46 protein-coding genes (2 of these 46 running past the window's edge) are annotated in these 57,671 nt (G+C 46.8%); 9 read left to right on the top strand and 37 right to left on the bottom strand.

Annotation, left to right across the window (positions count from 1 at the left end; translation table 11 throughout):
* Positions 1–2,060: the 3' portion of a PAS domain-containing sensor histidine kinase gene (locus AC1XTG_RS18855; protein ID WP_484843018.1), read on the top strand. The gene continues 322 nt to the left of window position 1, outside the view; only the last 2,060 of its 2,382 coding nucleotides appear in the window; its start codon lies off the left edge, out of view; its stop codon occupies positions 2,058–2,060.
* 3 nt (positions 2,061–2,063) lie between these two features.
* Here AC1XTG_RS18855 and AC1XTG_RS18850 read toward each other — a convergent pair whose 3' ends face one another.
* The 6 genes from AC1XTG_RS18850 to AC1XTG_RS18825 all read right to left on the bottom strand — a co-directional run bounded on the left by AC1XTG_RS18850 (position 2,064) and on the right by AC1XTG_RS18825 (position 9,442).
* Entirely contained in the window at positions 2,064–2,945 is an 882-nt protein-coding gene (locus tag AC1XTG_RS18850) for a DMT family transporter (protein WP_484843017.1), read from the bottom strand.
* Positions 2,946–3,007: 62 nt separating this feature from the next.
* The gene (locus AC1XTG_RS18845) at positions 3,008–4,084 is read right to left on the bottom strand and encodes an NADH:flavin oxidoreductase/NADH oxidase (protein WP_484843016.1); all 1,077 of its coding nucleotides are present in this window, start codon (positions 4,082–4,084) and stop codon (positions 3,008–3,010) included.
* Between the two features lie 13 nt (positions 4,085–4,097).
* Positions 4,098–4,298: a YwbE family protein gene (locus AC1XTG_RS18840; protein ID WP_484843015.1), complete on the bottom strand. Its 201-nt coding sequence runs from the start codon at positions 4,296–4,298 to the stop codon at positions 4,098–4,100.
* Positions 4,298–6,535, bottom strand: a complete 2,238-nt coding sequence (locus AC1XTG_RS18835; RefSeq protein ID WP_484843014.1) for an FUSC family protein — start codon at positions 6,533–6,535, stop codon at positions 4,298–4,300. The genes AC1XTG_RS18840 and AC1XTG_RS18835 overlap by 1 nt, the downstream gene beginning before the upstream one ends.
* Positions 6,536–6,672: 137 nt before the next feature.
* Complete coding sequence (locus AC1XTG_RS18830; RefSeq protein WP_031526668.1) at positions 6,673–7,197, bottom strand: ferritin; 525 nt, start codon at positions 7,195–7,197, stop codon at positions 6,673–6,675.
* Positions 7,198–7,768: 571 nt separating this feature from the next.
* Positions 7,769–9,442, bottom strand: a complete 1,674-nt coding sequence (locus AC1XTG_RS18825; RefSeq protein ID WP_484843013.1) for a glutamine--tRNA ligase/YqeY domain fusion protein — start codon at positions 9,440–9,442, stop codon at positions 7,769–7,771.
* A 105-nt stretch (positions 9,443–9,547) separates the two neighbouring features.
* Between AC1XTG_RS18825 and truA the strand changes: the two genes are divergently transcribed.
* The gene (truA, locus tag AC1XTG_RS18820) at positions 9,548–10,300 is read left to right on the top strand and encodes a tRNA pseudouridine(38-40) synthase TruA (protein ID WP_056285089.1); all 753 of its coding nucleotides are present in this window, start codon (positions 9,548–9,550) and stop codon (positions 10,298–10,300) included.
* Here truA and AC1XTG_RS18815 read toward each other — a convergent pair.
* From AC1XTG_RS18815 to AC1XTG_RS18800, 4 genes are all read right to left on the bottom strand, one after another.
* Positions 10,293–11,888 (bottom strand): aldehyde dehydrogenase (NADP(+)), encoded by a 1,596-nt coding sequence (locus tag AC1XTG_RS18815; RefSeq protein WP_484843012.1) that lies wholly within the window; start codon positions 11,886–11,888, stop codon positions 10,293–10,295. The genes truA and AC1XTG_RS18815 overlap by 8 nt on opposite strands.
* Positions 11,889–11,986: 98 nt before the next feature.
* Positions 11,987–12,949 carry an AAA family ATPase gene (locus tag AC1XTG_RS18810; RefSeq protein ID WP_484843011.1) on the bottom strand — a complete coding sequence of 321 codons (963 nt, stop codon included), beginning with the start codon at positions 12,947–12,949 and terminating at the stop codon, positions 11,987–11,989.
* Positions 12,950–13,003: 54 nt separating this feature from the next.
* Complete coding sequence (locus AC1XTG_RS18805; RefSeq protein ID WP_056286456.1) at positions 13,004–14,371, bottom strand: peptidylprolyl isomerase; 1,368 nt, start codon at positions 14,369–14,371, stop codon at positions 13,004–13,006.
* A gap of 78 nt (positions 14,372–14,449) precedes the next feature.
* Entirely contained in the window at positions 14,450–16,741 is a 2,292-nt protein-coding gene (locus tag AC1XTG_RS18800) for a peptidylprolyl isomerase (protein WP_484843010.1), read from the bottom strand.
* Between the two features lie 346 nt (positions 16,742–17,087).
* On the opposite strand from AC1XTG_RS18800, the gene AC1XTG_RS18795 reads away from it, so the two are divergent.
* Positions 17,088–17,576 (top strand): hypothetical protein, encoded by a 489-nt coding sequence (locus AC1XTG_RS18795; RefSeq protein ID WP_056286453.1) that lies wholly within the window; start codon positions 17,088–17,090, stop codon positions 17,574–17,576.
* A 2-nt stretch (positions 17,577–17,578) separates the two neighbouring features.
* Here the strand turns inward: AC1XTG_RS18795 and gloA2 are convergent, their stop codons facing one another.
* From gloA2 to AC1XTG_RS18770, 5 genes are all read right to left on the bottom strand, one after another.
* A complete protein-coding gene (gene gloA2 / locus AC1XTG_RS18790) occupies positions 17,579–17,968 on the bottom strand; it encodes an SMU1112c/YaeR family gloxylase I-like metalloprotein (RefSeq protein WP_484843009.1) in 390 nt (129 codons plus the stop codon).
* 36 nt (positions 17,969–18,004) lie between these two features.
* A complete protein-coding gene (locus AC1XTG_RS18785; protein WP_484843008.1) occupies positions 18,005–19,195 on the bottom strand; it encodes an acyltransferase family protein in 1,191 nt (396 codons plus the stop codon).
* An 83-nt stretch (positions 19,196–19,278) separates the two neighbouring features.
* Positions 19,279–20,997, bottom strand: a complete 1,719-nt coding sequence (locus AC1XTG_RS18780; protein WP_484843007.1) for a GMC oxidoreductase — start codon at positions 20,995–20,997, stop codon at positions 19,279–19,281.
* 63 nt (positions 20,998–21,060) lie between these two features.
* Positions 21,061–21,684 (bottom strand): gluconate 2-dehydrogenase subunit 3 family protein, encoded by a 624-nt coding sequence (locus tag AC1XTG_RS18775; protein ID WP_484843006.1) that lies wholly within the window; start codon positions 21,682–21,684, stop codon positions 21,061–21,063.
* Positions 21,685–21,917: 233 nt separating this feature from the next.
* On the bottom strand, positions 21,918–22,973 hold the full coding sequence (locus AC1XTG_RS18770) for an acyl transferase (protein ID WP_484843005.1): 1,056 nt from the start codon (positions 22,971–22,973) through the stop codon (positions 21,918–21,920).
* Between the two features lie 49 nt (positions 22,974–23,022).
* Between AC1XTG_RS18770 and AC1XTG_RS18765 the strand changes: the two genes are divergently transcribed.
* Positions 23,023–23,580: a hypothetical protein gene (locus AC1XTG_RS18765; protein WP_056285069.1), complete on the top strand. Its 558-nt coding sequence runs from the start codon at positions 23,023–23,025 to the stop codon at positions 23,578–23,580.
* Between the two features lie 35 nt (positions 23,581–23,615).
* On the opposite strand, the gene AC1XTG_RS18760 is transcribed toward AC1XTG_RS18765, so the two are convergent.
* Positions 23,616–24,899: a sensor histidine kinase gene (locus tag AC1XTG_RS18760; protein ID WP_484843004.1), complete on the bottom strand. Its 1,284-nt coding sequence runs from the start codon at positions 24,897–24,899 to the stop codon at positions 23,616–23,618.
* Positions 24,900–25,169: 270 nt separating this feature from the next.
* Between AC1XTG_RS18760 and hemA the strand changes: the two genes are divergently transcribed.
* Entirely contained in the window at positions 25,170–26,429 is a 1,260-nt protein-coding gene (gene hemA, locus AC1XTG_RS18755; protein WP_056285064.1) for a glutamyl-tRNA reductase, read from the top strand.
* A gap of 289 nt (positions 26,430–26,718) precedes the next feature.
* Here the strand turns inward: hemA and AC1XTG_RS18750 are convergent, their stop codons facing one another.
* The 8 genes from AC1XTG_RS18750 to AC1XTG_RS18715 all read right to left on the bottom strand — a co-directional run bounded on the left by AC1XTG_RS18750 (position 26,719) and on the right by AC1XTG_RS18715 (position 34,224).
* Entirely contained in the window at positions 26,719–28,047 is a 1,329-nt protein-coding gene (locus AC1XTG_RS18750; RefSeq protein ID WP_056285060.1) for a DEAD/DEAH box helicase, read from the bottom strand.
* Between the two features lie 33 nt (positions 28,048–28,080).
* Complete coding sequence (locus AC1XTG_RS18745) at positions 28,081–28,479, bottom strand: DoxX family protein (protein ID WP_484843003.1); 399 nt, start codon at positions 28,477–28,479, stop codon at positions 28,081–28,083.
* Positions 28,480–28,730: 251 nt separating this feature from the next.
* The gene (locus AC1XTG_RS18740; protein ID WP_484843002.1) at positions 28,731–29,372 is read right to left on the bottom strand and encodes a porin family protein; all 642 of its coding nucleotides are present in this window, start codon (positions 29,370–29,372) and stop codon (positions 28,731–28,733) included.
* Positions 29,373–29,561: 189 nt separating this feature from the next.
* Complete coding sequence (locus AC1XTG_RS18735) at positions 29,562–30,914, bottom strand: APC family permease (protein WP_484843001.1); 1,353 nt, start codon at positions 30,912–30,914, stop codon at positions 29,562–29,564.
* A 9-nt stretch (positions 30,915–30,923) separates the two neighbouring features.
* Positions 30,924–31,847, bottom strand: coding sequence for a hypothetical protein (locus AC1XTG_RS18730; protein ID WP_056285048.1), 924 nt, complete (start codon positions 31,845–31,847; stop codon positions 30,924–30,926).
* A gap of 8 nt (positions 31,848–31,855) precedes the next feature.
* Positions 31,856–32,425, bottom strand: a complete 570-nt coding sequence (gene purN / locus AC1XTG_RS18725; protein WP_484843000.1) for a phosphoribosylglycinamide formyltransferase — start codon at positions 32,423–32,425, stop codon at positions 31,856–31,858.
* A 121-nt stretch (positions 32,426–32,546) separates the two neighbouring features.
* The gene (locus tag AC1XTG_RS18720) at positions 32,547–33,242 is read right to left on the bottom strand and encodes a TapB family protein (RefSeq protein ID WP_484842999.1); all 696 of its coding nucleotides are present in this window, start codon (positions 33,240–33,242) and stop codon (positions 32,547–32,549) included.
* A 100-nt stretch (positions 33,243–33,342) separates the two neighbouring features.
* Entirely contained in the window at positions 33,343–34,224 is an 882-nt protein-coding gene (locus tag AC1XTG_RS18715; RefSeq protein WP_056285038.1) for a geranylgeranylglycerol-phosphate geranylgeranyltransferase, read from the bottom strand.
* A gap of 178 nt (positions 34,225–34,402) precedes the next feature.
* Between AC1XTG_RS18715 and bshA the strand changes: the two genes are divergently transcribed.
* Both bshA and AC1XTG_RS18705 read left to right on the top strand, forming a co-directional pair.
* Positions 34,403–35,542: an N-acetyl-alpha-D-glucosaminyl L-malate synthase BshA gene (gene bshA / locus AC1XTG_RS18710; protein ID WP_056285035.1), complete on the top strand. Its 1,140-nt coding sequence runs from the start codon at positions 34,403–34,405 to the stop codon at positions 35,540–35,542.
* A gap of 137 nt (positions 35,543–35,679) precedes the next feature.
* Positions 35,680–35,934 carry a DUF4834 family protein gene (locus tag AC1XTG_RS18705; RefSeq protein WP_056285032.1) on the top strand — a complete coding sequence of 85 codons (255 nt, stop codon included), beginning with the start codon at positions 35,680–35,682 and terminating at the stop codon, positions 35,932–35,934.
* Positions 35,935–36,008: 74 nt separating this feature from the next.
* Here the strand turns inward: AC1XTG_RS18705 and AC1XTG_RS18700 are convergent, their stop codons facing one another.
* The 6 genes from AC1XTG_RS18700 to nuoB all read right to left on the bottom strand — a co-directional run bounded on the left by AC1XTG_RS18700 (position 36,009) and on the right by nuoB (position 48,231).
* Positions 36,009–40,271, bottom strand: coding sequence for a T9SS type A sorting domain-containing protein (locus AC1XTG_RS18700; protein WP_484842998.1), 4,263 nt, complete (start codon positions 40,269–40,271; stop codon positions 36,009–36,011).
* A 138-nt stretch (positions 40,272–40,409) separates the two neighbouring features.
* Positions 40,410–43,253: a carbamoyl-phosphate synthase large subunit gene (gene carB, locus AC1XTG_RS18695; protein ID WP_484842997.1), complete on the bottom strand. Its 2,844-nt coding sequence runs from the start codon at positions 43,251–43,253 to the stop codon at positions 40,410–40,412.
* 196 nt (positions 43,254–43,449) lie between these two features.
* Complete coding sequence (locus tag AC1XTG_RS18690; protein ID WP_056285022.1) at positions 43,450–45,285, bottom strand: BamA/TamA family outer membrane protein; 1,836 nt, start codon at positions 45,283–45,285, stop codon at positions 43,450–43,452.
* Positions 45,286–45,385: 100 nt separating this feature from the next.
* A complete protein-coding gene (locus AC1XTG_RS18685) occupies positions 45,386–47,062 on the bottom strand; it encodes a hypothetical protein (RefSeq protein WP_484842996.1) in 1,677 nt (558 codons plus the stop codon).
* 87 nt (positions 47,063–47,149) lie between these two features.
* Entirely contained in the window at positions 47,150–47,695 is a 546-nt protein-coding gene (locus AC1XTG_RS18680; RefSeq protein WP_484842995.1) for an NADH-quinone oxidoreductase subunit C, read from the bottom strand.
* An 11-nt stretch (positions 47,696–47,706) separates the two neighbouring features.
* Positions 47,707–48,231 carry an NADH-quinone oxidoreductase subunit NuoB gene (gene nuoB / locus AC1XTG_RS18675; RefSeq protein ID WP_056285014.1) on the bottom strand — a complete coding sequence of 175 codons (525 nt, stop codon included), beginning with the start codon at positions 48,229–48,231 and terminating at the stop codon, positions 47,707–47,709.
* A gap of 136 nt (positions 48,232–48,367) precedes the next feature.
* Between nuoB and AC1XTG_RS18670 the strand changes: the two genes are divergently transcribed.
* Positions 48,368–49,117: a hypothetical protein gene (locus tag AC1XTG_RS18670; RefSeq protein WP_484842994.1), complete on the top strand. Its 750-nt coding sequence runs from the start codon at positions 48,368–48,370 to the stop codon at positions 49,115–49,117.
* Positions 49,118–49,130: 13 nt separating this feature from the next.
* Here the strand turns inward: AC1XTG_RS18670 and AC1XTG_RS18665 are convergent, their stop codons facing one another.
* The 3 genes from AC1XTG_RS18665 to moeB all read right to left on the bottom strand — a co-directional run bounded on the left by AC1XTG_RS18665 (position 49,131) and on the right by moeB (position 51,965).
* Positions 49,131–49,601 (bottom strand): NADH-quinone oxidoreductase subunit A, encoded by a 471-nt coding sequence (locus AC1XTG_RS18665; protein WP_056286444.1) that lies wholly within the window; start codon positions 49,599–49,601, stop codon positions 49,131–49,133.
* A 30-nt stretch (positions 49,602–49,631) separates the two neighbouring features.
* The gene (locus AC1XTG_RS18660) at positions 49,632–50,771 is read right to left on the bottom strand and encodes an ATP-binding protein (protein WP_056285011.1); all 1,140 of its coding nucleotides are present in this window, start codon (positions 50,769–50,771) and stop codon (positions 49,632–49,634) included.
* Positions 50,772–50,915: 144 nt separating this feature from the next.
* Complete coding sequence (moeB, locus tag AC1XTG_RS18655; protein ID WP_056285008.1) at positions 50,916–51,965, bottom strand: molybdopterin-synthase adenylyltransferase MoeB; 1,050 nt, start codon at positions 51,963–51,965, stop codon at positions 50,916–50,918.
* A gap of 151 nt (positions 51,966–52,116) precedes the next feature.
* Between moeB and AC1XTG_RS18650 the strand changes: the two genes are divergently transcribed.
* Positions 52,117–52,620, top strand: coding sequence for a GNAT family N-acetyltransferase (locus AC1XTG_RS18650; protein ID WP_056285006.1), 504 nt, complete (start codon positions 52,117–52,119; stop codon positions 52,618–52,620).
* Here AC1XTG_RS18650 and AC1XTG_RS18645 read toward each other — a convergent pair.
* The 4 genes from AC1XTG_RS18645 to AC1XTG_RS18630 all read right to left on the bottom strand — a co-directional run.
* Positions 52,617–53,723 (bottom strand): bile acid:sodium symporter family protein, encoded by a 1,107-nt coding sequence (locus tag AC1XTG_RS18645; RefSeq protein ID WP_484842993.1) that lies wholly within the window; start codon positions 53,721–53,723, stop codon positions 52,617–52,619. The two genes, AC1XTG_RS18650 and AC1XTG_RS18645, sit on opposite strands and share 4 nt — an antisense overlap.
* Positions 53,724–53,728: 5 nt before the next feature.
* Positions 53,729–54,661, bottom strand: a complete 933-nt coding sequence (locus AC1XTG_RS18640; protein ID WP_484842992.1) for an RraA family protein — start codon at positions 54,659–54,661, stop codon at positions 53,729–53,731.
* Positions 54,662–54,775: 114 nt separating this feature from the next.
* Positions 54,776–56,335 carry a SusD/RagB family nutrient-binding outer membrane lipoprotein gene (locus AC1XTG_RS18635; protein ID WP_484842991.1) on the bottom strand — a complete coding sequence of 520 codons (1,560 nt, stop codon included), beginning with the start codon at positions 56,333–56,335 and terminating at the stop codon, positions 54,776–54,778.
* 23 nt (positions 56,336–56,358) lie between these two features.
* A protein-coding gene (locus AC1XTG_RS18630; protein ID WP_484842990.1) for a SusC/RagA family TonB-linked outer membrane protein crosses the window boundary here: on the bottom strand, positions 56,359–57,671 show its end. It continues 2,125 nt past the right edge of the window; 1,313 of the gene's 3,438 nt are visible here — the last part of the coding sequence; the start codon falls outside the window, past its right edge; it ends in the stop codon at positions 56,359–56,361.

Here is a 57,671-nt window from a genome sequence, read left to right as displayed (position 1 = left end):
AGCCGCAGCAATGTTACTTCAACTTTGTATATCAACCCCTTTTTGAAGATACGGGAGAAACTTCCGGGATTATCGTCGTGGCAACGGAGGTTACCCAGCAGGTTTTGTCCAAACAGGCGCTGTTAAGAAGCGAAAACCTGTTCAGGAACCTGGTTACGCAATCCCAGTTCGCAAAAGCCATTTTTAAAGGTGAAGATTTTGTGATCAGCATTGCCAATGAAACAATGCTGAAAGATCTCTGGCGACGGGAAGAAAGCGAGGTAGTGGGGCGGAAGCTGCTGGATGTTTTTCCAGAGCTGAGAGACCAGAAGTTTGTCAATATTCTTAACCACGTATACAGTTCAGGTCAAATTTACCGTGAAAACGAAGCGCTGGCTTATGTAGACGGACCTGACGGTTTGAAGACCTTCTATCTCGATTTTCAGTATGCGCCGATGTACGAGCTCGACGGAACGGTGTCGGGCATTATGGTTTCGGTCAATGACGTTACTGAAAAGGTGAAATTCCGTCAGCAGATTGCCGAAGCAGCGGACAGGCTCTCACTTGCGACAGACGGTACCAAGCTTGCAACCTGGGATTTGAACCTGCAAACCTATGAAATCATCTATTCAGGTAGGTTAGCAACGATTTTCGGATATGATGAATCGGCTGTGCTCACTCACGCTGCATTGCGCGACCATATACACCCCGAGGACCGGAAGGCGATCGTTGAAAAGGCATTTGAAGCTGCGCTGGAAACGGGAAGCTATTACTACGAAGCGAGGGTAATCCATCCTGATAAATCCATTCACTGGATCCGGACACAAGGCAAGATATTGTACAAGGACAATCATGTTCCGCACAGAATGCTGGGAACCATGATGGATATAACCGATAGAAAAGAGTCGGAACTTGCATTGAAGGCAAGCGAAGGCAAATTCAGGACGCTTGCAGACTCCATGCCGCAGCTGGTTTGGACTGCCGACTCGGAAGGATACATTAACTATCTTAACAAATCAGTTTACGATTACGCCGGCGCTCGGGACGGTCGCATTTACGGAGATCTTTGGTCCAATATTGTGCATCCCGACGATGTAAATGAAAACCGAAGACTATGGGAGTTGTCTGTTCAGACGGGTAAGGATTTCGTTTTTGAACATCGGCTGAGAAGGGCAGACGGCGAGTACAGGTGGAACCTGAGCCGCGCTATTCCGCAACGGAATCCGGATGGAAGTATCCTGATGTGGGTCGGTACCAGCACTGATATTCACGAAAGTAAGCTGTTCATTGATCAGCTGGAAAGCAAGGTGCAAATGCGTACACGCGAGCTGACAGTGGCGAATAATGAGCTGGTGCGCACCAATATGGAGCTGGCGCAATTTGCCTATGTGGCCAGCCACGATTTGCAGGAACCACTTCGTAAAATACAGACATTCGCGACGCGTATTCTCGAAACCGAGTACAATAACCTCTCGGAACGTGGTCGTGATTATTTCGACAGAATGCAGGCTTCGTCAACACGGATGCAGCAGCTGATCATTGACTTACTTGCGTTTTCGCGAGCCAATGCCGTTGAAAAGCATTTTGAATACACAGATCTGAACCTGATTTTGAAGAATGTAAAGGAGCAGCTTAGTGACCAGATCAATAGCCGCCACGCGCAGATTTTCAGCGATGTGCTACCTTCCTGCGAGGTGATCGTTTACCAGTTTGAGCAGCTTTTTACGAATATTATTGCCAACGCATTGAAGTTCGTGCGGCCGGGGGAAAATCCGGTTGTTAATATAAAATCCGGTACAATAACCGGGAGCATGGTACCGATAGCTGGGGCTGATCCGGCTGTAACTTACAGGTTTATATCTTTCACCGACAATGGGATCGGTTTTGATCAGCAGTTTAAAGAACGCATTTTTCAGGTATTTCAGAGGCTGCACAACAGGAGCGCCTATGAAGGAACGGGAATCGGGCTTGCGATCTGTAAAAAGATTGTTGAAAACCACCAGGGCTTTATCGACGCGGTAGGTACGCCGGGAGAAGGCTCTACCTTCATTATTTATCTGCCCGAATCGAGGAGCAGATAACTCTTACATTTTCAATTCGTTACTTACTTCCGGGCGTTTTTTGGTACGGTAGGTAATTGCTATTCCGGCGAGAATGATCAATCCGCCCAGGATCATTTGCAATGTGATTTGTTCTCCAATGAAAATCCAGGCGAAGAATCCGCTCACTACTGCCTGGCTTAAAAGGCTTAGGGAAACCTTTTTTGCATCCATTTTCTTGACTGCATAATTCAGTGCCAGCCAGCCTACCAACTGGCAAATCAAACCCTGAACAACGAATACACCCCAGACAGTTGTGTCAAATCCCCCGATTGGTTGTTGAAATACAAGGCAAATCAGCAGCAGGTAAATGCTCGATACTGCCATATTGATCGTCATAAAACTCACAATATCCACTTTCCCGAGCACCGCTTTGCTGACCAGTATGTAAGTGGCATATAGCAAGCCGGAGAACATCGCCAGCCAGAAACCTGCATCGAGTTGAAAGCTGGTAAATTGCTCGAACCCGATCAGTACAACAATGCCCGCAAGCGCCACCAATGTACCTGTCCAAAAAGCAGATTTGGGCTTATCAGGCAAAAAGAGGAATGAGCCAAGGCCCACCCATACCGGTGACAGGTTGGCCAGCAATGTTGCCTGGGTTACATTGGAGAGTGTAATTGACAAATTCCAGACAGCAATGTCTGACGCGAAGATCAGACCGCAAAGGATGATCGGGATCCATTGATCCCGATCAGGCCAGCGGAATTTCTTTGTCAAAAAAACATAAGGCAGGATCAGGACGAAGCCGAAGAACATCCGGTAGAATGCCGACGTAATCCCCGAAACCGGAGCCCATTTAACCAGAACAGGAAAAATGCTGATGCTAACTAGCCCAATAATAAGTGCGGTACGGGGATTTAGCATAAATCGGTATTTTCAGGCAAATATAAGCTTCGTTACCTATTTGGCAGCTGCTTACCGCCAGCTTAGTTCGCAGCTGGCTTTGAACGGTCATATTGGATCGGCCAGGCAACATCGTCGCCCAGTTCATGTGCGGCATGCAATGCAAAATACGGGTCGCGAAGCAACTCACGCGCCATTACGATCAGATCGGCTTCTTTGTTTTTTAGAATATCTTCCGCCTGTTGCGCCTCGGTGATCAAACCCACTGCACCAGTGAGAGCTGTTGTTTCTTTTTTGATTTTGGCAGAAAACGGAACCTGGTACGAAGGTCCGACAGGGATTTTTGCATTAGAAGCAAGGCCGCCGGAGGAAACGTCAATTAACGATATCCCTTTATCGGTCAGGATTTGAGCAAGTTTCGTCGACTCTTCTTCGTTCCATCCATTCTCCACCCAGTCAGTGGCCGAAATACGTACAAACACGGGAAGTTCTGCGGGCCAGACGTTTTGAATGGCGTCTACCACTTCCAGTAAAATGCGAATGCGGTTTTCAAAGCTGCCGCCGTAGTTATCCGTCCGCGTGTTGCTGAGCGGGGATAAAAACTGGTGAATGAGGTACCCGTGCGCCGCGTGGATTTCTATAACCTTGAAACCAGCTTGCAATGAACGTTGCGCAGCTGCTGCAAAATCAGCAACTACCTTTTCAATGCCCGCCTGATCAAGTTCCAGCGGCGTGTCTTCGCTGTGGTGGAATGGAATGGGAGAGGGGGCAAGTGTTTTCCAGCCACCCTGATCCAGCGGAACTTGTCCCCGGCCTTTCCAGGCAGGGTAAGTGCTCGCTTTGCGACCTGCGTGGGCCAGCTGTATCCCGGCGACTGCGCCTTGTCCGGCAATGAAATCGGTGATCTGTTTCAGCTTTTCGATGTGTTCGTCTTTCCATATACCCAAATCCTCGGGAGAAATGCGGCCTTCCGGAGAGACTGCCGTTGCCTCGGCTATTAACAGGGCAGCGCCACCAACTGCGCGGCTGCCGAGATGCACGAGGTGCCAGTCATTTGCAAAACCATCTACGGATGAATATTGGCACATGGGCGAAACCACAATGCGGTTTCTTAGTTCTATGCTTTTTAGTTTAAGCGGAGTGAAAAGAAGTGAAGACATGAAATTTTATTGTTTATTGAATGATTTTGACGCGGCCTACTTCGCCGCTTTCCAGGCGCACTTTAATTCCGTGCGTATGTACCGGTGCTTTGGTTAGAATATCCTTGACAATCCCGTGGGTTAATGTGCCGCTTCTCTGGTCTTTTTTCAAGACGATCGCAACCGGGATACCAGGTTTTATATTCTCCCTTTTTGTTCCTGTGAGTGTTTCCATTATGCGTTTGCCGCCTTTATTTTCTGCAAAATCTTTATTTCATCAATCGTGATCGTACTGATCAGCTCAAATAATCCATTGATCGTTTTCAGATCGGACAGCATTTTTCGTGCGGGTGACTGATCCGCCTTCTCAATTCCCAGCTCTTTAATCTCTTTCTTCCGCTTGGCAAGCAGTTCCACAAGTTTTTGATTTTGGGGCAACGATTCACGCGTTATCTCAAAACTGTTGCTTGTCTTACCCTCGATCACATCGGCGGCGGCCTGTAACTGCCTGTCGATCTGGCGCGTCATCAACTCAAATTCTGTTGCGAATTCAGAGTAATTCAGCATTTGCGCGTAGGTCGACAGCGAAGCAATGTAAGAAGTCAGCATGTGGCTCGTCGCGACAAACTGGTGGTATTCTTCCATTTTCAGTTGCTGCCTTTTCGGCTCCGACAGCATTTTCTGGAAATTATCCGACAGGTTCGCCATCGCAATGATCGCGTCTTTTCGGCTAAGTTTCAGATCATTGATGTCCAGCTGCTTACCTGTAAATTTCGCCGCTACCAGATCAAAATACTTCCTGTTTGCATTCAACGCCTCCTTGATATACTGATTGATTTGCGAATGCTCCCAAACCGGGAGTACATAAGAGGAAATCAAATACGCGATCACGGACCCGATTACCGTATCAATAACCCGCTCTTCGAGAACGGTACGAATGTGGTTCGGGTTCAGAAAATTGAAAGACAGGATCACATATAGCGTGATTGAAGTAGAAGCAATGAAATAGTTGATTTTTAAAAAGCTGTAAGCGAGTACCATCGCGATGATCATGATCACGAAATGCGCTGTGTTGTCTTTGATCAGGTACAGCGACAAAAATCCTGTGACGACGCCCAACAAGGTACCTCCGATCCGCTGAATGTTGCGCTTCTTGGTGATACTGAATGCAGGTTTGAGGATCACAACAATGGTCAGCAAAATCCAGTAACCATGACCAAGCTCAAAGAAGAGCGAGGTAATATAACCCAGGAGCAAACCTAACGTAACGCGTACTGCGTGCCGGAAGTGGCTCGATTTTAGCGACAAATTGTCAAGCAAAATCCGGGGATGATACTCCTGTTTTGGAGTAAAATTATCGCCTTCCACATTCAGTTTATAACCTTCACCCACAGCTGCATCGTAAGTGGTAGCACGATGAAGTTTCTTAACGCGCTCGGTTACGTCCTGCAAACTGTTCAGGATCTGGCGGAGCATGATAAAATCCTCCATGTTCTCGTGGTTCATCTGATGTTCGCGCATCCGCTCGAATGCTTTCTGGCATTTGTTAAATGCCTCGTCGAGATCGTGACGTGGAGTGGAGGCAAACCCGCTTTGAACAGCAAGGCCGATCGTCTGTATTTCAGCTGCGAGCCAGGTTATATAGGTACCGAAAAGTCTCAAAACTTTGGTGTGGTCAAATGCGCGGTGTAGATTGACGTAGTTTTGCTGCGAATTCAGAATGCGCTCAAAAAGATCGATACTATCGAGGAACATCAGCATCAGGATCCGGCTCTTGTTCGTGGACTCAGTGACGATCTCGCGCGTTTTGAACAAAATCTCTCTCAAATTCTCATGATTTTCCCGTAACAAAACCTGCTGGTGGATCATCCGGTTAAACAGCTCATCGTAGTCGGGATTGGCGAAATAGTAATCGGCTTTAATGGAAAGCAGTTTTCCAAGTTCAATGAAGTTTTCACCCAAAAGCTGCTGAATGAGCTTATAGGGCAGCAGCTTTTGCAGGATCATGAAAAGCGCGAAGTACCAGACTCCCCCGGCGCAGAAAATAGCCGCAGTCCTGAGTACCATATCTCCGCTCAGGTGGTCATCAATATTGAACACGAACACGAGTAACGAGATCAGTCCAATGCTGTTGACACGGTTTCCATATACACCGACAAGCGAAAAAAACATCCCGAACACGATGATTTCCAGGAAGATGATAAAGGGAAATTCTCTCAAAAAGCCCGTAATGCAAGCCACAAAAAAGCAGCTGAAAATGGCCACCAGCAATGCATTTCTCCTGCGGTGGTAAGGTCCCGGGTTATCTGTTCCCCCGATCAGGAGTGTACCCAGCGGGAAAGCGATCATTTCGCTGAGAATGCCGTAATGTTGAAATATAAGGCTGGGAACGATAGCTCCAAGCGTAAGGCGTACTCCCGTCGACAGGTAATGACTGAAAATGAACTTTTTAAATTCGTCGAGGTAATTCATGAACTGGCCTGCTGTAGCTTTTACAATACTACTATTTTAATCTTACAAGAAACAAAAGGTGTACCATAATTCGGGTTGGTACAAAAAACAAAAGGCTGCCTCCGTTGGAAGCAGCCCTGGTATCGGTAATCCCATGTTTAGTCGTGCGAGCCGATCTTTGAAACCGCCTTGTCGATCACATATAAACCTGTTGCTTCCTCGCCGATCACGTCGAAAAGCTCGATCGCACGACGTGCGTTATCTTCTTCTTCAACCTGCTCGTTCACAAACCACTGCAGGAAATTCTCAGTAGCATAGTCTTCTTCTTTGCGGGTCGCAGTGATAATGCGGTTGATCGATTGCGTTACTGCAATTTCGCTTTGTAATGCAGTTTCAAATACATTTCTGAATGTAGGATACTCTTGCTTTACAGGTCCGATTTCAGGAGAGATCGCGGTTCCTCCAACTGTCATCAGATAGTTGAAGATTTTCAGCATATGTCCTCTTTCCTCGTCAGACTGTTTAAGGAAATACTGCGCGCTGTATTTAAAACCATTGCGGTCACACCAGGAAGCCATCGCCAGATATTTGGCAGAAGCCTCTGCTTCCATTTTAACCTGGTTATTTAATAATATCTCTATTTCCTCTTTAAGGGAAGTCCGTTGTCTCAATAAATCTCTCATGGTACTTGTTGCTTATTTGTTTTTATAAGTACAAATATCATGCGAAAGTTCATCAATCCAAACTGAAATTGATATTTGGAATTGGTCTAAGACAATCGTTATCAGTTATTTAGACTGATTCTGTTTCTAAAAAAAGAAGTTCGTGGAGCAGAGAATTCAGCTCAATTGCAAAGTGGGTACCGTTGACTAATTCCCTCAGTTGGATCAATTCGCAAAGTGTAAGCTTGTGGTAAATGTTCAGCTGAGGAGCCTCAACGAACTCGTAGTCAGATTCGTCCGAGAGGTCGAACAGTTTGCTTCTGATATCAATGCTGTTTATAAAGCGACGGAAAGCCAAGAAATCACGAAGCTTAAAAGAAGCCTGGATTTCGCCGAAATGGAGCTGGATCCGGGAGGTTAAGTCGCATTGTACGCAAAAACCTTTTGCGGTACTAAATAATTCATTGGGGGTATTCACTGACAGCAAGACAATATTGGTTCGTGAAATTGTGCTGCAAAGATAAAGTCAAACATCTTCCCGAGCAACATTATCTGTAAGTAATCTAAATAAATACCCCCAATTTTCCTTATGTTATTTCTCTGAGGTCTTGGCCCAGTTGTCGCGCAATGTAACAGTGCGGTTGAAAACCAGCTTTGACTCAGTACTATCGGCATCTTTCACGAAGTAACCTTTGCGCAGGAACTGGAATGATTCATCTTCCTTCGCTTCCAGCAATGCAGGCTCTGCATATCCGGTAATTACTTCCAGCGATTTGGGATTAATGTAATCTTTGAAATCGCCTTCTTCTGCTGAAACATCCTCCACCGAAAACAGACGGTCATATAACCTGATTTCAGTTTGAACCGCGTGCTCCGCTGAAACCCAGTGCAGGGTACCTTTTACATTGATTCCCGTTGTATCGTGTCCGCTCTTGCTGTTTTCAATGTAGCTGCAATGCACTTCTGTGATCTCGCCAGCTTCATTTTTGACAAAATCATTACATTCTACAATGTAAGCACTTTTCAGTCTGACCATTTTGCCCGGCGCGAGACGGAAGTATTTCTTGCCCGGGTTTTCCATGAAATCCTCCTTTTCAATGTAGATCTCACGGGTAAAAGGAACTTCACGTGATCCGGTTGTAACATCTTCGGGATTATTCTCACTGTGGCACATTTCTGTCACTCCCTCGGGGAAGTTTGTGATAACCACTTTCAACGGATCCAGTACCACCATTCGGCGCAATGCTTTCTTGTTCAGGTCTTCGCGCACGCAGAATTCCAGCAGGCCCACATCGATCATATTCTCGCGACGCGCTACTCCAATCCTGTCACAAAAATCCCGGATACTTTCGGGGGTAAAGCCTCTTCTGCGCAATCCGCTGATCGTAGGCATACGCGGATCGTCCCAGCCGCTTACATGATTCTCGCGCACCAGTTGCAGTAATTTCCGCTTGCTGGTTACTGTATAGTTCAGGTTCCGGCGCGCAAATTCGTATTGGTGCGACGGGTATATATCCAGCTGAGCGATCAGCCAGTCGTAAAGTTCACGGTGAGGAACAAATTCCAGTGTGCAAATAGAATGCGTAACGGTTTCAATGGAATCACTTTGTCCGTGGGCAAAATCGTACATCGGGTAAATGCACCATTTGTCGCCGGTCCGGTGGTGTTTCGCATGTTTGATCCGGTACAAAATCGGGTCGCGCATTAACATATTAATGTGCGCCATATCAATTTTGGCGCGCAGCGTCCGGCTTCCGTCGGGGAATGCGCCACTTTTCATTTGTTCAAAAAGTACAAGATTCTCTTCCACGCTGCGGCTACGGAACACACTGTCCTTACCAGGCTCCGTGGGTGTACCTTTCAGAGCCGCAATTTCCTCGGAAGTAGAATCATCTACATAAGCAAGCCCCTTTTTGATGAGCTTGACGGCATATTCATAAAGTGTATCGAAATAATCGGAAGCATAAAGTTCATGTTCCCATTTGAACCCCATCCATTGAATATCCCGCTTGATGCTCTCAACGTACTCTGTATCTTCTGTTACAGGATTGGTATCGTCAAAACGCAGGTTGGTGTAGCCCGGAAATTTGTTGGTCAAACCGAAATTGAGACAAATGCTGGATGCATGCCCAATGTGCAGGTAACCATTTGGTTCCGGGGGGAAACGGGTGATGATCTGAGTATATTTTCCTGACTGCAAATCCGCCTCAATAATCTCTTCAATGAAATTCAGGTTTTTCTCTTCTTTTTTCTCTTCCGTAATCATATAATAATGAAATTATCCAATTCTCAAAGTTAACCTTCTTCCTAACAAATTCCGCAATTCAGGCTGTAAATCGCAAATCTCTGTCCTTTGGCTTACTTTTGCACCATGCGCTATTTTCTAGAATTTTCTTACCTCGGAACTGCCTATAATGGCTGGCAAAAGCAAAATAACGCGCTTGGCGTCCAGCAGGTACTGGAAGAAGCGCTGGCCAGGTTGTTCCGGACAACGGTTGAACTGACAGGCAGCAGCCGCACCGATACCGGCGTACATGCAGAACAACAATTCGCCCATTTTGATTTAAATAATCCCATTCCCGACCACGATCTTTTTATCTATAAGCTGAATGGTTTGATCCCGCGGGATATTGCTGTAAAAAATGTGTACGAAGTTGAAAGTGAGCTTAATTCACGCTTTGCTGCCACTTTCCGGAAATATGAATACCGCATTTCCCGCTCCAAAAACCCATTTCTGATCGGACAGGCCTATCTTCTCAAAGCAGACCTGAATGTGGATCTGATGAATGAAGCCGCTGCATTGCTGCTGCAACACAACGATTTTGAATGTTTCAGCAAGGTTCATACCAATGTGAATAACTTTCGCTGCACGATCACGCAGGCTGAATGGATAGTCGCACCTGATAGGCTGGTTTTTCATATTCAGGCCAACCGCTTTTTGCGCGGAATGGTACGTGCTGTCGTAGGAACCTTGCTGGAAGTGGGTAAGGGAAAGAAAACAGTTGCGGATTTTGAAGCGGTGATTTTGTCTAAAAACCGTAAAAATGCCGGAGCACAAGCTCCGGCAGAAGGATTGTTTCTAACCAGGGTAGGTTACCCCGAAGGTTTGTTCCAAATCAGATAGCAACCGGATCTTTGGTCTGCATATTATTGACCAGCCGCAGAATGCCCAGGGGGTTACTGTTTTTAAGTTCGTCGGGTAAAAGCGAGTCTGGCCAGTTCTGAAATGACTGCGGACGTACAAACCGCAAAATGGAATGCCGACCGACTGATGTGAACTTCGAATCAACAGTAGCAGGAAAAGGTCCGCCGTGATGCATTGACGGACAAACTTCCACACCGGTTGGTACCCCATTCATAATGAACCTTCCTGAAATCTTCGCCAGCTGTCTGACCAGTGCAGGGTAGGAGGCAGCCTCCGTTTCATCCGCCATTAAAGTGGCAGTAAGCTGGCCTTTGAGGTGTGATATCGCAGCAAGCAGCTCTTCGGTGTCTTTACAAATCACAAGCAGGGAAAACGGTCCGAAAACTTCTTCGTGTAGCTTTGGATTGGCGATGAATGCACTGCCGGAAACCTCAGCAATAGTCGCTTGTGCCTGGTTGCCAGCCGCATTGACATTTTCAGAAACAACCAGTTTGGATACATTTTCCTGTTCAAAAACCTCCTCACGCAGCTTATTGTAATTCTTGTAAATTCCTGCTGTCAGCATTGTAGCTGAGGTTGTATTTGCGATCTCGCTTTTATAAGACTCTCTGAATGCATCCAATCCGGCTGAGCTGGTCACGAAAACCAGACCGGGATTTGTACAAAACTGCCCCGCACCCAGACTGACAGATGCAGCCAGCGTTTTCCCGAGCTCCGTTGCATTGTGTTCCAGGTAACCCGGGAGTATTGCAATCGGATTTACACTTCCCATTTCTGCATAAACCGGAATAGGATCTTCCCGCTCCTGGGCTAGCTTGTGCAGCGCCATTCCACCTTTGAAAGAACCTGTAAAGCCGACTGCCTGCGTAACAGGATGCTTAACCAATGCAGCGCCGACTTCAAATCCGTCATCATACAACATTGAAAATACACCTTCCGGCATATTGGTTTTGCGTGCTGCTGAGATGATAGCCTGGGCCGTCAGGTCACTTACGCCCGGATGTGCCGCGTGCGCTTTCAGGATAACCGGATTTCCTGCTGCCAGCGCGGGGCCAACATCCACACCTGCTACCGAATACGCAAAAGGAAAGTTACTTGACCCGAATACAACAACGGGACCGATTGGTACCAGCATTTTACGCATATCCGGCTTCGGTACCGGCGTCCTGTCCGGCAATGCAGTATCAATGCTGGCTTCCACCCATGAACCTTCGCGCAGTAACTCGGCAAACTGGGTCAGCTGGTTGATCGTACGCGCCCGCTCACCTTGAAGTCTTGCTATTGGCAAGCCCGTTTCCAGATGAGCACGTTCCACCAACTGGTCGCCGAGCGCCGTTATTTCTTCCGTGATCGCGATCAGAAATGCGGCCCGGCTTTGTGCCGGTACTGCGGCATACTCAGCAAATGCACTTTCGGCAAGCGCCATTGTTCTCTCCACTTCTAATTCAGTGGCGCGATGAAAATGATCATCGAGGAATGAGTCGCTTGCGGGTATGTATGATTGAAATGTATGGTCACCTTCGGCTGAAAGTGTATAACCTATGAAGTTTTTACCTTGAATATCCATTGTTGAAATAAGAATATTGAAAATTGATAAACCCTTAAAACAGAAAAAATGTGCAAATCTCAGACCTGCACATTTTCGAAATGTCGTAAATAAGTAAGCTACACCAGTCGGCCGATGATATCATCGACTGAGATACCCTCCGCTTCTGCTTTGAAATTACGAATAATCCGGTGACGCAATACCGGCAATGCAACTGCTTTCACATCCTCAATATCAGGCGAATATTTACCCGATAACAATGCATTGCATTTAGCCGCCAGGATCAGAGCCTGCGAGGCCCGCGGTCCTGCGCCCCATTCGAGGTAATCGTTGGTATCTTTTACTGCCAAACCGGCGGCAGGTCTTGTTTTGTGCACCAGCTTTACTGCGTACTCAATTACATGGTCAGTGACAGGAACACGGCGGACGAGGTGTTGAAAATCCATGATCTCTTCGGCTGTAATTACCTTTTTGACCTGGTATCTGTTGTCCGTAGTTGTGTTTTTTACAATGTTGACCTCCTCCGCGTAAGAGGGGTAATCCAGCTGGATCATAAACATAAACCGGTCAAGCTGCGCTTCGGGAAGCGGGTAGGTACCTTCCTGCTCGATCGGGTTCTGGGTTGCCAATACGAAAAATGGCCTTTCCAGGTTATGCTTCACACCCGCGATCGTTACCGAGTATTCCTGCATGGCTTCCAGCAATGCAGATTGCGTTTTGGGCGGTGTCCGGTTGATCTCATCCGCAAGAATAATGTTGGCAAAAACCGGCCCTTTGATGAATTTGAAATTTCTGTTCTGGTCCAGCGTTTCGGATCCAAGAATATCCGAAGGCATTAAATCGGGTGTAAACTGAATACGGTTGAAGTTCAGGTCGAGCGAAGAAGCGATGGTTTGTATCAACAGTGTTTTTGCAAGTCCCGGCACTCCGACCAGCAGACAATGTCCCTGGCAGAAAATGGCAGTAAGAAGCCTTTTCACCACTTCATCCTGGCCGATAATTACATTACCAATCTCACTCCTGATTTTATCATAAGCTACTTTCATAGCTTCGGCAGCTTCTACGTCCGATGAATACTTCACAATATGCTGGATTAGATTTTTGAACTTCTGAACTGCATGGAAACGGATCTTTCGCTAAATATCATCACCGCTTGCCGCGAGACCAAGCACTTTACAATTTTTATATTCGGGCTCAATGCTGATAAATACATCGCCCTGCGCTTTCTTAAACCATTCTTCAAGCGCATTGTTCCGCTTGTTGCTTAACACAATCTGCGCGAGTTTTTCGTAATCATCGTGCAGGTTAGCTGTATGCGGCTCCGACTTGCTCTTATACCAGATAATGCGCATTGCGCTGCTGCCATCTTCGGTACGATAAGAAACCGGCTTGCTCAGGTCACCCACTGTCATGGTGTCGATCGCGAAATACAATGCAGGGTCCATAGAAGCGTCCAAAGTCAGTTTCGACAAACCTGTATTTCTGTCCTGGATCAAGCCGCCCGATTCAGCAGTCATTTTATCATCTGAATTGTCCAGCGCCGCTTTTGCAAACTTCAACGTATCAATCTGGATCAGGTTTCTAAGACTGTCAAGCGCGCGTACCGCCTGTGTCATATCTGTTCCTTTGTTGTAATCAGGGCGTAACAAAATGTGTCTTGCGCGATATTCAGCACCACGGGTCTCAACCATTTTGATCAGGTGGAAACCGTATTGGGATTCAATTGGCTCCGACATTTCGCCTGGTTTAAGTGCCAGCGCCGCACCTTCAAATTCAGGTACCATCGCACCGCGTTTGGCAAAACCAAGATCACCACCGTTTTTGGCCGATCCTAAATCTTCTGAATAGATCTGCGATAATGTAGCAAAGTCTTCGCCCTTTTCGGCTCTCTGTTTCAGTTCTACCAGCTGCTGGCGCAGTTTGTCCTTTTGCTCGCGGGTCACCGTTCCCAGTTTCACGATATGCCCGATCTCAACCTCCGATGGAATATAAGGAAGGCTGTCTTTTGGAATGGAATGGAAGAATTTGCGAACTTCATTCGGCGTAATTTTTACATTACCAGAAATCGTGCGCTGCATTTTTTCAACTACCTTCTGTTCCTTCACCTGCTGACGAAGTTCATTTTTGAGGTTATCAATGCTTTTTCCATAAGCTTCAACGATATTTTTCTCCGAACCGAAACGCTGGATCATGTAGCCCATTTTCGCATCCAGTTCACCGTCTACTTCTTTGTCGTCTACCAGTACTGAGTCAATCTCGGCTTTGGCAAGAAGCATTTTGTTGATAATCAATGATTCGAGCAGCTGGCATTTCTCCGGGGCAGTGCGCCCTTCGGCTTTGTACTGGTTGTACATATCTTCCAGCTCTGAGTTGAGAATGTAGTGGTTGTCCACTCTCGCAATTATTTTATCGAGGCTCACTCCCTGCTGACCTTGCCCATTGCTTTTCAAACTAACAAACAGCGCGAGAACCATGAGCAGCTGAGTGGCAATCAATCTATTTATTTTCATATGCTTAATTGTTCCTGTCGGATACGTGCGGGTTTTTTAATGTAATATGTTTTTGTAAATGCTAAAATACGCTTAACGCTTAATTTTATCTAATTCTTCTGCGTTGACTTTCACCGGAAACTCTTGCTGGAGTCTTGAAACCCATTGCTTTTCCAGCTCTTTCTGGTAGTCATTAATCACAGTTCCGCGTGCTTCTGCAAATGTTTTCGGCCTCGCCAGCTCGATTTTCCTGATATTGATCCAGGTAACTGTATTTGCCTCCTGCTTTGTCTGCTCGCCTGGTTCCCATTTAAACCTGGTCAAAAGCTTGTTGTCACGGGTAAAATATCCTTCGTCGATGTTAACGACAGGCTGAGTGTCAGAATTATATACTTTTTCCACATCTTTCACAGACTGGCTGTAAAACTGAAATGCAACCCTGCGGTTCCGTTCTGCTTCGGCAGATTGCCTGAAAGACCCGTAGTCTTTTTCTATGATACGCAGAATGGGGATGTTTTGTGAATTCAGATACTTGATAACATTTCTGATCCGGGCGGCAGATGTCATTTCCGACTCTTCTGATGAGCGGTAACCTGCGATTTCGACTACGTAGTCCGGATTTTTCTGCATAATGATTGCCAGTTCTTCCAGTGAAGCGGTTTCTTGTTCGTCAATAGTTGAAGAACCAGCCTGGAATAGTATCTCGCGCGATTTTCTTTCGAGCTTATAGGGACTCACGGCGAGTGTCCTGCGGATTGCATTGACAGTCTGCGTGTCTTTTGCTGCGATAATGGTTGCCAGAGCACGGTCAGGATAGTTATAGCGGGATTTATTCTGTTCGTAAAACCGCATTTGGCCGACTGAATCAGAAAGCGACCGCTGCCACACATTCTCTTCCATCATTTGCGAAAGCAGCACACCTTCCCTGATCTCGTTCATCAAGCTCCTGAACTCGGGATTGGTTTCTTCCAAATGTGCTTTCTCATATTCAGTCAGGCATTCAGAGAGGTAATCGTTGTAATATCTTCTGAACACCACAGCCACAGACGCGTCTTTCGGTTTGCGCACCTGGCGTTTTTTAATGTAATCCAGGAAGGAAAGTGCGTCGTAGGGTTGTTGTTCTATTTTAAATAAAGTAGTGGTTGACCAATCCTTGCTCACTGCCCTGAGGTAGTCCCATTTGCCCGTAAGGATGCTGCTATCCTGTAAAGTGGCTACTTCCTTCCATTGTTCCGGAAATTCCTGGATCGCGTACTTTTCTCTTAGACGCTTTGCATTTGCAGCTTCAATCACCTTTCCGCGTGAATCTGTAACCACTTTTTTCCGGAGGGCAGGTGCCATTACCGCCAATGTTTCGATCGGCCTTTTTTCGATCAGTTTGATAATGTGCCAGCCGTACATGGTTTGTACCGGTTTGGAATAATCATTTGGCCGGGTGAGCGCAAATGCAGCTTCTTCAATCTCCGGTACCATTTCGCCAATCCCAAACATTGGGAGTAGCCCATTGTTTTTTCTGGATTGTTTGTCGTCCGAATAACTTTCCACCACATCCTGCCACTGTTCACCATCCTGCAATAGCTTGTAAGCCTCTTCAATGCGCGTTTTTGCCGACTGCTTCTGCGTCGCGCTGGCTGTGGTATCTGCCTGCGTCATGATATGCGCGATCCGGATCATACCTCGGTTCGCGCGTTTGTCAGTCAGCTTGATCAGGTGGTAACCTGCTTTGGTGCGCACGGGTTGAGAAACGCGGCCAACTGAAAGGTTATAAGCAGCAGTTTCAATCGGGTAAAGTGTCTGAAATGCAGTGAAGTAGCCCAGGTCTCCCTTGTTTTTCTTCGCCGACGGATCTTTTGAGAATTTGGCGGCCATATCTCCGAAGTCGGTACCTTCTTCGAGGCGGCCCCTCAATGCAATGGCGGCGCGGTAAGCTTCCAGCGTATCGGCAGGAGCGGCATCTTCTGAAACCCCAATCAAAATATGGGAAGCGCGGAGCTCCTGTTTCAGACGTGTATAAGCTTCGTTAGTCAGCTTTTCCACCAGTTCTTTATCAACCAGGTGGTTCTTCGCAAGCTGGTCACGGTAAGATGCAATTTCTTCTTTATAGTCCTGGATCGTATCCCGGCCTTCTTTCTTCGCTTCCAGTACCTTGATTTTGGCATCCGTGTAAAGGGCAAGGTATTCTTTCGGGCTTAGCTCTTTGGTCGAGTCGGAAGCGTACAGGTTCTTGTTATATGCATCCTGGTATTCGGCAAGTGAAAATTGTTCTTCTCCTATTTTCAGCAATGGTTGCTCCCGAACTGTTGTTTGTTGCGGAGGGGTGGAGGTTTTACAGGAAAGTATTGTAAAAAGGGACGTTATAGTAATATAGGAAGTTGCTCTAAGCATATGTTGTCGATTCGTAATCTCGCGGATGTTGCTGCTTTATTTAACCTGATTCGTATTCAAATATTGTAAAGCCGGCAAAGTTAGACGCTTTCAGTTCTTGACAAAATTATCGCCGCAACCGATGTGATTTGTTCCATTTGATTTCCACAGCTGACTTATTGTGATATGGCAAATTCACCCCAGGTTACTTACTTCACAGGTGTACCTGAATTATTAAAAAAGTTTATTTATCGGGCATTTTGCACTTAGGCCGGAATTGTTGTTTGTATAACTGCATAAACCCATTTGCAAACGTTTTCAGGCATACATTTTTTGCAATTCGGGCATGGTCAAATTACAGGGCGTTATGGAGAATGTTGGGGACAATAACTTCGTTCCAATAATCAGGGCATTATGGAATGAACAAAAGAACAGAGAACTGCTTTACTTGGAAGCTTTGAAAAAAGACAGCATGGGGAATTTCCGTAAGCTGCTGAGCCAGGGGCACGTGAGTGCTGTACTCTTTCAGAAGGAAATCCGGGCCATTTACGATTATTTCAAATGCTTCCTGACAGACAAAGAATTGGGCGATACCAACCAAATCGCCTCTCTGGCTTCGCTGCAATCGCTGGAAAACGCAAAAGCGCCCTGCGAAGTAGCCAGCTGCCTGAAAAAGATAGAATCTGCTACTTTGCAATTGTATAAGTCGCTCCGCTCACACCTCGATCGTGAAGCAGAAGCTGTGCAGGTTTTAGACGAGCACCTGAGCAGGATCTCCGAGTTTTACGAGGTTTTGTGTAAACTGGAAGGAAGCGGTACCAGCAGAAAGCCGGTATCTTATACAGCCGCTGCCTGATTTCAGGCTTCATACAGTTCTATCGGCAGATCGTCCGGATCTGCAAAAAATGTAAACTTCCTGCCGGTAAATTCATCCGTTCTTACCGGCTCAGGAAAAATCCCTTTCGCATTCAATTCTCCTATTGCGGCTTCTACGTTATCTACTTTAAATGCGATATGCCTCAATCCGGTCGACTCCGGCCGGGACGGGCGTTTGGGAGGATCGGGAAAGGAAAAGAGCTCAATGCAATACAGACCATTAAGGGAAAGATCAAACTTATAAGACTTCCGCTCGGCCCGCAGCACCTCACGGTCAATTTTAAATCCCAGAATTTCCGTATAAAATTGCTTTGACCGCTCATAATCTGAGCAGATAATAGCGATATGGTGTATTCCCTGTAATTGGAGCATAATGGTAGGTTAATGTAGATGCAAATATTACAAACATTAAATCTTAATGAATAGCTTCTTCTTGTACATCCAGTACAAAATCCACCATTCGAAAAACAGGATTACAGTGCCACTCACCAACGACCTTAATCCTTCTCCAAAAATCAGGTCATAGTGTGGGCTGATGTGGATCCGGAAAGATTGATCTATAAAACTGTCGATGGTATGCGCAAGAATGTAAGCTGCGATAGAGTTTGTTCCGATTACGAGTAAAAACAGGAATTTGGAACTGTTCGTTTTCACATCTACAATATAATAGAATGCCGCAAGCAGCAGAAAGCACCAGCCGCCGCTGAACAAAGTCCACGAAGGTGTCCAGATCCTTTTCACGATCGGGTTAATGCCGCCAAAGTTCAGGATTAATGCGAGGACGAGCAGGATAATGCCTCCTGTAATGCATCGTTTGATAAACCAGCTTGGAGAAGCGGCCGTTTTAAGCCATTTACCCGCGATTAAACCCAGGATCATCGTTCCAAGCGTAGGGATAAAGCTTAAAGTACTATATCCGCCTCCATTGTACCGGAATGCTTTTTCACGTGGGAAGAGGTTCATAAACCAGCGGTCGAAGTCCCAGGCAAAATTGGTGTTTTTGTTCCAGTGCGCTGCGAAGCCTCTCAGATTATGCTCCCAATCGGCAGTGGTACCTGTTTCAGCCCAGTCGAAACCAGGTCCGGGTACGGGATACAATGCAAAAGCGAGAAAGTATAAAAACAGGACCGCACCCAAGGCAGTCCATTGAATGCGTTCCGTGGTGAATGCGAGTGCGAAAAGGAAAGGATAGCCAAGACCGATCTGGGTAAGTGTATCTTCAAAAGTGAAATTGGTCTGCTGGGCATGCATCGAACGCAGAAATATTCCCAACAAGATCAGGATCAGCGAGCGGCGAATGGTGTGGTACCACATGACCGAAGTGCTTTGCTCCCTGCTCGCGCGGCTTGCGATCGAGTAGGGTAGTGCCACACCCACCAGGAATGAAAAGGAGGGCTGGATTAAATCATGCAAAGAACATCCCACCCAGGGAACGTGACTCTGGTGAAATGCGAGGAAAGACCAGAAGCCGCTATCGGGAAATGCTTCCGAGATCTGTTCCAGTCGCAGCACTTCGGCCATCATCAGGAACATAACAAAGCCACGGTAGGCGTCAACAGACGAAACCCGCTGTACTGGTGCAATTGCAGAATCTTTCAAGGGATCGGGGGTTAGGGTTGGTATATAAAGAAAAAACCCCGCTGGATTTACCTGGCGGGGTTTTCGCAACAAGAAACTACTTGCTATACATTCATTTTCTTCAACTCCTTTACTGCATGATCGGCAGCTCTCGCGGTCATCGCCATATAAGTAAGCGACGGGTTCACGCAAGATGCAGATGTCATAAACGCGCCGTCAGTAACATATACATTTTCTGCACCCCATATCTGGTTGTGCTTGTTAAGTACTGAGGTTTTCGGATCGTTACCCATTCTCGCAGTTCCCATTTCGTGAATACCGATTCCAGGGTGTTTCGATTCGTCGTTATAAGGAACAACGTTCTTCAAGCCAGCTGCTTCCAGCATTTCGGCAGCGTCGTTCATCATATCTTTGCGCATTTTGGATTCGTTTTCTCCGTATGCTGCATCGAATACCACGACAGGAAGTCCCCATTTATCTTTCTTGGTCGGGTGCAATGTAAACCTGTTTTTCTCATTCGGTATCATTTCACCGAACCCGCCCAGGTTCATGCTCCACGCACCTGGCTCTGACAATTGCTTTTTAAAGTCAGCCCCGAATCCGTCGGTATTAACCCCGCGTCCCCAGCTTTCGCGGCTTGCGCCTCCCTGGTAGCCAAAGCCTCTGATATAGTCACGTTTGTCATCGCCCCAGTTCCGGTAACGTGGAATGTAAATCCCGTTTGCACGGCGGCCAAAGTAATATTTGTCTTCAAAGCCCGGCATATCGCCACGCGCTCCAACAGCTAGGTGGTGGTCCATTATATTCCGGCCCAACTGGTCGCTTTCATTCCCAAGTCCATTCGGGAAGCGTTTTGATTTTGAGTTCATCAAAATGGACGCGGAAGCAATCGCAGATGCATTCAGGAAGATGATCTTGGCGAAGTATTCTTTTGTTTCGAGCGTGTTCTGGTTGATTACCCTCACGCCTGTCACTTTGCCCACCTTGTCATCGAAGATCACTTCTGAAACAATGGAGTCAGGTACCAGCGTCAGGTTACCTGTTTTTTGCGCAGCAGGTAAAGTTGCTGATTGTGTACTGAAATAGGCTCCGTATGGACAGCCACGCATACACATATTCCGGAACTGGCAGGCAGCCCGGCCGAGCTCCGTGTGGAAACTCTGAGGCTGGGTAAGGTGCGCGGCGCGTCCCATAATAATATGACGTCCCGCAAATTTCTTCTCCACTTCACCTTTTACGTGTTTCTCAACGCAGTTCATTTGCATCGGCGGCAGGAAGTTACCATCCGGCAATACATCCAGTCCATCACGCGAACCGCTGATACCCGCAAATTTCTCTACGTAATCATACCAGGGCGCTATATCCGAATAGCGGATCGGCCAGTCAACCGAAATTCCATCTTTTGCATTTGCCTCGAAGTCCATTGGATTAAGGCGGTAGCTCTGGCGTCCCCACAACAGCGAGCGGCCTCCCACGTGGTACGCACGGATCCAGTCGAACTTGCGTGTTTCTTCGTAAGGGTTTTCCTTATCGTTTTCAAACAGGTACCGGTGCTCTTCGTTGGCTGTGTAGCCTGTCCGCATTCCGGCCCAGTATTCTTCTTTTGCTACGGTAGTTACCCTGCCGCGGTGTTCCAGTTCCCAGGGAGCAAGAGTAGCTGTTTTATAATCAGTAATATGCTTGATATCCCGGCCTCTTTCCAGCATCAAAACCTTCAATCCTTTTTCTGTCAGTTCCTTTGCTGCCCATCCGCCGCTTATTCCCGAGCCTACCACAATTGCATCGTATGTGGCCTGCTTTGTTGCTTTTAAGTTTAGATTCATAGTGAATATGTCAATAACAATTTTGGAAAAGGCACGCATGCCTGTATTCGATTTCCTTGTGGCTTACATTGCCCAGTTCTTCTGTCCCGGTTTCAGGTCAATGCAGCCGTCATATCTTCCCGGAACTGCCACATATTCCAGCGCCATTGTTGCGCCTGGCTCAGATGTGAAGTAGCCCAGCAAGGTAAGTTCTTTCATAAGCCGGAAAAACGGTACACCTGCGTCACTATACTCTTTGCCTGCTTCCGTATATTTTTTCTTTTCTTCCGGAGTTCTTTCGTCCGCTTTCTTGTCGGCAGCAGCGAGTTCTTCTTTTGCAGACTTCTCCATTTCAGTCAGGATTGCCGTTTGCTCTTGCGGCGAAGCTTTCATGAAGTCTTTCTTCTCTAATTGTTCAAGACCTTTATTGAAGCTCTCCTGATCATTTGTAGCGTAGCAATCTTTCAGCATTTTTTCGATGAATTCACCCACTTTCGCATCCTTCGCACCGGGAGTATCGGTTTTTGGAATGATTATTTCAGCTACCTCAGACACAAGTGCCTGCCTTTCGGGGGAAAACGGGAACGTAAGTGCAGAAGAAGTTTCGTTGGCCGATTTACATCCTTCTAGAAAAGCGATCAGGGTAGGAGCCGAGAGTGTTCCACCCATCAGCAGCGCCACCCGGCCAAGGGCATCACGTCTATTCATTTGATTTACTTAAATGTGAGTTAACAATCCAAAATGTAATAATACATTTGATTAATGCAATTTTAAACAATTCGACTAATTTAAGGAATATTCTAAAATCAAGCTTGTTAGAACAATTCTATATTGCAGAACAGGCTGGTAGAATACTGATTTACACTGTTTTTAGCGCGATTAAAAAACAATTAAACTTCCTGGTGAAGAGCCGGAGTGGTCAAATGCGTGATAAAAACGGTTTAAAGTACCATTAAATTGCAGCCGCGGATATCAGAATTGTCAAACCGGCCCATGACATTGAACCTGCCCGCAATCTCCTCAAACCGACCTAAATCCTGCGTTTCAATGAACGAACAGGTATCCAGGTTGGCAAGGTCAATCACATTGATCCCGCTTGTCTTTGAGATACCGACATTGTGATCATAAATGGCAAAAGGATCGTTGATATCCCGGAGCAGAATGCGCATCGTGCGACCAGGCACAAAGGATCCGTTGCCGCTGGAATATCCCTGGGAAAGCAGCTCGGTCATGCCATATTCAGAATGAATGTTGTCGACGCCGAACCCGCGTTTAAGTACATCGTGCACTTCTTCCCTCAGCATTTCACGCCGGCGCCCTTTCATTCCGCCTGTGTCCATAACAGTTACCTTACCGCTTTTTCCAATAAATTGAAGGTCGTTGTTACTCTCCGCAAGATCCAGTAACGCGAATGTTACGCCGAGCAGAAGAATACGTTTTTTATCCGGGTTATTGATCAGACTGTGAAGTACTTGCAGCATTTCTGCTGTATTGTTCAGGTAAAATCCGGAATAGGGTGAGCCGCTTTTCTCAATAAAATGTTGCATCATATACACGAGCGAAGAGTTGTTTCGTTCAAGGTATGATGGTAGCAGGGCGAGGATATGGAACTGGTTCAGGTCACCATAATTATCCTGAAATATCTGTTCGGAAACATCTTTATAGAGCTGCTCGTCGTACAAATCATGGCGGCTGGTTTCCTGCCCGGTGGTACCGCTGCTTCGGAATGTAATATTCGCTTTGGATACCAACCCTGTGCGGACAATATGTGTCTTAAAAAACTGAATGGGCAGGAACGGGATCTGAGTCAGCTTGCTTACCTCGTCAATATGAACGTTAAGAAGCTTGACATACTGGCTGTAAACAGGATTGTGAAGTGCCTGGTAACGAAATACCTGCAATGCAACTTGCTCAAAATCTGAGGGGTTTAAATGCAGTACCTGCTGCCTCAAACCCAGCCTGATTTCGGTAACCGTTTTATTGTTTTGAATTTTCAATACTGTTACTTTCGTAGGATACAAGTACAAAGTTAAAAATAGAAGTAATATGAAACTGAAAGTTTCCCTGTTCCTCTTTCTTGCTGTCTGGTCTGCCGGCTGCGTGGACATACCTGATTTTGGCGATACCCCGGTTATATATTTCAATGGAATTACGCAGGACATTCAGATCGATACAGTGTCCGGTCGGGAACAGAAAACAGAGGTGGTCACCGTTACCCTCGACTTTGAAGACGGCGACGGCGATTTAGGTGCATCCTCTGACGATGTGCAGAAGCCTGATTTTACTTCGGCTTATGAGAAAGTACCAGGCTGGGGAGTACCTGCCAATTATGAGCTCGTAACCATGGTTCAGAACAAAGACAGCAGCTGGTCGGAGCGAATTATGGAGGGAGATAGTTTCAAATTTTTCCCGCTGCTGAAACCGGACGGAAAGCCGGGCCCGATTAAAGGCAAGCTGGACCTGAAAATCCCATTCCGTTACCTTGGAAGTGCAGTACCTACGAAAGTGCGGTTTAAAGTGAGGATCATTGACCGTGCTTTTCACATCAGTAACCAGCTTGAAATTAAGCCGGAGGACGCAGTTACCGTGCCAGTTTACCTCTGAGATTTTAAAAGATAATCCATTTTATAAACGCCGGCTCATTCTATGATGCTGGCGTTTAATATGATACGGAATGTGGTTCCCTTGCCTATTTCAGAGTTCTTGACGAAAAGCTTGCCGGAGTGATAATTTTCGATGATCCGTTTGGCAAGTGTCAGTCCAAGTCCCCAGCCACGCTTTTTGGTACTGAATCCGGGATTGAAGATTTTGTTCATATTCGCTTTGCTCATCCCTTTTCCCGTATCGGCTATATCAATCCAGATCTCATCGTTATTGGGCGGCGCCTGTAAGCTCACATTGATTTCGCCTATCCCGCTCATTGCGTCCACTGCATTTTTGCAGATATTCTCTACCACCCATTCAAACAAGTTTTTGTTCAAAAGCGCAGTTTGCTCTGCTGCAAGCTGATTGTCAACCGTGAATTTGACTTTGGAAGAAACCCTTTTTTCAAGATAGTTGATGAAGTTAGAGACGATTTCAGCAATCGGCTCATCCTTTAATGTCGGGACAGATCCGATGTTTGAAAAACGCGTAGTGATCATTTCCAGGCGGATCACATCCTTCTCAATTTCTTCCGCAATGGAAGGATCAATCGACGGATCGCTGCGAAAGTACTCTACCCAAGCCATCAGCGAGGAGAGTGGCGTTCCGAGCTGGTGTGCCGTTTCTTTCGCTAACCCCACCCAAACGCGGTTCTGCTCCGCCTTCCGCGCCGAACTGAATGCGAGATAAGCCAGGTAGCCGATCAGCAGCATTACCGAAAGCTGCAGGAAGGGATAATACCTGAGCTGGGTCAGCAAAAATGAATTACTATAATAAATGTAGCCGGTGCGCCCTTTGCCCAGTTCAACGGGAATGGGAGGATGTTCAAGCTTCATCACGCTCAGCTTGTCCTGAATAATCCTTTCCCGCTCCTGCAAGCTCATGTTTTTGGGAAAATCAATATTCATGGTACGATCCGGCGAGGTCAGGTTATTTTCGTCGAGATAAATGGCAGGTATCTGGTAAAAATTAACCGCATCCTGGATAACCTGATAAACCACATTGAAATTTTCGTCCAGCGGACTGTTCACCACATATCTCAATGCCTCTGCATAAAGCTGAACTTCACGCTCCTCGCGCTGTTCAAGCTCTTCCACCAGCTTGTCGGTGTAAAACAGCGAACTGATACTTAAAACCAGCAAAATGACGCCAATCAGGTATTTATATGTGCTTTTTTGATCATACGTATCCATCAGCGATCGCCTTAGCCGCTGACTGTTCAATATCGCTGCGGGATGCAGCCGGAAACGGGGTTTTCGCTTGGAAGTTGGACTGATCATTCAGTATCGGGCACGCGCAGGCGGATATTTATGTTGTGGTGTACAAATAACGCAAAATATTTAAGCTTAGTGGATTCGCTGACCGTAATGTTGGGTCTCTGTGTCAGTTATAAAGCTGATTTTAATCATGTTTTTTACTGTCAAAGCAGGGTAACTAGCATAAGATTTCAGACATTTATTTAAATGCTTTCTAAATAAACTGTCGGTCACCCTTTCGTTTTTCAATTGAAATTTTGCGCCGTACTTTTGTGTATTGAATTAGACAAAGTGATGTATAATCAGTTCAAATTAATAAGTTTATCACATCGGAACGCTCCTCTCGCAATTAGAGAACAGCTGGCATTGAACGAGGCGGAAGCGAAGAGCATTATGCTTCGTCTAAAAGATTTCTTCGATGTCACTGATGTCTTAGCCGTCTCCACCTGTAACCGCACCGAAATTTATTATTCTTCCCAAACCGATCTGAATGAGGATATTATCAAGCTCCTTCTGATCGAAAAAGGAATTACCGATACCGAAATCTTCAAATCGTACTTCGAAAGTTTTTCTGACGGCGAGCAAGCTGTTCAGCATTTATTTCAGGTAGCGACTGGTCTGCAATCGCAGGTAGTAGGGGATATGCAAATCCCGAACCAGATCAAGCATGCATATCAATGGTCTGCCGACCTGAATATGGCGGGGCCGTTTTTGCACAGATTGCTTCACACGATCTTCTTTGCCAACAAGCGCGTAGCGCAGGAGACTTTTTTCCGCGATGGCGCAGCTTCTGTTTCTTATGCAGCTGTTGAAATGCTGGAAGGTCTGATGCCAAATCCGAAGATATTGATCGTGGGATTAGGCGAGATCGGAACGGACGTTTGCAGGAACCTGGCGCAGAATAAGGATGCAGATATCACATTGATCAACCGTACCAGAAGCAAAGCCGATGTATTGGGCGGCGAGTTGGGTTTCCGGGTTGCCGATTTCTCAGATATTGAAGCGGAAATTTCAAGAGCAGATATCATCGTTTCTTCTATTGCCCGCAACGAACCATTTTTTACAAAGGAGATGATGGTCCGTTTGCGCGGAATGTCATTTAAATATTTTATTGATCTTTCAGTTCCAAGAAGCGTTTCGCCGGAAGTAGAAGAGATCCCCGGCGTAATGCTTTATACCATTGATTCAATCCGTTCGAAAGCGGATGAAGCTTTGCACCGCAGGCTCTCGGCTGTGCCGCATGTTCGTGAGATCATTGACGAGGCAGTGATAGAATTTAATGACTGGTCGCGTGAAATGGTTGTTTCACCTACTATCCAAAAGCTGAAAGGCGCACTGGAACAGATCAGGAAAGAAGAACTGACCCGTTTTACCAAAAATTTAAGTGACTCGGAACTGGAAAAAGTAGAAAGGATTACATCCAGTATGATGCAGAAGATCCTGAAACTGCCGGTACTACAACTGAAAGCTGCGTGCAAAAGAGGCGAAGCCGAAACGTTGATCGACGTGCTGAATGATCTCTTTAATCTCGAAAAAGTAAAGTCGGATCATTGATCCTCCCATACCAATAAAAAAGCTCCCGGAAATAAAATCCGGGAGCTTTTTTATTATCAGCCAAAAATAAAGAGAGGATGACACTGTCACCCTCTCTATGTATTACCTTACCCTCCACAATAATTAATTGTATCCTTTGATCTGCTGTTTTGAACAGCCTTGTCAGCAATTTTTGAATGAACCCACAGTGTTTCAAACCACATTCAAGCACTCGTTTCCGTCGATTCACAACTATTTACGACACGGATTATTCTTTAGATCATTGAGGAGAAAAAAATTTTAAACTTTTTTATTTCTTTCCTGACCGCTTGATCGGGCGGCCATATTTCTGCATTTTTTCTTTTGCGTGGTCGCGCCGAATGTTCACCTTTTTGTTCTTCGCGAGCTTCTCATGGAACGCAGGTCCGACATTCTCATTTCTCGGATTTTTCACAAGAATATCCTTCATGAAGATCTTCGGCTCTTCGTCGGGAGTCAGTATGTCAGAAATTTTCAGATTTTCCGGCAGCGGCAGCATGGGGATCTTGAACTCCATCAGTTCCTCTATCTCTTCCTGAAACGGTTTTTCCCTTTCCGTTATGAATGAGATCGCGACACCCTTTCTATCTGCCCGTCCCGTTCTTCCGATCCGGTGAATGTAGTTCTCGGGCGCTTCGGGGATATCAAAATTGAAAACATGAGATACTTCCGCAACATCAATACCGCGCGCAACAATGTCTGTCGCGATCAGGATGCGGTAAGTGCCGTCGTGAAACTGTCGCATTGTATTAAACCGGTGGTTTTGCTCCTTATTCGAGTGAATAACCCCGATTTTATTCAGGTACCCCAGTTCAAGTTGTCCGTAAAGCTGATCAGCAAGCTTTTTTGTAGCAACGAAAATCAGCACTTTGCTCATTTCCTCGTGCTCGTCCAGCAGCAGGTCCAGCAGGTTTACCTTTGTGTAAAAGTTGGGAACTTCATAAGCTTGCTGTTCGATATTATCCAGCGGAGTACCAGCCGGAGCTGCTTCCACGCGCACGGGATTGTTGAAATAAGCTTCCATCAGCTGCTCCACCTCCTGCGAGAGTGTCGCAGAGAAAAGAAGATTTTGTCTTCTTTGCGGCAGGAGATCGAGGATATTTTTAAGCTGCGTGCGAAAGCCGAGGTTCAGCATTTCGTCTACCTCATCAATAACAAGCTTTTTGATGTTCTTTGTCTTGAGAGAGCCATTCAATGCAAGATCAAACAAGCGCCCGGGGGTAGCTACCACCACATCTGCGCCATTGTGCAGTTCCGCCATTTGCACCTTGATATTCCCGCCTCCGTATACACCCACTACTTCAAGCGTGAGGTAAGCGCTTATTTTTTTTACTTCTTCCACAACCTGCACGACCAGCTCTCTGGTCGGCACCAAAATCAGCAGTTGCGGTAATCTGTCTTTGGAATATTCGATCTGGCGAAGGGTAGGCAACAGATAGGCGACTGTTTTTCCCGTTCCCGTCTGCGCAATGCCGCAAACATCTTTTCCGGACATCATGACCGGAAATACCTTGTGCTGAATAGTAGTAGGAGTAGTATAACCCGCATCAGCAACTGCCTTTAATAGCGGCTTGGTGAGGTTTAAATCTTCAAATGTCATCATGCAATTCAAATTGAAGTGCAAAGTTACGCCTTAATCCGTGTTATGCGGCGTAATTGCAGCTCGGGCAGCATGGTTTGTGTACAACCATGCCCACCAGATCAGTACAAATTGCAGTGGAAGCCGTAGTAACGCGATCCACAAGTGGCTGTTTTGTTGTTGCTGATAATCCATTGCCATTTTGATGTTGGCCGGAAAAACGGCGATCAGCAGCAGGATAATCAGCCAGGCAGCTGCATTTCTGGTTTTGGGATACAAAAGCATTGACCCAAATGCAAATTCACAAATACTGCTGATGTACACGATTGCGAGCGGAGCTGGCAGGAACTCCGGAACAATGCCGAGGAACAGCTCAGCTTTAACAAAATGCATGACACCTGCAAAGATGTAAACAAAGGCCATGGCGTAAAGGGAGAAGTTCCTGATTTTCATATATATCAAAGTTAACCGGGGTTTTTGTGAGACGGCTTTGCCCGACTATGCGGATTCGGGAGCGTGTGCTCACAGCGGCGCTGATAAATAAATAAAGGGCAGACTCAGCTGAGTTGCCCTTCTTTCTATCTGAAATAGTGTGTTATCTATTTTTTAATAGTGTGCTTTCTATTTTGATAGTGTGCTTTCTTAATTTTTGATAGTGTGCTTGTTATCCAGCAATAGTGTGCTTTCGATCGAATTTAGTGTGCTTACCGGGTTCTAAGGCGACCTGTGTTCCTGTCGTAAGTTCCCAACGGGAAGCTTAGGCCTGTGTTAATACCCCAGTTATTGTTCTTGATGTTTGAATTGTCCAGTCTGGTAAGATCCAGCAGGCCGAATCCGTAGCGTGCGTCAAAGTTTAACCAGATTTTTTGCGCCAATCTGATATTAAGTCCTGCGCCAACTGCACCACCCAAGTCGAAGACGCTGTAATTCCGGTTGTTGGAATCACCATTGATGTTGTTTCCGTTTTTATCACGGGCCGAAGTCATAAAGTTGAGGGTAGGACCCAGGAAGATTTTCGGTCTTACCACGTCACCATATTTTCCAAAGAAGAAAGTTGCCAGCAATGGAGCCTGGATATAGTTAAGGTTGATCTCGTTACGCTTGCTGTCTGTCTGTGCCCCAAGTTGAGTAAAAAGCAGCTGTCCGCTGAATCCAAATCCTGTTTCAGAACTGTAGTTGTAAAAACCACCAATGGTCAGTCCGGGCTTCCAGTTTGTGTTTGAAATATCTCCACGGAGATTAGCAATGGAAACTCCTGCAATTGGTCCGATAGAAACGTTCTCCTGAGCTTGTGCCTGTTGGCTACATACTAATGCGACCAGTAACAGAATAATACAATTTTTCATGTGAATGTGTTTTGAAAAGCAATATAGCTGTAATCTGAAAAATGTGTACCAGGAGTCTCAATGCGATCTTCGGGTAGCTAAATAGCTACAATGTCTACCAAAAGGTGGTATTTGTATAATTATATTAGGAAAATAAACGTGGTAACCGGGGAAATTCATCTACAAGTGTATACGTTTCCCTCAATGCTGCTAGCGCGGTTGATTGCCGGCGTTATTGCCGAGCTTTTGAAGCAGGTAGTAGAGCGGAGCGCCGCCGAGGAACAGGCCCCAGCCAACCAGCGCCGAGCCTGGGTCGGTGTAGATTACATTGGCAGCTGTGATGAGCAGGAATGTGACAAATAATGCTGGAAGTACCGGATATCCCCATATTTTGAAACCTTTATGAGGATCATTCTTGCCAGCCTGTTTTCGAAAAACAAAAAGGGTAGCTGCTGCACTGGCGAGCGCGATGCTGTCTACGGACATCACGTAGTTGACGATCTGCTCGAAAGTATCGAGCACCCACAGCGACAGGAGCGTAGTCACGATCAGAAACGTAAGGGCAAATTCCTGAACCTGGGTTTTCGGGTTTACTTTCTTGAATACAAATGGTAATATGTTATCATCCGCCAGCGCATAGTAAACCCGCGGCAGCGACAGCATGGTCGCATTGATAAAGCCCAAAACGGAAAGGAAAATGGCAAGTGAGAAGAATACCTTGCCCCAATGACCGAAAAGTGCGTTGGCTACATCCGCGGCGATCAGGCTGGAATTACTGAGACCTTCGTAACCGAGCACATGGTAGTAGGTGTAGTTCAATGCGAGGTATAGCCCAAGAATCAGGAACATACCCAGGAAAATACCTCTTGGCGTGTTACGCACAGGATCTTTAATGTCGGCACCGAAGTTAAGCGTCTGCTGATAACCCCCGAACGTGTAAAATACGGCAATCAGACTGGCGCCAAATGCAGATAACCAGTTTGCTCCCGGATTAAGGTCAGGAGCTGTACCCGCAGTTCCATTTGAGCTGGAGTAGAAAATACCCGCGCACAAAGCCAGCATCATGATAATTTTCAGGCTACTCAGTACATTCTGGGTTCGGGAACCGGATTTGACCCCCAGCATATTGATTGCATAAAAAAATAGCAACGTAATAATCGCAGTACCCAGAATCCCTTTTTGTCCGTGTGCAAATGCAGGTAACAAAGGATTAATGTACTCTGAGCCAATCAATGCGACCCCTGCCATTCCGGCTCCGTAGGTAAGAACGATCACCCAGTTGATCATAAATGCATAAAGCGGGTGAAAGGCAGTTGAGATCAGCTTGTAAAAACCGCCTGGAAAATGGTGCCTGCTGCCGATCTCGGCAAATACAAATGCACCGATCAGACTGACAATCCCACCTGCAATCCACGCCGAAAAGAATATCTCCGGACTGCCAGCCTGTTTGGCGACAATGGCTGGTGTCCTGAAAATGCCTATCCCGATTACAAGGCTGATCACGATCATGCCCAGATCGAAAATGCCGATCTGCGGGCGGATTTTTTCTGGGGGTTCAGGCATCGGTGCTGGTTAGAGATTTAATTCCTGGTAGGAGATCATCAATATAGCAATTACAGCCAGAACGAGCCCCCATTTGTTTAAAGAATTCAGTCTCTCCCGGTAAATCAGCCAGGCTGCTGCCGAGGATACCAGCATACTTAGAATGTTGTAGATCGGGAAAACAAAGGCTGCACTGTTGCCGAAGGAAGCCAATGCAAGCAGGAGAAAATAGAGCGACAGGAAATTGGGTACACCCAGGATCAAGCCACCCACGACGCTCCGCAGGTGTAGCCGCTGTTTGTAAGCCACCGAACGATAAATGAGAATGGAAGTGCCGACCAGTATTGCGCCTGTACAGGCTATGATCATGAAAACAGTGGTTTGCCCGGGCTCGTAATAGCGTACCGATAAATAGTTGATAAGTGTATTATTGGTGCCGGAAGCCAGGAAAGTAAGCACCGGCAAAACCCATAGTCCGGCAGAAATACCGGAGATACCGGTCGCTTCTGTACCTGATTTTTCCTTTACACCTGTTTTCTGAATGGCGCCGAGGGCGAGGGCTGCAAGTGCAACCAGCAACCCGCCGTAATTGATAGCAGTAAATTCCTTGTTGTTGTTTTTAAATACAAAAAGACCAAAAAGTACCGGGATGACCAGCGACATATTCCCTGCCAGGGAAGTAGCGGTAACACTTACCTTCTGCGCGGTTAATCCGATGAGCATGAATGCAGTTACAAACATGGTTCCCAATGCGAGCGTAAGCAGTATTCCCGGGGAAGTCCATTCAATTTGTCTGAAAACGGCAAGGTCGGGTGTGAGCAGCAGGCCGGTGAGCACACAGGCGTAATAATTGAAAACCACCGCATGAAAAGAATCCACCTGGTACTTCGGAAATGCCCGCATGATCAGGTAGAGCGCTACGGTGAAAACCACCGCCAGTATGAAGTAGAACATTGCTGATCTTATTGTTTTGCAAGCAGTTCGTCAATCACTCTCGCGTAGTGTTCATATTCAAGCGCATGCACTTTGGTCGCCACATCATCTGCGGTATCTGTCGGCGCTACCTCGCAGGTGGCCTGGAATATGATGTTGCCCTCGTCGTAATGCTCATTTACATAATGAATGGTTATGCCCGATTCTCGCTCGCCTGCATTCACAACAGCTTCGTGCACAAACTGCCCGTACATTCCCTTTCCGCCATATTTGGGGAGCAAAGCGGGATGAATATTGACGATTTTATCAGGAAATGCATTGACGAGACCCGGAGGTACCAGCATCATAAATCCGGCAAGTACCACAAGGTCAATGCGTTCATTTTCTAGTATCTGGGGTATTTTTCCGGTTTGGTAAAACGTTCTTTTATCAAAAAAAACAACAGGTATCTGTAAGCTGCACGCCCGTTTAATTACCCCGGCCATAGGGTTATTGGTAAATATCAGGGAAACTTCTACATCTGCCCTTTCCGAGAAGTACTCACTGATCTTCTCTGCATTTGTTCCTGAGCCGGAGGCAAAAATGGCTATTCTTTTCATTAGGTTAGGTTAAAGGTGGATATCGATGAGATGGAAAGCGGGATCGCCGGGACAAAACTAAAAAAGAACGGCTAACGAAAGTTCCGAAAGCCGTTCTTTACAAAGAGCAGTTGTGAAAAAGTCAGTATATTTTAGTCAATTCGCTGTATCCCATTAACTTTCCTTTCCTGTAAGTTTCTGTTTTCAAATCCCAGATCACGCCCGGCGTCCGGTAAGAGATCGTTTGCATATCTACTTTGATCGGAAAGCCCATGACCATTTGCACATTCATATCCGCATTGATCTTGTAAGCGTCAAAGGTACCTGCGGGCACAGTCAGCTTTTCCTGGGCTGTCACCGTCCTGTTCCTGATCGCCATATTAAAGGTAACGGGCATCGCGGTTGATTTTCCTTCTCCTTTTACCGAGGCATCTTTCCATTTATCGCCGACACTGTATTTGGACGGATATTCAATGTTGTCGTACGTAAATTTCATGTCCATTCCCTGGAACGATTTCATCTGCTCCTGGCTCACAAGCGCACTGGCGTCCATTACCATTACGTTTCCGTCACATTTCATCTCGTAGCTGTTTTTCAATTGCGATTGTCCTTTGTTGTTGAAAGATTCCATATCGATATTAAAAACAGTGAATGCGCCGTCTTTGCTCACTTTTGCAACCTTATAGATGATTTTGCCAATCGATTTGCCCTTCGCATCGAAGTTGTCCATCTCAAATCCTGAGCCTTCCTTTAATGTAAACCCGGCGCAGTCCTGGGCTGACGCAGGCAGGAGAAATGTAGCAATGAGGCAGCATGCAAGTAATAAGTACCTTTTCATAGTTTTCGGTTATAAAGATTTGATTAACAACGAATACCTAAATATACTCGGAAGCAGGCTGCCTGGATGCAGGCATACAAAAATTTGATTAAAGGGGATACTATGCCCAGATCATCGTCAGTAATCCAAGCAGCATAATGATCTTGCATAAGCTGCTGATTTCCTTAAAATCCTTCCGGGTATCGGCCCGCGAGAGCTTGAATGCGAGATAAAGAATGGGCAGGAGCAGCAGTATGAATAGCAGCACAAGCAGGCTGTTGTTCAGTACCCTCGCCATTGCAAATAGCGTGAATACAAAAAGGATCAGCACTACATACAGGAAATTCCTGGTGCGCGGAATGCCCCAGATGATCGGCAGCGTGCGGCAACCGTGCGCTTCGTCTCCTTTGATATCCTCCATATCCTTGGCTACTTCCCTTACGAGCGATATAAAAAATGAAAAAACGGAGTAAATCAGCACGAGGTGCCGGTTGGCAGGGAAATGTACCGTCAGGATCAGGAGCGACATCGCTGTCAGCAGCGAAACAATGAAGTTACCGATAAACGGCGCCCGCTTGAACCGCTCCGAATAAAACCACAGGAGCGTAATGGAAAACACATTGATGATAAAAATGTACGGGCTCACCGCCAGTCCGAGTACCGCGCCGAGCACATTCAGTATCTGGTGCGCACCGATCGCCCAGCGCCTTTTCAGGTACCGCCCCACCACCACGCGCTCGGGTTTGTTGACGATATCTATTTTAATATCAAAGTAATCATTGATGATATAGCCCGCAGCGGCAATGCAAACCGTCGAGAGAGACAGCAGAAAAAGATCCGGGTCCGCTATAATGGACCGCCATTCACTTCTCGGCCCGATGAGCAAAATCCGTGTGAGGTACTGCGTAAGCGCAACTATAACCAGATTAGTGGAGCGAACCAGCCGCGCACTTCCTGCGATGTAATCCCGTAATCTGATTTTGGACCTGACCGACACATTAATGCAGGTTAACGCTGAAAAGAAGGTTTAGACGATAAAATTATCATTTTAAAGCATTAACGACAATTCTTAACTTCTTTATCCATTTGTGGGATAAAAATCAATGATTTGTTGTTAGCTCAAATGAAAACCTGCCTGGCAATAAATTGGGCCGGGAGGAAATAACTTTTCTACGAACATTATGAAAATCGGTATCGTGTGCTATCCAACCTTCGGAGGAAGCGGTGTGGTAGCTACCGAACTAGGTAAAGCACTGGCGAAAGCTGGTCACCAGGTTCATTTTATTACTTATTCTCAACCACAAAGACTCGATTTCTTCAATGAGAACCTCTATTATCACGAAGTAAATATACCTGCCTACCCGTTGTTCCAGTACCCGCCTTACGAGTCGGCGCTTTCGAGTGAAATGGTACACGTGGTGCAGAATGCCGGCCTCGATCTGCTGCACGTACATTACGCAATCCCGCACGCATCGTCCGCCTACCTCGCCAAACAGATACTCGCCCAGCAGGGAATCCACATTCCGGTGATTACAACTTTGCACGGAACCGATATTACATTGGTCGGTAAAGATGAGTCTTACGAGCCGGTAGTGACATTCAGCATTAACCAGTCCGACGGTATCACAGCTGTTTCAGAATCTTTGAAACGCGATACATACAGCCACTTCAACATTACCAAAGACATTGAAGTAATTCCAAACTTCATTGATCTTGACCGTTTTAACAGACAAAAGAAAGATCATTTCAAACTTGCGATCTGTCCCAACAATGAAAAGCTGATCGTCCATACATCCAATTTCAGGAAAGTGAAGCGGATTGACGACGTGATTATGATTTTCGAAAAACTGCGAAAACTGCTTCCAAGCAAATTGCTGCTCGTAGGCGACGGTCCCGATCGTGCGCGCATTGAGCGGCTCTGCAAAGACCTTGATATGTTGTCGGATATCCGCTTTCTGGGTAAGCTCGATGCGATTGAAGAAGTGCTGTCCGTGGCAGATCTGTTTTTAATGCCTTCCGAATCTGAAAGCTTCGGTCTGGCTGCACTGGAAGCGCTGGCGTGTGAGGTACCTTTGATCACTTCCAATGCAGGCGGACTGCCGGAACTGAACCTGCACGGAGTAACCGGATTCCTGAGTAATGTAGGCGATGTAGACGATATGGTAAAACACGCGGCATACATTTTGAGCGATGATAACCTGCCGACATTCAAAGCCAATGCGCTTGCCCGCGCGAAAGAATTTGATGTAGCCAAAATATTGCCGCATTACGAATCTTACTACGAAAGGGTAGTGGAAAACAGCAAGGCAGTGGCGATTTAGGATTGGGAAATAAGAACCCGTTTATACCAGTTACTGACCTTTCCACAGGCGTAGAGCCGCATTCGTTAGGATTTTCCCTATATTAGTGTGCTATTTTACTTAGGTTTGCGTTATACAGAGAAGAAAACTTTTGAAAAATGAAACTGGTATTTAATATAATTCTCATATTCCTGCTGCTACTGGCGTTTGTTCCTTTTTTTAGAAATTTCATCTTCCATTTACTTGTCGGAAGGAAGTTGGTGAAAGAGCAGGAGAAAATTTTCCGGGCGCAACAAAGGCAACAGCAACAAAGAGCACAAGGTGGCGTCAAAGTGGATAATGTACCACCGGATGCCAATCAATCTTCAAGATTCCAGGGCGGCGAGTATGTCGATTATGAAGAAGTGAAATAATCTTAAATAGCTTATAAATAAAAACCGGCGCTTTTCAGTGCCGGTTTTTTGTTTTTCAAATGATGAATCCGGGATTACTGTTTCACAACCTTGAATGTACTTTTTCTTCCCTTTGATTCTACGACAAGCAAGTACAAGCCGCGCTGCAATGCAGCAATATTGATTTCCTCGGAAGTTTTACGGGATTCAACCTGCCGGAGTACCCTTCCATTCATATCGTACAAACTGATCTTCTTCAATGCAGCCGCATTCTCGAATGTGACATTCAGTACTTCCTGAACAGGGTTAGGTGCAACGGTAACCTTGAATGTAAGTGTAGGTTCAGTGGCAGTGACCATTTCCACGCGCACTGTTCCCGGACTCTCTATCGTACCGGCTCCGCAGTTGTTCGAAACCCTGAAAAGGCGGTAATACTGGTTGGGTGAAGCCTGGAAGAGCTCAATTATGTCCGTCGGGTTAAAAGTCTGCCGCGTATTGATCAGCAGGTCTGTTCCCCATTGGTAAGTCCACGGCGCGCCGCCTTCCAGTAGCACGGTGATTTTAGGATTGTTTTTACCATCAAAAATAACTGACTCGGAAGCAAAACGCGCCTTGGCTTTCTGCCCGGCAACCATGGCATATTCATAAGCGCCGCTTGCTGTGCCCGCATCACTCGCCACTACACGCATTCTGTATTGTCCGTTTGGCAAAAGGTCACCCGGAAGTACCGCTTTGAGGGGGTTCGTGTTTCCGATTGTCGTAATGGGCCGGAAGTTTTTTCCCGTTGTGTCTGAGATTTGCACGGTCATGATATTGCTGGAAGTGAATGTGCCGAGGGTAGCGTAGGAAACTGCTATTGTGTCGCCGGTACAAAATCCTGCGCTGTTCTGGGAAGTCCAGCTGGTAACACTCACACTTCTTGCCGAAGCCGGGTTTACTTCCACAGTCGCTGATCCGGACCGGTCTCCTTCGCCGCATTCATTCCGTACCGAGGAGATCGTGTAAGTAGTAGTTTGCCGGGGTTGCACGCGGATATAGCTGATCTGTCCCGGGTAAGCGTAAAGATTGCCGCGCGTCCCGTCTGATAATGTATATTCCACATATCCGTTGCTTTTGCTCGATTTGAGCGCCAGCTGCGTTGAAGCTCCGCTGTTAATGGTCGTGTTGCCGCTGATACTTAGCTCCGCGCGGGTAGTAACATAAACATTAACTGCGGTGGTGAGCGCATATTTGGCGACCGTCCCCCTGATCTGGTACCTGTTGCCAGCCAATGCGACAGGTATTTTCAGGTTGATTTCTCCTGTGATGTTTTTGGTAGAATCAAGCGGGATCTCGGTGTTATTGTCAAGGTCGACGAGGATAAAACGGATATTTCCGTCGGAGAGATCAGCCTCTCCCGCCAGACTGTAGTTGATCCGGATACTATTTCCCGGACAAACCGATGACGTATTGGACTGAATGGTCAGCTGAGGCTTCACGGATACTTTAACCCGACCCGAAACTTTACCATATCCACATGCATTTGAAAGCTGCTTGATCGCATATTCCTGTGATTTCTGCGCATACATGTAAACAGTTTCCTGCAGTCCCGAGTAATAGTTCGCGGTTGAATTATCCTGCCAGATCACATTGAAGGGGCTACTGCCGGTAAAGGTGAGTTTCAGATTAATCGCTTGTCCTGCCTCTACAGTTACATTATCGCTCATGTTCTCGCTGAGCAGCTGGACAGTTGCCGGCTCATTGATCTGAACATAAGAATCGTTAGTAACGGGCCCCTCAGAAGAGACCACCCGGATATTATAGCTGCCTGCGGCCAGGTTCGCTGGAATAAACCCGCTCAATGTAGGGCCGGTACCGCCTTTTACAATGGTTGTTTTTTCAGTGGAATATTGTTTGACGATTTCAAGGTCAAACGTGGCTGTTGGTGAAGCTGTACCTTCGCTCACACCGAATGAAACCGAAATCGGGTCACCGGTGCAGAAGTTGCTGTTTCCATTATAGCTAGTGAGCTGAATGCGGTATGCAACAGGTACTATGTGCGCGCTCAGGTTAACCGGCGCACTTCCGCACGTATTTGCTACGGATTTGACCGTGTACACAGCCATTTTTCCGATCGGCGCTTTAACGGGGATTTCAATGGAGGAATTGCCCGTGTTTGTCGAAGTATATACCTGGTCGCCACCGCCATCAACGGAATAGGTAGCCTGTGAAATGCTGCTTGTTCCTGATCTTACGGTAATATATCCCCTTTCCGAGGCCAGGAATAAGCTCGGGTTTTCCGGAGTCGTTTCCGGGTAAATGGTAATGTTCGACAGCGACTGCTGCAATGTGGTGTTCTGCACTTCGCTGAACAATACCGGATTTGTAGAGGTAATCCGTACTCCGGCATTACCGGAATACCAGTAATTTGATTTCAGCCTGATCTTGTAAGTGCCACCGCTTTCGACTGTTTTCAGGTTTTGGAACTCACAGCAATTGCCGTAACCCTGAATTTGAAACTTGTTTCCCGGATTAAAGGTCCCGACCGTGCCAAACACAATGTCAATGCTGTCTGTCTCGCAGATCTCGTGTTTGATTGGTTCAATGTAGATCCCTGGCGCGCTGGTTGATTTTACCGATAGATTGACCGAGCGCGGATTATTATTAGTGAAGCAGCTGTTGCTGATCGATTTGATCTTGAATTCTGTATTGGATTTCAGGAAAAAATCTTTACCCGCAACATTTCCTTCGTATTCATATTCAGCGATCGTGCCGTTCATGTATTCGACCTTGTAAGGCGAGCCGCCGGTTAGCCCGAATCTTAATGCCACGATCTGCGGCTTATCATATGTAAATGTGTCATTGAAACCGGTATACTGCACATTCGGCATGGTTTGCAGCACTACACTGTACGATTGATTCGTCTGCAAGGCAGGTTGCGAAGTGATAATCTGATAACCGTAGCCACCATAACCGCCTTCCCGGGCAGGCAAAGAAAATTCAATGTAGTCACCGTTTTTACTTGCATTCACCGTGCTGGTCTCGCCGGTAAACTGGTTATACAGTTTGACAAAAAACTGGGAAGCGCTGGTGAAATTTGCATTGCTCTGTATTTTGATCCTACCCTGTGTCCCTGCACAGATCAGCTGTCGCTGCGTATCATCAATCCTGATTCCCGGACGAACCTTGATCTCTACTACCTGCGGGTCACGGATCTCTATTTTACCGCAACCGGTTGTAAGAGATTTGATCGAAAAATTTTGATCTGCCGTGGGATTGCTCGTAATGTAAGCTGTGGAACTGTTGGATTTATATATGGTACCGTCGGCAAATTCAAGCGAGTAAGGCGCTAAGCCCGTCATGTTGACCGTCAGCTGCATATAATCGCCAAAATTGATCGTCTGGCTCTGCGTATTGAAAGTAGCACCGGGAGCTGACCAAACCTGGATAGGAGATTGGTAAATGGAAGAAACTGTTGCCGGATTTTCTGTAACAACCTGCACACTGTATCCTGCAGAACCATTGATATTCGCATTGGCCGGAAATCTCGTCTTTAAAAAATTTCCGTCTACAGTAGCCGGAGCTTCTAAGACCAGAGGTGTCTCGTTGTAGAATGCATGGCGAAGGAACCGCACCTTGTATTTAGTTGCATTGGTAAAAGCTTCTCCGCTGGTGGAAATCCGTATCTTCAGTTCACTGTTTTCACAAAGCTCAGTAGGGGTCACGAGCATTGTTTTGACAGCAGTTTTGTTGACTACCGCCGAGTAACTTCCGCTTACAGCCATTGCCCCGCAGAAGTTCTCTGCATGCGCAATCGTATAATTGCCGCTCTGGGTAACTGTGAGGCTGTATGGCTGAGAAAATCTGCCGTCATTGGAATAAATACTGATCTTACTGCTATCACTCAACGTGACGCGGCCCTCCTGAAAGTTGTTACCTTCCAGCAGAATGTCCACACGGTCAAATGCATTCAAAGTATCGGATTTGCCGGGAGGGTTCAATACAACTTTCCCTTTGGTATGGATTCCGATCGAAGAACTCCACTCGCTTTGAACTTTGGGAGAGGAAGTCGACGCACGCATCTGAACGTAGGAGTTGCCAAGTGAGAGCGAATCTGCAATCCTGAATTCCAGGTTCCCGCCCACCAAAACTGCCGGGAGTTCCACACTGATATTATTCGCGTAAGCTTTGCGGATTTGTACCGTGTACTTGTTATCCGCATTGAAAGTCCCTGTTACAATGACGGGAATTTTGTAGGTAGTATTGACACAAACCGAGGAAGAAAGATAGGTATGGTCAATGGTAATGGAATTGTTTTGGGCAAAAGAACGTGAGCAAAGCAGTAGCAATGCAAGAATGCAGGGGTAAAGTTTAAACATGTTTAAGAGGAGTTACAAAAGTGACCGAAAGTACAAGTTTTTCTACAAAATGTGAATAGGTCAGGCGAGTTCCGCAAATAAAAAAGTGGCGCACAGATTGCTCTGTACGCCACTTGAAAATTGGATCTGAATTCGTTGTTACCGGCTCAGATACAGGTTCCTTTCTCCATATATCTTCTGGAAGAAATCATCCTGTAAATCATCGATAAAGTAGATCGCTTCTCCGGTCGATTTCATTTCCGGCCCAAGCTCTTTATTTACATTCGGGAATTTATTGAAAGAGAATACCGGGATCTTGATTGCCCAGCCTTTTTTCACAGGATTGAATGTGAAGTCAGACAGTTTTTTATCACCCAGCATCAGCTTCGTTGCATAGTTCACATAAGGTTCCTGGTAAGCTTTGCAAATGAAAGGTACCGTTCTGGAAGCTCTCGGGTTGGCCTCGATTACAAACACGACGCCGTTTTTCACCGCAAACTGCACGTTGATCAAACCTTTCACATTCATTGCCAGGGCAATTTTGCGCGTATGCTCTTCAATCTGGCGGATTTCGTCGGCGCTCAGATCGAATGGAGGCAATGCAGCGTGCGAGTCGCCGGAGTGGATCCCCGCAGGTTCGATATGCTCCATTACACCGATAATGTAAGCGTCTTCACCGTCACAAATTGCGTCGGCTTCTGCTTCGAGCGCACCTTCGAGGAAGTGGTCAAGTAATATATTATTGTCAGGAATATCGTGCAGGATCTTCACAACGTGTTGTTCAAGTTCCTTTTCATTGATCACGATTTTCATGCTCTGTCCACCCAAAACGTAGCTCGGACGAACAAGTAACGGGAAGCCCAGTGTTCTTGAAAGCTCTACCGCCGCATCGGATGTACGTACCGTTCCGAATTTCGGGAATGGGATACCAAGTTCTTCCAGGAGTGACGAGAACCGGCCGCGGTCTTCTGCCCAGTCGAGCGAATGGTAACTGGTACCGATGATTTTAACACCATACTTTTCCAGCTTTTCCGCCATTTTCAATGCAGTCTGTCCACCAAGCTGCACAATCACACCTTCCGGTTTTTCGTGCTCAATGATGTCAAACACGTGCTCCCAGAAAACTGGCTCGAAGTAAAGCTTGTCGGAGATATCCGGGTCAGTCGAAACAGTTTCAGGGTTACAGTTCACCATGATTGTTTCGTAGCCCGCTTCTTTCGCTGCCAAAACCCCGTGCACGCACGAGTAGTCAAACTCGATTCCCTGACCGATCCTGTTAGGTCCTGAACCCAGTACCATTACTTTCTTGCGGTCGCTGACAATCGATTCATTGTCGGGATATTCCTGCGAGGTATTAAATGTAGAGTAGTAGTAAGGCGTTTTCGCTTCGAACTCGGCCGCGCAGGTATCCACACATTTATAAACACGTTTGATACCCAGTGCTTTTCTTCTGTCGTAAACCTTGCTTTCCTTGGTTCCAAGCAAGTGGGCGATCTGGCGGTCGGCATAGCCTTTTTGTTTGGCCGAAAGCAGCAGTTCCTTTGGAAGATCGTCCAGTTCGTATTTCTCAATCTGGTGTTCCAGCTCGATCAGCTCCTCGATCTGGCGCAGGAACCATGCATCAATCTTGGTAAGGTTCTGGATTGTTTTGAAAGACAACCCGATTTTGAATGCATCGTAAATGTGGAACAAACGGTCCCAGCTCGGATTTTTAAGGCTTTTCTTAATCGCTTCCTGATCGCGCAGCTCGCGGCCGTCGGCTCCAAGACCATTCCGGCGAATTTCAAGCGATTGACAGGCTTTTTGCAATGCCTCCTGGAAATTCCGTCCGATACCCATTGCTTCTCCAACCGATTTCATCTGCAAGCCCAATGAGCGGTCAGCGCCTTTGAACTTGTCGAAATTCCAGCGCGGCACTTTTACGATCACGTAGTCAATCGAAGGTTCGAAGAATGCGGAGGTACTTCCGGTAATCGGGTTGATCAATTCGTCAAGATTATAGCCAATCGCCATTTTAGCAGCGATTTTGGCAATCGGGTAACCTGTTGCTTTTGAAGCAAGCGCCGAAGAACGAGAAACGCGTGGGTTGATCTCGATCGCGATGATCTTGTCGTCTGCAGGGTTCACAGAGAACTGCACATTACAGCCGCCTGCGAATTTTCCGATCCCGTCCATCATTTTGATAGCGAGGTCGCGCATTTGCTGGTAAAGCGTGTCCGGTAATGTCATCGCGGGTGCTACCGTGATACTGTCACCTGTATGTACGCCCATCGGGTCAAAGTTCTCGATTGAACAGATGATGATGAAGTTACCATTGCCGTCGCGCAGCAATTCCAGCTCGTACTCTTTCCAGCCCATTACACTTTGTTCAACCAGTACTTCGTGTACCGGAGAAGCGTGTAAGCCGTTATTCAATGCCTGATCAAAATCTTCTTCTTTCTCCACGAAGCCGCCGCCGGTTCCACCCAATGTGAAGGAGGGGCGTATTACCAGCGGAAACCCAATTTCCTGAGCGATTTCCTTGCCTTCCAAAAACGAGCGGGCTGTCCGGCCTTCGCACACATTCACACCTAATTCCAGCATTTTCAACCGGAATTTCTCTCTATCCTCAGTCGTTTCAATCGCTTTGATGTCAACACCAATGATCTCCACATCATATTTTTTCCAGATTCCTGCCTTGTCGCAGTCGATAGCGAGGTTCAATGCAGTCTGGCCTCCCATTGTTGGCAACACCGCGTCGATGGGCTTGCCTAATGCTCTGTGTTTTTCAAGAATTTCAACGATATACTTTTTCTCCAATGGCAACAGATAAACATGATCTGCACTGATAGGATCAGTCATGATGGTTGCCGGATTGGAATTGATAAGAACTACTTCAATTCCTTCCTCACGCAGCGAACGGGCAGCCTGGGAACCAGAGTAGTCAAATTCACAAGCCTGACCTATGACAATGGGACCTGAACCGATAATCAGAACGGATTTGATATTCGTATTTTTGGGCACAGTAGATGGTATTTTTGTAGAAATGAAGGAAATACTTTAACAACTTTTGGGGTTGCCTGGTAAATTTCAGCAGGGGTACGTCCAAAAATTCCACAAAGTTAATTCACATATCCGAAAAAGCAGGATAGGAAGTCCGAAATTAGTGGTAAAAATGAAATTTTGTCTGCAAGTGACTGTAAAGCAGTATTTTGGGAAATTACTGCAGCGGGACTATAGCTGGGGCCGAGATATCGAAGTCGCGTAAACGCAGCGGAACGTTGCCGCTCGCTCCAAATCGCCACTCTGCTGTGTTGCCCGGTATGTTGGGGTAGTATCCGACGCGGATTTGTAGTGTATTAAAGGTAAGATTCTCATTTCTTAGCCTGAGTCCGAGCCCGTAACCCTGGTAAAGCGGCCCGCTCCAGAGCGAAGAAACTCCATTGACCAGCCCGAGATCTGCGAAAACAAAGTAAGCAATACGAAACCCGAGCAAACTCTTATCCGAGAAGAAAACGGTTTCCGTTCCCACGGTAAGCCGCTTTGTGCCAATCAGCTGATCGTTGTTAATGCCCCTGATACCCTGTTCTCCGCTGATATTCAGGTAGTCGAGCGGATCGCGGCGGATTCCGTGGGTGTAGCGGAATGTAAGGAACTGACGGAAGAAACTGTATCTGAATGGGATCAGGTTGCTGATGTAATTCAGCTGTCCATTGATCACGCCCTGCTGCGCAACCCCGTTTTTGGAGTAAGTCCCTACATTGGCAAGAAAGTACATGTAGCCCAGATTGTGCGGAATGTAGTTACCCGTGGCAAACTGTACGCCACCATACCCGCGCACCCCGAACTCTGTATTCTCTCTCCCGATCGTCAATGCGAACAGGCTGCCTATCGGCACGTCTTCCGTACGACCAAAACCGTAGATCAAAACGTCGCGTTTGTAGTTCCTGTTGGAGTATCCAAGGCTCACAAGGGTGGCGCTGCGGTTCCAGTATATTTTGTTGAGATCGGCTGAGACTTGCGGGCGTTTTTCGAAGTGGTACTTATTGTGCCGGAATGCAGTCACAATCCGCGAGTTTTTGGCGAGCCTGCTGTCGGGGAACGGAAACTTGAAAGCCCGGCCGATCCAGGCATCGTAATAAGCATACTCGGTTGGAAAGCGAATTTCCACATCGGTATCGTCCAGTCTTCGTTTGTACTGCCGCACATTGGTATGCCCGATTTCCAGCGCGCCGGCGTATTTGGTTTCGTTGGTTAAAAAGCGGCGGAAAAATCGGATCGACTGTTCCTTTACATCACGTTCAAGAATAAAGTTGGCCTGGCCGGTGATGAACGTTTTTCCTATATAAGGAATCGTATAAATGCTCCTGAACTGGAATTTCTGAATGGTATCGTTGGCGTTCCAACGGATTCCCGTGCGCTGGGAATGTGTGGTTCCGCGTACGTTGATGTTCTCGACAGATGCATTGAACTTATTGAAACCACTGAACCCGCCCGCAAAGTTAAGCGACCACGAATCCTGCACCAATACGACCACATCGGCCATCCAGGTTACATCGCTCCGGGGTACTACAATGATACGCGCATCCAGAATGGTGCGGTTTTCACGCAGCAGGCGTTCGTTATCTTTCAATACCTGCGCCTGGATATCGTCTCCTTCCGAAAACAGCAGGAAAGATTTGCGGATAATTCCCTCCCGTGTGTTGGTGTGCAGCGTTTTGCTCAAAAACCGTTCAAGCCGGTTGCCGGTACGCGTGGTATCGTAAACGGATTCGCCCATGATATCCAGCTGGCGAATGTAGATCTTCCGGATAACCATTCCCTCGTAAGGTGTAAAAGGATTGGTCTCGATTTCTTTCACCTCCTTGATCTTGCCCTGGTTGTAAACATCCCGGAAAAGCAACCTGTACACCGCCCGTGAAAACTTCGTCTTCGACATACGCGCTTTCAGGTTTGTGTACCGGACACTATCGCTTTTGTAAACTGCCGCACTATCGGGATTTTGGGCCGACGCGATGGCAGAGAACAGAAGAAACAGTACCAGATACTTGTACATGAGAGATGTAAATTCCAATAGACAGAATTAACGTAAACGCGGGAACCAAAGGTATGCGGCAGTTTAAAGGGCGGCTATTTAATCGTCCTGAAAGGTGATATTACTTATCTGCGTCGAGAATAGCTTTCACAGTTTTATCAAGCGCACTCGGAGCGGGAGCGTTTTTTAAGGCAAATTTCCCGTTTGGCCTGATAATCGCGAATGTACCGGCGTCCAGCGGATTCAGTCTGAATAGCAGGTCCATGGTTTGATTGTCAGACAGAAATACGTGTGTGCCTTTGAGCTGGTGCCTTACCACGTACTGGCGCAGCAGTTCATCTGAAAAACCATATTCCTGTCCGGGCAAGTGAACAAAGAGGAACTTCACGTTTTCAGGCAGGCGGGATTGCAGCATCGGGATAAAGCCGAGCTCTTCGCGGCTTTTTGCATCTTCCATGCTCCATTTGACCAGATAGATCGTACTGCCTTTGTAACTGTCAAGGATCTGGTTAACCCAGGTATTGCCGCGATCGTTGGAAGCGGTCAGAAAATAGCCTGGCAATGCTTCCGTGGGCAGCGTTCTGGCATTTTTGAAGTTCACCAGCCTGCTGATATCCGCGCTGTCTTTTACTTCCAGCCGCACCAGCTCATCAAGCGATTGCCTGAATTGCGGAATGCCGTTTCGAGATTGAATGTGCCTGTTGAGCAACAGCTGCTGTTTGTAAGTAAATTTATACAGGTTGCGGGATAGATAACGTGCGTTCAGAAACTCGGTAGCAGTGCTGTCAAACAGATCATTATAACTCCTGCTTTCTCTTTCGTAATTAAAAAGAATGTTCAGCGTCGTTTCATTTTTTGCAAAAAGCTTGTTCAAAAAATCCAGCTGCGCCTTTTCGGCAACACCATTCAATGTGATTTGTTCCAGCCGCTGTTTATCGTCAGATGTGAGATTATTGGTGTAAGTCCTGATCAGCGTCGCCATTAACCTTACCGGAAGTGAATTGGTACGGCTTGGACTGTTAATCCGCTGTTGCTGCACAAGCAGGTCGGCGTAGTCGCCAAACCGGCTCGCCCATATCACGCGTTGTCCCGTCAAAGGCGGCTTGGCCAGGCGGTTAAGACTGTCTTTCAGTGCATCACTTATTTCATACAAATTGCTTAATGAATGCTCAAACAGGATTTGCATTTGCTCTTCCTCGGCATTTGACTTCACCCATTGCAATAAAGCAGGCGAGGGGACCGAGTTGAGGGACGCGGCCTGTACTGCGCCGGTACGCAACGCAGCCCGCTGCTCGGCAAGCGACCTCGCCTGAGCGGCACTGCGCTCCCAGAACGATTTGAAAAATTCGGAGCCGAGTGCCTTGTTGGCGCTGAGGCGCTTGTTTTCTTCCTGAATATAAAGCGGATACTGATTGTTGGCATCCGCATTCACACCCGCGAAATAAAACAGTTTACCTGTGGTATTAAGGGAATCTCCATTGAAAGTGATTTCAACAGTACCGGGGGAACCCAGGAAAGTTGTGAATGCTTTTCCACCATAATCAAGGTATATTTCTTCCTGCGTAAAAATCATGGGAAGTGAAACCCTGAAACTGCCGTCAGGTTCCAGCGGCGCCTGTTTGCTGAGCTCCGACTGTGGCTGCAGTATGTTGTTACGGGAAAAATTAATAAAGGAAGCCTGCCTGTACAGCCGGCCGTTCAGGTTGAGTATCCTGCCCTTGATGATCAGCGAATCTGTCGAAGCCTGAGAAACCTGAAACAAACCTGAAAACAGGGCGAAAAGTAAGATGAAGCGCATGCACGTGACTATTGAGATTGATAACGAAAAATAGCCAGCCTTTTTTACGCCTCCAAATTTGAAAGTTTATTTCAGCAGCAGGTACAATTACAATGTATGGTCGGGGCCAACCAGTTCCTGGCCCGGTCCGCCATCTTCATACCTTACATATATGCCGTGGTAGCGCTCCCGCGCCTGGTAATCTTTGCGGAGCGGGTGACCTTCCCAGTCCTCGGGCAGCAGGATCCTGCGCAGATCCGGGTGTCCTTCAAAATAAATACCCATTAAATCATAAGCTTCCCGCTCGTGCCACTCGGCAGTGCGCCAGATGTGGCTTACCGTAGGTACCACCGGCAAGTCACCTTCCGGATTATTCCTCGGAAATACGGACTTGATCGTGAAATCTGTCTGGTAAGGAATAGAAGTCATATTGTAGATCACCTCCATTGTGGCCAGTCCGGGTCCATTGTCAATAGCTGTAATGCAAGCCAGGAAATCGAAAAACAAGCGGTTATCCTCGTGCAGGAACTGACATACTTCCGGAATATTCTCTTTTGGTACTATCAAAACGGGCTGCGGATTTTTGGTATCCGCATCAATCGCCAGTTCGGGAAACCGGGCAACAATCAGGGAAGTAATTTCTTGAAAATTCATTTAGTAAAAAGTTAGGCGGTTACCATTTCCGCAGCTTCCATTTCAAGGAACAATGCGGGTGCGACTTCTTTGGTATTCCTGATCTTCTCCTGCAATTTCATAAACCCGCCGATCAGCGCCTCAGGTCTTGGCGGACAGCCGGGAACGTATATGTCCACCGGGATAATCCTGTCAACTCCTTTCACCACGTGGTACCCATGTTCCCAATACGGACCGCCGCAGTTGGAGCAGCTTCCCATTGAAATAACGTAGCGCGGTTCGGGCATTTGTTCATATAGTCTCCTGATACGGTCGGCCATTTTAAAAGTAACAGTACCTGCCACAATCATCACGTCCGACTGTCTTGGGGAAGGCCGCGGCATGATCCCGAACCTTTCCAGGTCGTAATTGGACGCGTAAGCTGCCATCATTTCAATGGCGCAGCAGGCAAGACCAAATCCCATGGGCCACAACGACGAGAGCCGCGCCCAGTTCATAAGGTCCTCAGCGTTAGTCAATATAATTCCTCCGTCTCCGGTTTTTGCTCGTTCACTCATCTCGCTATCAGATACTGCTATCTGGTTGGTACAAATTTTGCCTGTTATTGTGATACAGACGTCACAATTGTAACCATAATTGGCAAGAAACGGTTTCCGCCTGCGTTACAAAACAAATGCATTTAACTACAACTATATGAAAAACAAATTACTTCTCATCGCTTCCTTTCTGATCGTTTTTTCCGGGGCTGCAAATGCGCAGACAGAAGCTGATACAACAGTCAGATTATTCAAAAGCGGAATGGCGATTTACGCAGAATTAGGTCTCTTGCCCAACAATAAAGCCATACGCGATCAACTGACGCAACTTGGTGTAAAACCGTTTGAAGGATTGATGGGATCGATTGTACTCGCGCGGCGGACTGAATCAGAAAAATGGTTTTCGGAAGGCCGGATCATTATCATGAACAGCACCAACTACACTACGGATAAGAATGTAAAAAAAGCGTATCTCTCGGGGATCGGGATCGGGACGGACGGCGGTCCGAAACTCGTGAATACCTCGCGCTGGAATGTAATGATTCCCCTGGGTGTGGATGTGATGCTGTACCGGCTGAATATCAAGAGCAATGGAAATGCGACCATTGGCCAGGTTGTCAACAATCCTTCTTCTTTTCAGGCGGTGAAGCTTTTTACACCCAATATCAACATTCACGGAGGTTTGGGAGTTGATTACAAAATGAATCTTTTCCCGAAAGTAAATGACAAAGTGTACCTGAGCGGAAAGGTAACCTATCACCAGCCGCTGCTTGGAAAAAGAAAATGGCGGGGCGAGAATGTCACGATCAGCGATCTGTCTTCATTGAAAGTGAACCAGGTTTATGTACAGATCGGATTTGTCGTTTTCCCCAAACCAGGCGATAAGAAGTGGGGTAAAATGCATTAAGCTAAACAGCTGGTCAACTTGCCTTATACCGCTCGTTGACCTGCTTGTACATATCAGCCGGTACCAGTGATTTCACTTCCGGGATCTGTGGTTTGGGGCGCACCCAGTCGAGGTAGCCTTTGACCCAGGCGTAAGCCAGGCCCAGGATCAGTATACCGATAAAAACGGTCATTTCTGCCATGGCAAACCAGCCCCATTCTCCGTTAGTCTGCGCAATGAGATCTTCGTTGCCGAAAACAACGGACCAGGGAAAAAGGAACAGCAGCTCGACCTCAAACAAAACAAAGACCAGCGCAACAATATAAAAACGGACGTTGAACTGGATCTGCGCATTACCAAGCGGGTCTTCGCCGGATTCGTAGGTTGTCAGCTTTTCTTCATTGGGTTTGTGCGGGCGCAAGAACTTGGCAATCGTGAGCATTACGCCGAGGAGAACCAGGGCTGCAATGATAAAAAGAAGTATATATCCGAAATCAGAAATCATGTTCAGCAGTCTTTCCTGCAAATCTAATCGTTAAATCTCCCCATTTACAAAATCGATGAAATTGTCGTGATTTATCCAGTGTGTTTCAGCTTCGGGGTAAGCTTCTACGAACGCCTTGGGGAATTTGATCTTATTCTCTTTCCATTTGAACTCATACCCTTTCAGCTGATCGTTCCTTACTTCCAGCCAGTCAAGTTCCTGCTGATCGTAAGTCCGCCAGAAATAAACAAACGGGTCTTTTCTTGAATAGGAATTAACCTTCATTCGCTCTGCTGCCAGGTAATTTTCCCAAAGCGCACCGATATCCTGACGTTGCGGTACCGGTAAAAAGTTGTTAATTAATGCATTCCTGATCCCATTGTCAAAGAAGTACCATTTTGAAGACTTAGTAACCTCTTTTCGAAGATTTTTACTAAAACCTCCGATCCTGAAAATGATAAATACTTTTGAGAAAAGATCAAGGTATCGCTCGACGGTGTTTCGATCAATCTGCAGTGATTTTGAAAGTTCTTCATAAGAAACCTCCTGTCCAATTTGATAAGCAATCAGTTGGAGTAGTTGAAGCATTTTGTGTGAGTATCTCACTTGCTCAAACATGAGGATATCTTTAAGCAAGTAAGCATTTACCAGGCCTTTCAGATATTCTTTTTGCTCTTCTGTATTGGTTATCTGTAAAATGTCAGGATAGCTTCCAAATACCAGTCTGTTTTCAAGTTGCTGTCGGGTTTGTAGATATGATTCCTGAGAAGAAAGTTCTATTTGAGCAAGCGGAAAAAGCTGATAGCTGATTTGCCTGCCAACCAGGGGCTCGCCAGTTTGATTGGACAACTCAAATGCAGAAGACCCGCTGGCAATAATGGTAAGGTTTGGAAAGCTGTCTATCAGAAGTTTAAGTGCTTTCCCGATTTCAGGCACTACTTGTGCTTCATCAATGAGCAGTAAGTTGATATCTTTTAGCCAACGACGGTAGGATGCGATTCTCCGGTCTGAAAGCAGAAAAATGGTATCCAGATCTTCGCCATTTAGAAAAAGAGATTTCCCCTGAAAGTTCTTCTCGATCTGGTTGAGCAAATGTGTTTTGCCAACTCGCCTGGCGCCCGAAAGTACGATAACCTTATTGGAATTCAGTTTCTCCTCTATTGTTTTGAGTATATACCTCGGAAATTCCATGCTGAATATCGGTAGGTGAAGTCAAATTTAGCCAAATTATTGACTTAATTCAATCAATTTAGCTAAATTCATTGAACGAACTCAACCAATTTAGCTAAATTCATTGAATTGACTCAACCAATTTAGGTATTCTTCTCTGAGCTGCTACCAGTTGGCTGCCCAGCGGGCGTCGCCTAAAAAGCCACTTTTTAAAAGCAGTTTGGCTGCCTGTCGGCTTCTGATTCCGCTTTGGCAGTAGAATACCACCGTTTTATCATCTGGGAAAGTGGTCAGGAAATCGGGGATCTCGGAAAGTGGTATATTGGTGCCGCCAAAATTATCAGCCTCAAATTCATAATCCTCCCGGACATCAATGAACTGGACCTGCTCAGGAGCGGCATCCTGAATGCGTTCAAATTCTTCCAGCGACATTTCACGGGCATCAACTGGCTTTGGTGAAGGAGCGGGCTCTGTGACGGGGCTGTCTTGAACAGGAATATTCCGGCTGAACTCGAATGTACTTGTTGCATTAGTAAGTGCGTTGATCAGCAGTAACCTGCCGGAAAGTACCTGTCCCACTTCGCAGATCACCTTGATTGCCTCATTGGCCATATACGTACCGATTATGCCGGGTAAAATGCCGATTACGCCAGCCTCGGCACAATTGTCGCCTTCTTCTGCGTCGGGAAAAAGACAGCGGTAAGTAGGGCCGTTGTGATGATTGAAAACAGATACCTGTCCTTCAAACCGCAGAATGGAGCCGAAAACCCAGGTTTTGTTGAGCTTAATACAGGTATCATTTACCAGGTAGCGCGTCTCAAAATTATCCGAACCGTCAATCACCAGATCGTAGCCTGAAATGATCTCCGCCGCATTCTCGCTGGTCAGCTGGACAGGGTAGGGCGTGAATTTTACAAATCCATTGAGGATACTCAGTTTTTCAGCGGCAGTAACTGCTTTCTTTTTACCCAGGTCAGCCTCCGAATACAGGATCTGTCGATGCAAATTGGTTACCTCTACATGATCGTGGTCAATAATCCCGATTTCGCCCACGCCGGCCGCAGTGAGATATTGCAATACCGGACAGCCCAAACCGCCTGCACCAACCACCAGAACCCTAGCTGATTTCAATTTTTCCTGACCTTCCAGACCAACTTCCGGAAGAAGAATCTGCCGGCTGTATCGCTTGCGTTCCTGAATTTCAAGTTTCAACATACTCCTTTTACTGTTCACAAAGGTGACAACGCACCTCTTTTTAGTCGAAAACAGGTAAAGTAGGCAATTCGATCATTGGGTTGCGTTTAATTTTTTAAATAATCCTTATTTTAACGCGCTCAATCAACCTGACAACGACCTGAATTACTTGATGGATCTTATTATCAGAAGCGCTGCTCCCAGGGATTTACCTGCTTTGCTGGAAATTATCAACCACGCTATCCTTAACACCACCGCCATTTACGACTATGAACCCAGAACGCTGGAAGAGCAGACTGCCTGGTTTGAAAAGATGTTCAACGACGGCATGCCGGTGATCGTGGCAGAGCTTGAAGGCAAGGTGATCGGTTATGGTTCATACAATACCTTCCGGCCGAAAATCGGGTATAAGTTCAGTGTAGAGCATTCCATTTACCTCGACGAAAAATCACGCGGAATGGGCGTAGGAGGGAGGTTGCTTGGCAGCCTGATCCAGCGCGCGAAAGAATCAGGTATTCACACCATGATCGGCGTGATCGACGCGGCGAACCGGGGCAGTATCGAATTTCATAAAAAATACGGCTTTATCGAAAAAGGCTACCTCAAAGAGATAGCCTTCAAATTCGATCAGTGGCTGGATGTTGTGTTCATGCAGCTGCTTATTGAGGAAGATTAATGCGCTCTTCCCGTTTCAATGTAAGTTTCTTCATCACCGGTAGGTTTGCCTTGCCACCAGGAAGCCAGGATAGAGCCGGTGATGTTCATCAATGGTCCGAAAATCGCCGGAGCTAATCCGACAGTGGCCATTTTGCCCATTTCCTTGGCAATCCCCGAAGCTAGTCCGCCATTTTGCATACCTACCTCGATCGCGATCGTGCGACAGTCGCGCTCGCTCATTTTGAACAACCGTCCCGACCAGTATCCCAGGGTATAACCAGACAGATTGTGGATCAGTACCAAAAGCAATAAGGCTGGTCCGATGGAAAGCAGGCTATCGCGCCCGGCGGCCGTGATAATGACGATAATGAATGCGATCCCGGCCATAGAAACGAGCGGCATTGCAGCATCAAGCCACTTCACTTTTCCGCTGAATAATTTATTAAAAAGCAACCCCGCGCCGATCGGGATAATCACCATTTTGATAATATCCCACATCATATGCAGCGTGTCGATCTGAACGAAGGCACCTGCCAGAAGGCTCATTAAAAGCGGGGTGACGAGCGGCGCGAGCATGGTTGAAATCGCCGTAATGGTGATCGAAAGCGCCAGGTTTGCTTTGGCGAGATAGGAGATCACATTGGACGCCATTCCATTGGGAGAGCAGCCGATCAGAATAATACCGGCCGCGATTTCAGGCGGAAAACCGCTGATACTCGCCAGTGTATAGCCGATACCCGGCATAATGATGAAGTGGCTCACGACACCGATCAATACACCTTTGGGCATTTTAACAACCCCGACAAAATCGCCGAAGCTCATCGAAGTACCCATTCCAAACATGATGATCTGTATCAATGGCGTGATCAGCACAGCCAGTTTGAAATCCCCGAATGATTGAAAATGCTGCGGGTAGTACAATGCAGTGGTAACTGCCGCGAAAATCACGGTAGTGTAAGTAAAGCCTTTCAGCTTTTCATAGCCACGAAAACTGATCGCCAATGCGAGGAAAAATCCGATGAAGAACGGGCCGGCTGCGGGCAGGTTCCCGCTCAATGCAAGATATAAGGCGGCCAGCAGGCACACTGCCGCCGCAACTGAGAGTAGCTTATACATATTCATGCGTACTACCAGGTTCTCTTTTTCATGTATTCATCCAGCTCCGAACGTTTCATAGGAATTTCGTTCGGGTTCTTGTCAAGCCATTTCAGGAAGTCGCTTTTCAAGGTATCCGACCACTGGCTGTCAATCTGGCCTGGTGTATACTTCCCTTCTTTTAACATTTGAATACCAAACTTGTCACGCAATGCGATGAACTCCGCGGTTTGTATCACTCTTTCAACGAGGTGCGCAGGAACTAAAATAACGCCTTCCTTCTTCGCCAGAACAAGGTCGCCGGGCAGTACTACCGCGCGGCCAATGCGAATTGGGGTATTTAGCCCGGCCAGATATTCGTCTTTCAGGTAGGATGGATCAAAATCGCGGACAAATGCATTGAAGCCTTCAATTTTAGATAAACCTTCCAGGTCGCGCACCGACGCATCGAATACAACACCATTGCCCGATTTGGCAAAAATGGAATTAGCGAGGTTATCACCGATTAATGTACCCTCTGCGATTTTGCCAAAACCGTCAGCCACGTAAACGTCACCTTTGGAAAGCTGGTCAATGGGCCAGGAGTTAGTATTTCCAATGCGGCCCTGTTTGTTGCCGCGTTCTTTTATATTTTTTTCAATATCAGGACGGGAGGGAAGGAACTGTGCGGTCAATGCGCGCCCGGCGATTACTACATCGGGGTGCACCATTTTCCAGTTGCCTTCAAACTGGCAGTTATAGCCTTCGTTTTTCATAACCACCCAGGCTTCTTCAATGTTGATCTCCCTGGCGCGGCGTATCAGGTCATCGGGTATTTTCGGGCGACCGTCGGGAAATCTTTCACCTTTCCATTCAGATGTCAGGAATGTCAGTTCTTCTTTGGAGATCGTTTGCGCTTCAACGATATGGGTTAATGAGAGAGCAGAAAAGGCAACTGCGGCTAAACTCAGGAATTTGAATTTCATAAATTAAAAATTGTTGATCAGGTTTTGGGTGGATAAAAATAGGTATTAGGAAAGAAAATCAGACTTCCCGGTCAGGAAAGTCTGATTTTGCACTTCAATAAATTCATTCAATTGTTACTTATCCCACCAAACCAGACTTGAAAGCGTGTTGGTACCGCCCTGGCGGGTACGCGCTTCATAGAAGTTGTCGCGGTTATACAGCTCTTCCGAATCAGGAATTACAAATCGCGTCGGGATTTTTCCGCCGGTCAGGTTACCGGGGTAGTTGGTAGGTGTCAGCGCTGGATAGCCTGTGCGGCGCCAGTTAGACCAGATTTCATATTCGTCTTCAAGAAACAGAGCAACCCATTTCTGCGTAGAGATCTGCTCGATCTGTTGCGCAACAGTTCCGCCCGTTTTGTAAGGGTTTGCAGCAAGATAAGCGGCGATCTTAGCGTCGGAAATTATACCCGCCGTTCCGAACAAAGCCCATTGCTTGATCCCCGAAGTAACCGCAGCCTGGTAAGAAGCAGCTGCAGTAGCGCCGGTGTACCAGCCTCTTACAGCAGCCTCAGCCAAAAGCAGGTGCACTTCTGCAGGTGTGAAAACCAGCAAAGGCGCGTTGTACCGCAGTATTGTAGCGGGATTTGGCTCAGAGTACGAATCAAAATCAGCTGGCAGTGAGTTGAATGCTGCATTCGGCATTCCTTTTTGCAGTGCAGTAGCGGTATCAGCTACATAAGGTGCAGTCGGTGAAGCTTTTGTCCATACAACTGAAATGACATTCAATCGCGGGTCTTTGGTTGTTTTCAAATGGTCGATCAGCGTTTTGGCCAGTTTTCCGCCTTCCACATTGTCGCCGCCGGGAGAAACATAGTCGGTGCTCATCAAACCAGCCGAAATGAAGTTACGGCTTGCAGTGATGGATCCGTCCACGTAGTCAATTTTGGCAAGATCAGAGTCAGCAGTAATAACACCACCGGCAATCGCCTTTTTTACCCAGAGCTGTGCATTGGCAGGATCAACCTCCGTCAGGCGCATTCCAAGCCGCAGCATCAGAGAGTAACCAAACTTTTTCCACTGCGTGATATTCCCGCTGTAAATCAGGTCTGCATTGCCGAACGTAGGCTGCGCCGGATCAAATGCATTGATCGACTCTTCCAGTTCTTTAAGCAGATCCGCATAGATCACCGATTGCTCGTCGTATTTCGGTGTAAAATCCTGCGCAGAATATGCTTTTCCTGCTTCGAAATAAGGAACATCTCCATACAGATCAGTAATCCTGTGAAACAGGTACGCTTTCCAGATGCGGGCGATAGACAGCCTGTTGATATCAGTCGGGTTTTTTGAAACCGCGTCGATCACCTGCGCAATATCGATTACCGCGCCTTGTGTCACAGGGTCTCCGCCGTACAGGTTCCAGCTTGCCTGACTGTAGCCGAAGTTGAAATATTTATCACCGGCACCGGGTACTTCTTTATAGGTGGCAAAATGCTGCATTGACCCGCCGATTGTCAGGTAAGCCGCGCCTGTATAATTATTGCTCACTGTTACCAGCTGCGCCCTGGTGAAAAGGTAACCCGGTACTACTTCAGTAGAAGCATTTGGGTTAACATTCATTTCTTCAAAACCATTGTCGCAGGAGGCAATGAACAGGGCCGGGGCCAGGTATAGTACTTTAAATAGGTTTTTCATATTCACTAAAAGATTTTTAATGATTAAAACTTCACAGTCAGGTTCACACCCAGGCTTCTGGTTCTTGGCACACCAAATGCTTCCAGCCCTTGCGCATTCCCATTGGTGTAGCTCGACTCAGGATCGAAGTAGTTGTTTCTCTTGTCCTTGTAAAGCAGGAGAAGGTTACGTCCTACAAGCGATACAGAAGCTGCCTGCAATTTCAGGAACGACATCTTGCTTACATTCAGATTGTAGCTCAGGATCACCTGGCGCAGCTTGACGAAGTCGTTGTTGAAGACGAACATTCCTGTGTAGTTTTTGTCATTGTCATAGTAGGTATCCACATCTTTTTTCTCCCAGGTTTTAGTAAAAGGAGCTCCCTCAGGCGTTACACCGGTTACAGTTACACCCGTTTCGCGACCAGGAAGTGTTTCCTTCGGCAAACCGAAACGGTAGGCGTACTGGTACATATTCGAGTAAACCACGCTTCCGAACTTACCGTCGATCAGGATATTCAGAGAGAAGTTTTTGTATTTGAAATTGTTGGTGATACCCATTGTCAATGGAGGAATACCGTTACCCAGCTTTTGAAGGTCGCCTCTTACCGCATAGCCGCTGGCTGTGTTGTAAACTACGTTTCCATTGTCGTCTGTTTTCTTGTTGTATCCCCAAACTTCCCCGTAAGTGCCGCCTTTCACGTTGTTGATCAAACCGCCGCCTACACCGTTACCGATACTCAGGTTGGGAAGGTTGTCTGCCAGTTTAATAATGCGGCTTTGGTTATACGCCATGTTGTAGCTCACATCCCAGGTAAAGTTGTTGTCGCGAATTGGTGTTCCGTTGATCAAAAGCTCGATACCCTTGTTACTCAGCTCGCCCACATTAAGCAAGGCGCTGGTGTAACCCGAAGACGTCGCGATGTTGCTTGTTACAATGTCGTTGGTCGTTTTGCGATTGTAAAAGGTAAGGTCTAATCCAAGACGGTTGTTGAGGAAACGCGCTTCCAGACCAGCTTCGTAAGTAGTGGAAGTAAGCGGTCTCAGGTCCGGATTAGGTACCAATGCAGAGTTAAGCTGCTGTACCGGGCGACCATTGTGGCCACCTTGCGCCATTTGATAGCTCTGGTAGATCTGGTAAGGATCCACATTCACGGCACCCACTTGCGCCCACGATCCGCGTAGTTTTGCAAAGTTGATTACCGCAGGCATTTCAATCGCTTCCGAGAGGATGACGGTACCGCCGATTGCCGGATAGAAAATGCTGTTATTTTCTTTGTTCAAAACAGAAAACCAATCCTGTCTTCCCGACATGGTCAGGTATGCCAATCCTTTGTAACCCACATCAACAGACGCGA

It is taken from the genome of Dyadobacter sp. HNCC25DJ183, from assembly GCF_056895175.1.
Note: the sequence above shows the minus strand (reverse complement) of the source record. Positions and strands in the feature narration are given on the sequence as shown.

Bases quoted from the DNA above. Each gene is read 5' to 3' on its own strand.
- AC1XTG_RS18660 (WP_056285011.1), bottom strand. From the start codon at position 50,771: ATGGAATTTCCGAGGTATATACTCAAAACAATAGAGGAGAAACTGAAT.
- AC1XTG_RS18665 (WP_056286444.1), bottom strand. From the start codon at position 49,601: ATGATTTCTGATTTCGGATATATACTTCTTTTTATCATTGCAGCCCTG.
- AC1XTG_RS18750 (WP_056285060.1), bottom strand. From the start codon at position 28,047: ATGACATTTGAAGATTTAAACCTCACCAAGCCGCTATTAAAGGCAGTT.
- AC1XTG_RS18680 (WP_484842995.1), bottom strand. From the start codon at position 47,695: ATGAATTTTCAAGAAATTACTTCCCTGATTGTTGCCCGGTTTCCCGAA.
- AC1XTG_RS18740 (WP_484843002.1), bottom strand. From the start codon at position 29,372: ATGAAAAATTGTATTATTCTGTTACTGGTCGCATTAGTATGTAGCCAA.
- AC1XTG_RS18650 (WP_056285006.1), top strand. From the start codon at position 52,117: ATGGATCTTATTATCAGAAGCGCTGCTCCCAGGGATTTACCTGCTTTG.
- gloA2 (WP_484843009.1), bottom strand. From the start codon at position 17,968: ATGCTCCAATTACAGGGAATACACCATATCGCTATTATCTGCTCAGAT.
- AC1XTG_RS18735 (WP_484843001.1), bottom strand. From the start codon at position 30,914: ATGCCTGAACCCCCAGAAAAAATCCGCCCGCAGATCGGCATTTTCGAT.
- AC1XTG_RS18825 (WP_484843013.1), bottom strand. From the start codon at position 9,442: ATGATTACGGAAGAGAAAAAAGAAGAGAAAAACCTGAATTTCATTGAA.
- AC1XTG_RS18835 (WP_484843014.1), bottom strand. From the start codon at position 6,535: ATGAATTACCTCGACGAATTTAAAAAGTTCATTTTCAGTCATTACCTG.
- AC1XTG_RS18670 (WP_484842994.1), top strand. From the start codon at position 48,368: ATGAAAAACAAATTACTTCTCATCGCTTCCTTTCTGATCGTTTTTTCC.
- AC1XTG_RS18645 (WP_484842993.1), bottom strand. From the start codon at position 53,723: ATGAATATGTATAAGCTACTCTCAGTTGCGGCGGCAGTGTGCCTGCTG.
- AC1XTG_RS18720 (WP_484842999.1), bottom strand. From the start codon at position 33,242: ATGAAAAGGTACTTATTACTTGCATGCTGCCTCATTGCTACATTTCTC.
- AC1XTG_RS18850 (WP_484843017.1), bottom strand. From the start codon at position 2,945: ATGCTAAATCCCCGTACCGCACTTATTATTGGGCTAGTTAGCATCAGC.
- AC1XTG_RS18640 (WP_484842992.1), bottom strand. From the start codon at position 54,661: ATGAAATTCAAATTCCTGAGTTTAGCCGCAGTTGCCTTTTCTGCTCTC.
- AC1XTG_RS18800 (WP_484843010.1), bottom strand. From the start codon at position 16,741: ATGCTTAGAGCAACTTCCTATATTACTATAACGTCCCTTTTTACAATA.
- AC1XTG_RS18745 (WP_484843003.1), bottom strand. From the start codon at position 28,479: ATGAAAATCAGGAACTTCTCCCTTTACGCCATGGCCTTTGTTTACATC.
- moeB (WP_056285008.1), bottom strand. From the start codon at position 51,965: ATGTTGAAACTTGAAATTCAGGAACGCAAGCGATACAGCCGGCAGATT.
- AC1XTG_RS18635 (WP_484842991.1), bottom strand. From the start codon at position 56,335: ATGAAAAACCTATTTAAAGTACTATACCTGGCCCCGGCCCTGTTCATT.
- AC1XTG_RS18705 (WP_056285032.1), top strand. From the start codon at position 35,680: ATGAAACTGGTATTTAATATAATTCTCATATTCCTGCTGCTACTGGCG.
- hemA (WP_056285064.1), top strand. From the start codon at position 25,170: ATGTATAATCAGTTCAAATTAATAAGTTTATCACATCGGAACGCTCCT.
- AC1XTG_RS18780 (WP_484843007.1), bottom strand. From the start codon at position 20,997: ATGAATCTAAACTTAAAAGCAACAAAGCAGGCCACATACGATGCAATT.
- AC1XTG_RS18845 (WP_484843016.1), bottom strand. From the start codon at position 4,084: ATGTCTTCACTTCTTTTCACTCCGCTTAAACTAAAAAGCATAGAACTA.
- AC1XTG_RS18690 (WP_056285022.1), bottom strand. From the start codon at position 45,285: ATGTACAAGTATCTGGTACTGTTTCTTCTGTTCTCTGCCATCGCGTCG.
- AC1XTG_RS18815 (WP_484843012.1), bottom strand. From the start codon at position 11,888: ATGGATATTCAAGGTAAAAACTTCATAGGTTATACACTTTCAGCCGAA.
- AC1XTG_RS18700 (WP_484842998.1), bottom strand. From the start codon at position 40,271: ATGTTTAAACTTTACCCCTGCATTCTTGCATTGCTACTGCTTTGCTCA.
- AC1XTG_RS18765 (WP_056285069.1), top strand. From the start codon at position 23,023: ATGAAACTGAAAGTTTCCCTGTTCCTCTTTCTTGCTGTCTGGTCTGCC.
- purN (WP_484843000.1), bottom strand. From the start codon at position 32,425: ATGAAAAGAATAGCCATTTTTGCCTCCGGCTCAGGAACAAATGCAGAG.
- AC1XTG_RS18795 (WP_056286453.1), top strand. From the start codon at position 17,088: ATGGAGAATGTTGGGGACAATAACTTCGTTCCAATAATCAGGGCATTA.
- nuoB (WP_056285014.1), bottom strand. From the start codon at position 48,231: ATGAGTGAACGAGCAAAAACCGGAGACGGAGGAATTATATTGACTAAC.
- AC1XTG_RS18685 (WP_484842996.1), bottom strand. From the start codon at position 47,062: ATGCGCTTCATCTTACTTTTCGCCCTGTTTTCAGGTTTGTTTCAGGTT.
- AC1XTG_RS18840 (WP_484843015.1), bottom strand. From the start codon at position 4,298: ATGGAAACACTCACAGGAACAAAAAGGGAGAATATAAAACCTGGTATC.
- AC1XTG_RS18730 (WP_056285048.1), bottom strand. From the start codon at position 31,847: ATGTTCTACTTCATACTGGCGGTGGTTTTCACCGTAGCGCTCTACCTG.
- AC1XTG_RS18775 (WP_484843006.1), bottom strand. From the start codon at position 21,684: ATGAATAGACGTGATGCCCTTGGCCGGGTGGCGCTGCTGATGGGTGGA.
- AC1XTG_RS18830 (WP_031526668.1), bottom strand. From the start codon at position 7,197: ATGAGAGATTTATTGAGACAACGGACTTCCCTTAAAGAGGAAATAGAG.
- truA (WP_056285089.1), top strand. From the start codon at position 9,548: ATGCGCTATTTTCTAGAATTTTCTTACCTCGGAACTGCCTATAATGGC.
- bshA (WP_056285035.1), top strand. From the start codon at position 34,403: ATGAAAATCGGTATCGTGTGCTATCCAACCTTCGGAGGAAGCGGTGTG.
- AC1XTG_RS18760 (WP_484843004.1), bottom strand. From the start codon at position 24,899: ATGATCAGTCCAACTTCCAAGCGAAAACCCCGTTTCCGGCTGCATCCC.